The sequence below is a fragment of the Amycolatopsis dongchuanensis genome (genome assembly GCF_039542405.1).
GTDB lineage: Bacteria > Actinomycetota > Actinomycetes > Mycobacteriales > Pseudonocardiaceae > Amycolatopsis_E > Amycolatopsis_E sacchari.
In genome coordinates this window covers 54,535-111,175 of record NZ_BAABIB010000116.1, presented here as the reverse complement: position 1 = coordinate 111,175, position 56,641 = coordinate 54,535, and the positions used below count along the sequence as shown (strand labels likewise).

Annotated in this window: 53 protein-coding genes, 1 tRNA gene and 1 pseudogene (2 of these 55 running past the window's edge); 24 read left to right on the top strand and 31 right to left on the bottom strand. The window is 70.2% G+C overall.

Features of this window, described 5'->3' with window-relative positions; all coding sequences use genetic code 11:
• A protein-coding gene (locus ABFX51_RS29720) for an MFS transporter (protein WP_346055640.1) crosses the window boundary here: on the bottom strand, positions 1-1,221 show its 5' portion. 168 nt of this gene lie to the left of the window's left edge; 1,221 of the gene's 1,389 nt are visible here — the first part of the coding sequence; the start codon lies at positions 1,219-1,221; its stop codon lies off the left edge, out of view.
• Between the two features lie 93 nt (positions 1,222-1,314).
• Here ABFX51_RS29720 and ABFX51_RS29715 point away from each other — a divergent pair, with 93 nt between their 5' ends.
• The 5 genes from ABFX51_RS29715 (at position 1,315) to ABFX51_RS29695 (ending at position 6,033) form a co-directional block, all read left to right on the top strand.
• Entirely contained in the window at positions 1,315-2,262 is a 948-nt protein-coding gene (locus ABFX51_RS29715; RefSeq protein ID WP_346055639.1) for an Lrp/AsnC family transcriptional regulator, read from the top strand.
• A 31-nt stretch (positions 2,263-2,293) separates the two neighbouring features.
• The gene (locus ABFX51_RS29710) at positions 2,294-2,893 is read left to right on the top strand and encodes a hypothetical protein (RefSeq protein ID WP_346055637.1); all 600 of its coding nucleotides are present in this window, start codon (positions 2,294-2,296) and stop codon (positions 2,891-2,893) included.
• 298 nt (positions 2,894-3,191) lie between these two features.
• Positions 3,192-4,070, top strand: a complete 879-nt coding sequence (locus ABFX51_RS29705; protein ID WP_346055636.1) for an SAM-dependent methyltransferase — start codon at positions 3,192-3,194, stop codon at positions 4,068-4,070.
• A 125-nt stretch (positions 4,071-4,195) separates the two neighbouring features.
• The gene (locus ABFX51_RS29700; RefSeq protein WP_091504105.1) at positions 4,196-4,906 is read left to right on the top strand and encodes a TetR/AcrR family transcriptional regulator; all 711 of its coding nucleotides are present in this window, start codon (positions 4,196-4,198) and stop codon (positions 4,904-4,906) included.
• Positions 4,903-6,033 carry an FAD-dependent oxidoreductase gene (locus ABFX51_RS29695; protein ID WP_346055635.1) on the top strand — a complete coding sequence of 377 codons (1,131 nt, stop codon included), beginning with the start codon at positions 4,903-4,905 and terminating at the stop codon, positions 6,031-6,033. Before ABFX51_RS29700 ends, ABFX51_RS29695 begins: the two co-directional genes overlap by 4 nt.
• 20 nt (positions 6,034-6,053) lie before the next feature.
• Here the strand turns inward: ABFX51_RS29695 and ABFX51_RS29690 are convergent, their stop codons facing one another.
• The 6 genes from ABFX51_RS29690 to ABFX51_RS29665 form a co-directional block, all read right to left on the bottom strand.
• Positions 6,054-6,644 (bottom strand): TetR/AcrR family transcriptional regulator, encoded by a 591-nt coding sequence (locus tag ABFX51_RS29690; RefSeq protein WP_091504107.1) that lies wholly within the window; start codon positions 6,642-6,644, stop codon positions 6,054-6,056.
• Positions 6,645-6,743: 99 nt separating this feature from the next.
• Positions 6,744-8,048: an ABC transporter substrate-binding protein gene (locus ABFX51_RS29685; protein ID WP_091504108.1), complete on the bottom strand. Its 1,305-nt coding sequence runs from the start codon at positions 8,046-8,048 to the stop codon at positions 6,744-6,746.
• 23 nt (positions 8,049-8,071) lie between these two features.
• Positions 8,072-9,088 (bottom strand): branched-chain amino acid ABC transporter permease, encoded by a 1,017-nt coding sequence (locus tag ABFX51_RS29680; protein ID WP_346055634.1) that lies wholly within the window; start codon positions 9,086-9,088, stop codon positions 8,072-8,074.
• Positions 9,085-9,963 (bottom strand): branched-chain amino acid ABC transporter permease, encoded by an 879-nt coding sequence (locus ABFX51_RS29675; protein ID WP_091504110.1) that lies wholly within the window; start codon positions 9,961-9,963, stop codon positions 9,085-9,087. Before ABFX51_RS29675 ends, ABFX51_RS29680 begins: the two co-directional genes overlap by 4 nt.
• Positions 9,964-10,671, bottom strand: a complete 708-nt coding sequence (locus ABFX51_RS29670; RefSeq protein WP_091504111.1) for an ABC transporter ATP-binding protein — start codon at positions 10,669-10,671, stop codon at positions 9,964-9,966. It lies immediately after the preceding gene.
• A complete protein-coding gene (locus ABFX51_RS29665) occupies positions 10,664-11,452 on the bottom strand; it encodes an ABC transporter ATP-binding protein (protein WP_091504112.1) in 789 nt (262 codons plus the stop codon). Before ABFX51_RS29665 ends, ABFX51_RS29670 begins: the two co-directional genes overlap by 8 nt.
• Before the next feature lie 204 nt (positions 11,453-11,656).
• Here ABFX51_RS29665 and ABFX51_RS29660 point away from each other — a divergent pair, with 204 nt between their 5' ends.
• On the top strand, positions 11,657-13,159 hold the full coding sequence (locus ABFX51_RS29660) for a long-chain-fatty-acid--CoA ligase (protein WP_346055633.1): 1,503 nt from the start codon (positions 11,657-11,659) through the stop codon (positions 13,157-13,159).
• 63 nt (positions 13,160-13,222) lie between these two features.
• Positions 13,223-14,653 carry an amidase gene (locus ABFX51_RS29655; RefSeq protein ID WP_346055632.1) on the top strand — a complete coding sequence of 477 codons (1,431 nt, stop codon included), beginning with the start codon at positions 13,223-13,225 and terminating at the stop codon, positions 14,651-14,653.
• Between the two features lie 7 nt (positions 14,654-14,660).
• Here the strand turns inward: ABFX51_RS29655 and ABFX51_RS29650 are convergent, their stop codons facing one another.
• The 3 genes from ABFX51_RS29650 to ABFX51_RS29640 all read right to left on the bottom strand — a co-directional run bounded on the left by ABFX51_RS29650 (position 14,661) and on the right by ABFX51_RS29640 (position 16,613).
• Positions 14,661-15,695 (bottom strand): zinc-binding dehydrogenase, encoded by a 1,035-nt coding sequence (locus ABFX51_RS29650; RefSeq protein WP_346055656.1) that lies wholly within the window; start codon positions 15,693-15,695, stop codon positions 14,661-14,663.
• Between the two features lie 12 nt (positions 15,696-15,707).
• The gene (gene trxA / locus ABFX51_RS29645; protein WP_091504116.1) at positions 15,708-16,082 is read right to left on the bottom strand and encodes a thioredoxin; all 375 of its coding nucleotides are present in this window, start codon (positions 16,080-16,082) and stop codon (positions 15,708-15,710) included.
• 69 nt (positions 16,083-16,151) lie between these two features.
• The gene (locus ABFX51_RS29640) at positions 16,152-16,613 is read right to left on the bottom strand and encodes a hypothetical protein (protein WP_346055631.1); all 462 of its coding nucleotides are present in this window, start codon (positions 16,611-16,613) and stop codon (positions 16,152-16,154) included.
• 60 nt (positions 16,614-16,673) lie between these two features.
• Here ABFX51_RS29640 and ABFX51_RS29635 point away from each other — a divergent pair, with 60 nt between their 5' ends.
• The 5 genes from ABFX51_RS29635 (at position 16,674) to ABFX51_RS29615 (ending at position 21,052) form a co-directional block, all read left to right on the top strand.
• A complete protein-coding gene (locus ABFX51_RS29635; protein ID WP_346055630.1) occupies positions 16,674-17,111 on the top strand; it encodes an SRPBCC family protein in 438 nt (145 codons plus the stop codon).
• A 108-nt stretch (positions 17,112-17,219) separates the two neighbouring features.
• A complete protein-coding gene (locus tag ABFX51_RS29630) occupies positions 17,220-18,134 on the top strand; it encodes an ABC transporter ATP-binding protein (protein WP_346055628.1) in 915 nt (304 codons plus the stop codon).
• Positions 18,131-18,910 (top strand): ABC transporter permease, encoded by a 780-nt coding sequence (locus tag ABFX51_RS29625; RefSeq protein ID WP_346055627.1) that lies wholly within the window; start codon positions 18,131-18,133, stop codon positions 18,908-18,910. The genes ABFX51_RS29630 and ABFX51_RS29625 overlap by 4 nt, the downstream gene beginning before the upstream one ends.
• Positions 18,911-18,947: 37 nt before the next feature.
• Entirely contained in the window at positions 18,948-19,631 is a 684-nt protein-coding gene (locus ABFX51_RS29620) for a response regulator transcription factor (RefSeq protein WP_346055625.1), read from the top strand.
• On the top strand, positions 19,628-21,052 hold the full coding sequence (locus ABFX51_RS29615) for a sensor histidine kinase (RefSeq protein WP_346055623.1): 1,425 nt from the start codon (positions 19,628-19,630) through the stop codon (positions 21,050-21,052). The genes ABFX51_RS29620 and ABFX51_RS29615 overlap by 4 nt, the downstream gene beginning before the upstream one ends.
• Here ABFX51_RS29615 and ABFX51_RS29610 read toward each other — a convergent pair.
• Positions 21,041-22,102, bottom strand: coding sequence for an NAD-dependent epimerase/dehydratase family protein (locus tag ABFX51_RS29610; protein WP_091504120.1), 1,062 nt, complete (start codon positions 22,100-22,102; stop codon positions 21,041-21,043). The genes ABFX51_RS29615 and ABFX51_RS29610 overlap by 12 nt on opposite strands.
• Before the next feature lie 52 nt (positions 22,103-22,154).
• Between ABFX51_RS29610 and ABFX51_RS29605 the strand changes: the two genes are divergently transcribed.
• On the top strand, positions 22,155-23,753 hold the full coding sequence (locus ABFX51_RS29605) for a phytoene desaturase family protein (protein ID WP_346055622.1): 1,599 nt from the start codon (positions 22,155-22,157) through the stop codon (positions 23,751-23,753).
• On the opposite strand, the gene ABFX51_RS29600 is transcribed toward ABFX51_RS29605, so the two are convergent.
• On the bottom strand, positions 23,744-24,604 hold the full coding sequence (locus tag ABFX51_RS29600; RefSeq protein WP_091504121.1) for a MerR family transcriptional regulator: 861 nt from the start codon (positions 24,602-24,604) through the stop codon (positions 23,744-23,746). The two genes, ABFX51_RS29605 and ABFX51_RS29600, sit on opposite strands and share 10 nt — an antisense overlap.
• A 57-nt stretch (positions 24,605-24,661) precedes the next feature.
• On the opposite strand from ABFX51_RS29600, the gene ABFX51_RS29595 reads away from it, so the two are divergent.
• Positions 24,662-25,675, top strand: a complete 1,014-nt coding sequence (locus tag ABFX51_RS29595) for an alcohol dehydrogenase catalytic domain-containing protein (protein WP_346055621.1) — start codon at positions 24,662-24,664, stop codon at positions 25,673-25,675.
• A 39-nt stretch (positions 25,676-25,714) separates the two neighbouring features.
• Here the strand turns inward: ABFX51_RS29595 and ABFX51_RS29590 are convergent, their stop codons facing one another.
• The 6 genes from ABFX51_RS29590 to ABFX51_RS29565 form a co-directional block, all read right to left on the bottom strand.
• Entirely contained in the window at positions 25,715-26,251 is a 537-nt protein-coding gene (locus ABFX51_RS29590; RefSeq protein WP_091504123.1) for a hypothetical protein, read from the bottom strand.
• A 73-nt stretch (positions 26,252-26,324) separates the two neighbouring features.
• Entirely contained in the window at positions 26,325-30,749 is a 4,425-nt protein-coding gene (locus ABFX51_RS29585) for a HAMP domain-containing protein (protein WP_346055620.1), read from the bottom strand.
• A complete protein-coding gene (locus tag ABFX51_RS29580) occupies positions 30,746-31,168 on the bottom strand; it encodes a response regulator (protein WP_177228511.1) in 423 nt (140 codons plus the stop codon). Before ABFX51_RS29580 ends, ABFX51_RS29585 begins: the two co-directional genes overlap by 4 nt.
• Before the next feature lie 129 nt (positions 31,169-31,297).
• Positions 31,298-31,756, bottom strand: coding sequence for a MaoC family dehydratase (locus ABFX51_RS29575; protein ID WP_091504126.1), 459 nt, complete (start codon positions 31,754-31,756; stop codon positions 31,298-31,300).
• Positions 31,753-33,051, bottom strand: a complete 1,299-nt coding sequence (locus ABFX51_RS29570; RefSeq protein WP_091504127.1) for an MFS transporter — start codon at positions 33,049-33,051, stop codon at positions 31,753-31,755. Before ABFX51_RS29570 ends, ABFX51_RS29575 begins: the two co-directional genes overlap by 4 nt.
• A 96-nt stretch (positions 33,052-33,147) precedes the next feature.
• Positions 33,148-34,047 (bottom strand): LysR substrate-binding domain-containing protein, encoded by a 900-nt coding sequence (locus ABFX51_RS29565; protein ID WP_346055619.1) that lies wholly within the window; start codon positions 34,045-34,047, stop codon positions 33,148-33,150.
• 115 nt (positions 34,048-34,162) lie between these two features.
• On the opposite strand from ABFX51_RS29565, the gene ABFX51_RS29560 reads away from it, so the two are divergent.
• Genes ABFX51_RS29560 through ABFX51_RS29545 form a run of 4 tightly spaced genes read left to right on the top strand, consistent with a single transcriptional unit; the run spans position 34,163 to position 38,496 of the window.
• On the top strand, positions 34,163-35,083 hold the full coding sequence (locus ABFX51_RS29560; protein WP_346055618.1) for a CoA transferase subunit A: 921 nt from the start codon (positions 34,163-34,165) through the stop codon (positions 35,081-35,083).
• Complete coding sequence (locus ABFX51_RS29555; RefSeq protein ID WP_091504130.1) at positions 35,080-35,835, top strand: CoA-transferase subunit beta; 756 nt, start codon at positions 35,080-35,082, stop codon at positions 35,833-35,835. The genes ABFX51_RS29560 and ABFX51_RS29555 overlap by 4 nt, the downstream gene beginning before the upstream one ends.
• Positions 35,836-35,848: 13 nt before the next feature.
• Positions 35,849-37,324, top strand: coding sequence for a 3-hydroxyacyl-CoA dehydrogenase (locus ABFX51_RS29550; protein WP_346055617.1), 1,476 nt, complete (start codon positions 35,849-35,851; stop codon positions 37,322-37,324).
• Between the two features lie 11 nt (positions 37,325-37,335).
• The gene (locus tag ABFX51_RS29545; protein ID WP_346055616.1) at positions 37,336-38,496 is read left to right on the top strand and encodes an acyl-CoA dehydrogenase family protein; all 1,161 of its coding nucleotides are present in this window, start codon (positions 37,336-37,338) and stop codon (positions 38,494-38,496) included.
• Between the two features lies 1 nt (position 38,497).
• On the opposite strand, the gene ABFX51_RS29540 is transcribed toward ABFX51_RS29545, so the two are convergent.
• Positions 38,498-39,691, bottom strand: a complete 1,194-nt coding sequence (locus ABFX51_RS29540) for a thiolase family protein (protein ID WP_346055615.1) — start codon at positions 39,689-39,691, stop codon at positions 38,498-38,500.
• Between the two features lie 196 nt (positions 39,692-39,887).
• Between ABFX51_RS29540 and ABFX51_RS29535 the strand changes: the two genes are divergently transcribed.
• Positions 39,888-39,971, top strand: a tRNA-Leu gene (locus ABFX51_RS29535).
• Between the two features lie 102 nt (positions 39,972-40,073).
• On the opposite strand, the gene ABFX51_RS29530 is transcribed toward ABFX51_RS29535, so the two are convergent.
• From ABFX51_RS29530 to ABFX51_RS29515, 4 genes are read right to left on the bottom strand one after another with little or no spacing between them, the layout of a single operon-like run.
• On the bottom strand, positions 40,074-42,065 hold the full coding sequence (locus ABFX51_RS29530; RefSeq protein WP_346055614.1) for an FtsK/SpoIIIE domain-containing protein: 1,992 nt from the start codon (positions 42,063-42,065) through the stop codon (positions 40,074-40,076).
• Complete coding sequence (locus ABFX51_RS29525) at positions 42,062-42,670, bottom strand: hypothetical protein (RefSeq protein ID WP_245782859.1); 609 nt, start codon at positions 42,668-42,670, stop codon at positions 42,062-42,064. The genes ABFX51_RS29530 and ABFX51_RS29525 overlap by 4 nt, the downstream gene beginning before the upstream one ends.
• On the bottom strand, positions 42,667-42,903 hold the full coding sequence (locus tag ABFX51_RS29520) for a hypothetical protein (protein WP_245782886.1): 237 nt from the start codon (positions 42,901-42,903) through the stop codon (positions 42,667-42,669). Before ABFX51_RS29520 ends, ABFX51_RS29525 begins: the two co-directional genes overlap by 4 nt.
• 50 nt (positions 42,904-42,953) lie before the next feature.
• A complete protein-coding gene (locus tag ABFX51_RS29515) occupies positions 42,954-43,283 on the bottom strand; it encodes a WhiB family transcriptional regulator (RefSeq protein WP_091504136.1) in 330 nt (109 codons plus the stop codon).
• 317 nt (positions 43,284-43,600) lie between these two features.
• Here ABFX51_RS29515 and ABFX51_RS29510 point away from each other — a divergent pair, with 317 nt between their 5' ends.
• The 3 genes from ABFX51_RS29510 to ABFX51_RS29500 all read left to right on the top strand — a co-directional run bounded on the left by ABFX51_RS29510 (position 43,601) and on the right by ABFX51_RS29500 (position 45,960).
• On the top strand, positions 43,601-43,984 hold the full coding sequence (locus ABFX51_RS29510) for a transcriptional regulator (RefSeq protein ID WP_091504137.1): 384 nt from the start codon (positions 43,601-43,603) through the stop codon (positions 43,982-43,984).
• Between the two features lie 257 nt (positions 43,985-44,241).
• Positions 44,242-45,609, top strand: a complete 1,368-nt coding sequence (locus ABFX51_RS29505; RefSeq protein WP_428832511.1) for a transcriptional regulator — start codon at positions 44,242-44,244, stop codon at positions 45,607-45,609.
• Positions 45,610-45,960, top strand: a complete 351-nt coding sequence (locus tag ABFX51_RS29500) for a signal peptidase I (protein WP_091504139.1) — start codon at positions 45,610-45,612, stop codon at positions 45,958-45,960. It abuts the gene before it with no gap.
• Here the strand turns inward: ABFX51_RS29500 and ABFX51_RS29495 are convergent.
• Positions 45,932-47,353, bottom strand: coding sequence for a hypothetical protein (locus ABFX51_RS29495; RefSeq protein ID WP_091504140.1), 1,422 nt, complete (start codon positions 47,351-47,353; stop codon positions 45,932-45,934). The two genes, ABFX51_RS29500 and ABFX51_RS29495, sit on opposite strands and share 29 nt — an antisense overlap.
• Positions 47,354-48,232: 879 nt before the next feature.
• On the opposite strand from ABFX51_RS29495, the gene ABFX51_RS29490 reads away from it, so the two are divergent.
• Positions 48,233-48,496, top strand: coding sequence for a winged helix-turn-helix domain-containing protein (locus ABFX51_RS29490; RefSeq protein ID WP_177228512.1), 264 nt, complete (start codon positions 48,233-48,235; stop codon positions 48,494-48,496).
• 281 nt (positions 48,497-48,777) lie between these two features.
• On the opposite strand, the gene ABFX51_RS39705 is transcribed toward ABFX51_RS29490, so the two are convergent.
• The 4 genes from ABFX51_RS39705 to ABFX51_RS29475 form a co-directional block, all read right to left on the bottom strand.
• Positions 48,778-48,852 carry a hypothetical protein gene (locus ABFX51_RS39705; protein ID WP_428832510.1) on the bottom strand — a complete coding sequence of 25 codons (75 nt, stop codon included), beginning with the start codon at positions 48,850-48,852 and terminating at the stop codon, positions 48,778-48,780.
• A gap of 19 nt (positions 48,853-48,871) precedes the next feature.
• Entirely contained in the window at positions 48,872-49,042 is a 171-nt protein-coding gene (locus ABFX51_RS29485; protein WP_218153396.1) for a hypothetical protein, read from the bottom strand.
• 632 nt (positions 49,043-49,674) lie between these two features.
• The gene (locus ABFX51_RS29480; RefSeq protein ID WP_346055612.1) at positions 49,675-51,117 is read right to left on the bottom strand and encodes an ATP-dependent nuclease; all 1,443 of its coding nucleotides are present in this window, start codon (positions 51,115-51,117) and stop codon (positions 49,675-49,677) included.
• A gap of 190 nt (positions 51,118-51,307) precedes the next feature.
• Entirely contained in the window at positions 51,308-52,357 is a 1,050-nt protein-coding gene (locus ABFX51_RS29475) for a hypothetical protein (RefSeq protein WP_143249781.1), read from the bottom strand.
• 417 nt (positions 52,358-52,774) lie between these two features.
• Here ABFX51_RS29475 and ABFX51_RS29470 point away from each other — a divergent pair.
• Positions 52,775-52,993 (top strand): annotated as a pseudogene (locus ABFX51_RS29470) (integrase core domain-containing protein); the annotation flags it as partial.
• A 62-nt stretch (positions 52,994-53,055) separates the two neighbouring features.
• Here ABFX51_RS29470 and ABFX51_RS29465 read toward each other — a convergent pair.
• The 3 genes from ABFX51_RS29465 to ABFX51_RS29455 all read right to left on the bottom strand — a co-directional run.
• The gene (locus ABFX51_RS29465; protein WP_245782860.1) at positions 53,056-53,625 is read right to left on the bottom strand and encodes a hypothetical protein; all 570 of its coding nucleotides are present in this window, start codon (positions 53,623-53,625) and stop codon (positions 53,056-53,058) included.
• A gap of 115 nt (positions 53,626-53,740) precedes the next feature.
• On the bottom strand, positions 53,741-54,562 hold the full coding sequence (locus ABFX51_RS29460; RefSeq protein ID WP_346055611.1) for a hypothetical protein: 822 nt from the start codon (positions 54,560-54,562) through the stop codon (positions 53,741-53,743).
• Positions 54,537-56,641, bottom strand: the 3' portion of a protein-coding gene (locus ABFX51_RS29455; RefSeq protein WP_346055610.1) for a trypsin-like peptidase domain-containing protein. 760 nt of this gene lie beyond the right edge of the window; only the last 2,105 of its 2,865 coding nucleotides appear in the window; its start codon lies off the right edge, out of view — the gene reads right to left on this strand; the stop codon is at positions 54,537-54,539. The genes ABFX51_RS29460 and ABFX51_RS29455 overlap by 26 nt, the downstream gene beginning before the upstream one ends.

Sequence of the window (56,641 nt, the reverse complement as noted above, 5' to 3'; positions counted from 1 at the left end):
GCCGACCGTCGCGCCCAGCTGCTGCACGGCGTTGAGCAGCCCGGACGCCGAGCCGGTCTCGTGGGGTTCGACCCTCGACAAGGCGTTGCCGAAGAACGGCACCGTGAACACGCCCAGCCCGGTCCCCGCGACCAGCAGCGGCACGGCGAGGTACCAGGCGACCTGCGGGCCGGGCACCCGCAGCAGCACCGCCGTCGCCGTGGCGCCGAGCAGGACGAGCACGACCCCGGCGCGCATCACGCGCGCCCCGAAGCGGGGCACCAGCAGCAGCCCGGTGGCCAGGGAGCCGAGCCCGAGCCCGGCCGACCACGGCAGCATCGACAGCCCGGCCTGGAAGGCGCTCGCCCCGCCGGATTGCAGGAACACCACGAGCACGAACATCAGCCCGTTCATCACGGCGAAGAACAGCAGCGACCCGGCCAGCGACGCGGGGAACACGCGGCCGCGGAACAGCCCGGGTTCCACCAGGGGGTGTGGACGACGGCGCTGGTGCGCGGCGAACGCGGCCAGCAGCAGGACCCCGCCGGCCAGGCACGCCCAGGTCCACCACGGCCAGCCCGCGTCGTTGCCCTGCACCAGCGGGTAGACCAGGAGCCCGGTCGCCACCGCCGCCAGCGCCGTGCCGGTGCCGTCCAGGCGCGGCGGGCGCGGGGAGCGGTCCTCCCGCAGCAGCGGCGCCGCGAGCAGCACCCCCGCGCCGAGCGGCACGTTGATCAGGAAGACCGCGCGCCAGCTCGCCGCGTCGGTCAGCGCGCCGCCGGTGAGGGGTCCGCACACGGCGGCCAGCGCCATCACCGGGCCGATCGCGCCCAGCGCCTTGGCCAGTTCCCCGCCGGTGAACATCGCCCGGATCAGCCCGAACGTCTGCGGCACCAGCAGTGCCGCCCCCGCCCCCTGCAGGACCCGCGCGGCGAGCAGCACGCCGATGCCGGGCGCGAGGGCGCACGCGATCGAGCACAGGACGAACACCGCGAGCCCGGTGACGAACACGCGGCGGCGCCCGAACCGGTCGCCGAGACGGCCGCCGGTGATCAGGAGGACGGCGAAGGGCAGCGTGTACCCGGCGGTGAGCCACTGCAGCTCGCCCGGACCCGCGCCGAGATCGTCGCGGATCACCGGGGCGGCGACCTGGACGACGGTCGTGTCCAGCAGGTTCATGGCTTCGGCGACGAGAAGCGCGGTCAGCGCGCCCCAGCGTCGCGGGTGGAGGACGTCGGTCATGACCGCGACGCTAGGCAGCGGCCCGTCTCGCCCTCCAGCGATCGCGGCACTTCTGACGGTTTCCTCCACACAAGCACGGATAGGATGCGGAACATGCCACTCGACGAGCTCGACCGGGCCCTCGTGCACGCGCTGCACCTCGACGGGCGGGCGCCGTTCGCGCTCATCGCCGACGTGCTGGGCACCTCGCAGCAGACCGTCGCCCGCCGCTACCGGCGGCTGCGCGAGGAGCACGGGCTGCGGGTCATCGCCCGCCCGGCCCCACGGCGGATCGGCCAGGTCGAGTGGTTCGTGCGGCTGCGCGCCACGCCCGACGCGGCGCTCGAGGTCGCGCACGCCCTCGCCGCCCGTGACGACACCTCGTGGGTGCAGCTGACCTCGGGCGGCACCGAGATCGTGTGCGTGACGCGGGCCGCCGGGGCACAGGCGCCGGACGCGTTGCTGCTGCGGCAGCTGCCCCGCACGCCCCGCGTGGTCGCGGTGTCGGCGCACTGCCTGCTGCGCACCTTCGTCGGCGGGCCCGTGGGGTGGCCCGGCCGCGCGACGACGCTCACCGAGGAGCAGGTCCGCCGTCTGACCCCGGAACCGGCCGCCACGGACGGCGTGCTCGTGGACGTCAGCGGGGACGCTGCGCTGCTCGCGGCACTGGCCCGCGACGGCCGCGCCACCTACGCCGAGCTCGCCGCCGGCACCGGGCAGCCGGAACCGGCCGTGCGGCGGCGGGTCCAGCAGCTGCGGCGGGACGGCGTGCTCTACCTCGACGTGGACCTCGACGCCGCCGCGCTCGGGTTCGCCGCCCAGGCGCTGCTGTGGTTGTCGGTGCGCCAGCCCCGGCTGGCCGCCGTGGCGGAGGCGCTCGCCGGGCAGCGGGAGGTCGCGCTCGTCGCCGCGACCACCGGGCCGACCAACCTGCTCGCGAGCGTGCTGTGTCCCGACGTCGACGCGCTCTACACCTACTTGGCGGAGACGATCGCCGCGATCGACGGCGTGGGCCACGTCGAAACGGCGCCCGTCATCCGGACCCTGAAACGCGCCGCGTGACTACCGTGGAGCGCAACAGGAGGGGGACGCGATGACGGACGGGACACGCCGGTCGCTGCACGGGGTGGCGGAGTTGCTGCTCGCGGGGCCGCAGTACCGGGCCACGGGGAAGATCCGGCTGCGCATCACCCCGGGCGGGTTCGGCACGGTGCTGGAGCCCGACCTGCGGGTGGCGGGCACCGAGCTGGTGGTGGGTGAGCGCCGGATCTCCTTGCCAGGGCGGACTTTCGCGGAGGTGGCCGCGGAGGCGGGGATCGAGGCCGGTGCGCCCGCGGGCGTGTACGCCGACGGCTCCGGGGTGGCGCCGGGGGAAACCATCGCTCTGGACCCCGCCGCCACCGGGGAAATCCTCGCGGCCTACGCCGCCGGTGATGCCGCGTTGCGCGCGTTCGCGCCGGGCGTGGAGCCGGTGTTGTGGCCGGAGCACTTCGACGTCGCCGTCACCGTCGACGAGATCAACTACGGCGTCTCCCCCGGTGACGGCTACCTCGGCGAGCCCTACGCCTACGTCGGCCCGCACCGGCCGCGGCGGGGTCCGTTCTGGACCGCCCCGTTCGGCGCCGCCCGGCCGCTGCGCGAGCTGCCCGACATCGCGGGCTTCTTCGCCGCGGGCCGGGCGGCCGCGGCATGAGCTGTGCGGCTGGGGCGGTCCGGCGGTACCGGGCCGCCCCAGCCTGGAGCAATCGAGCGAACGCTGGCCCCGACCGGACGTCGCGACTGCTCCCCTGCGAGCGGCTCGGTCCCCGGACGACCGCCACCCGCCCCCGTCGTGCCGGGGCCCCGAGCACCGGCACGCCATCCAGTGTGCGGCGAACGGTCCAGTGTGGATACGGCCGTAAGTCCCAACGTGGTGGGGACCGGGGTCCATCCCCTTCGCTATCGTCTTCCGGCACCAGCAGGCCAGTGCGAGACCGAGGAGCGTGGCAGGAGTGACCGCACCGGAGGGGGTGCGCGCCACCGCGTTGCTCACCACCTACGCGCGGGCGCAGGAGTCCGCGCGCCAGGACCGGCTGTTCGACGACCCGTGGGCGCGCTTGTTCGTGGCCGAGGCGACCGCTTTCACCGGGGCCGGGCTGCCCCGGATCGCGATGGCCCGTGACGACGGGATTTCGCCGCTGTGGCGGGCCTTCAGCTCCTACTTCGCCGTGCGGACCCCGTTCTACGACGAGCGGGTCCGGCGGGCGGTGGCGGCCGGGGTGCGGCAGGTGGTCCTGCTCGGCGCGAGCATGGACACGCGCGCCTACCGGCTCGGGCTGCCGGGCGACACGACGGTGTTCGAGCTGGACGGCGCGTCGGTGCTGGACTTCAAGAACGGCGTGCTCATCCGGCACGGCGCCGAGCCGACGTGCCGGCGTGTCCCGGTGCCGGTGGAGCTGCGGGAGGACTGGGCGACGCCGTTGCGGGAGGCTGGGTTCCGGCCTGGTGAGCCGGTGCTGTGGCTGGCCGAGGGGGTGCTGATGTACTTCACGGCGGAGGAGAGCGACCGGCTGGCCGCCACGGTCACCGACCTGTCGGGCACCGGGGCGCGGCTGCTGACCGAGTACCCCGCGCGGCAGGTGGACGAGGAGACGATGACCCGGAGGGCCACCGACGAGGCCGAGCGCATCTCCGCGATGATGATAGCCGCGCTCGTGCGCTCCGGGCCGGACACCGGGCCTGAAGAGTGGTTGCGCCGCTTCGGGTGGGCGGCCGAGGTGACCGACATCGCCGCGGAACTGCGGCGGCACGGCCGCGAGGTGCCGGACGTGTTCGCCGACTCCGCCGACCGCGTGCCCGTGTGGCTGATCGAGGCCGTACTCAGGGGATGACGCCGGATCGTGCTCCCGGCGAGCACGATCATGTTCGTCCTCTTCCATTACCCTGACCAGGCCCAACCATATCGGTGAGACGCAGCGAACATGTTCGTCACGAACATGTTCGCTATAGTGGGGGCATGGCCGTCGACCAGAACCCGATCCGCAGCCGCCGGGAACGCCCGGCGAAACCCGCCCTCACCCGCGAAGGCATCGTCACCACGGCGGTGCGGCTCATGCGGGCCGAAGGCCTGCAGAAGGTCACGATGCGCCGCCTGGCGCAGGAGCTCGACACGGGCCCCGCGTCGCTCTACGTGTACGTGGCCAGCACGGCCGAGCTGCACGCCGCCGTGCTGGACGAACTGCTCGGCACCGTCGATCTCGAGCCCGTGCGGGCGCGGGGCGACTGGCGGGACCGGCTGATCGGGGTGCTGACCTCCTACACCACCGTGCTGTTCGCGCATCCCGAGCTGGCCAGGGCGGCGCTCGTCGCGCGGCCCAGCGGCCGGCACTACCTGCGGCTCGTCGAAGGGCTGCTGGCCCTGCTGGACGAGGGCGGCGTCCCGCCGGCCCAGGCGGCTTGGGGAGTGGACCTGCTGCTGCTGCAGGCCACCGCCACCGCCACCGAACACACCGGCCGGACGGACGGTGAGGAAGCCGCCGGGTGGGACGCGCTCGTCCGCGCGCTGCGCGCCGCGTCGCCGTCCCACCCGCACCTCGCCGCGGTCGCGGGCGAGCTGCTGTCCGGCGAACCCCGCGAGCGCCTCACCTGGGGCTTCCTCGCACTGATCAACGGCATCGCCTACACGCCGCGGCACGCGGCCAGGAACTCCGAGGAGCACAAGTCATGACCCACTACCCCATCGCGATCATCGGCGCCGGGCTCGGCGGCCTCACGCTGGCACGCGTCCTGCACGTCCACGGTCTCGAGGCCGCGGTGTTCGACCTGGCGCCGGGTCCGCACGACCGCCCGCAGGGCGGCATGCTCGACATCCACGACGACTCCGGCCAGGAGGCACTGCGGGCCGCGCGCCTGCACGAGGCGTTCCGCGAGCTCGTGCACCCCGGCGGGCAGGCGATGCACGTCTTCGACCGGCACGGCGTGCTGCGCTTGGCCGAGGAGGACGACGACCGCGGCAGGCCGGAGGTCGACCGCGGGCAGCTGCGGGACCTGCTGCTCGGCTCGCTGCCCGAGGGAACCATCCGCTGGCACGCGAAGGTGACCGCCGCCCGCCCGCTCGGCGACGGCCGCCACGAGGTCACCCTCGCCGACGGCACGGTGTTCACCACCGATCTGCTCGTCGGCGCGGACGGCGCCTGGTCCCGGATCCGGCCGCTGGTGTCGGACGCTGAGCCGGTCTACACGGGAATGTCCTTCGTGGAGGCCGACCTGCTCGACGCCGACCGCCGCCACCCGGCGTGTGCCGAGGTCGTCGGCGGCGGCATGCTGTTCGCGCTCGGCGACGGCCGGGGCCTGCTGGGGCACCGGGAGCCCGACGGGAGCCTGCACATCTACGCCGGGGTCCGCGCCGGGCAGGACTGGCTGTCCGGTCTGGACTTCACCGACACCGCCCGCGCCAAGGCCGCGGTGCTCGCCGAGTTCGCGGACTGGGACGAGAGCCTGCGTGCCCTGATCGCCGAAGCGGACGGGCAGCTCGTGCGCCGCGAGATCCACGCGCTGCCGGTCGGGCACCGGTGGGAGCGGGTGCCGGGCGTGACACTGCTCGGCGACGCCGCGCACCTGATGTCCCCGTTCGCCGGGGAGGGCGCGAACCTCGCCATGCAGGACGGCGCGGAACTCGGGCTCGCGCTCGCCGCGCACCTCGGCGACACCGAAGCCGCGCTCGCCGCCTACGAGCGGGCGCTGTTCCCGCGTGCCGAGCACGCGGCGGGCGAGTCCGCGCGGAGCATGGAGATCATGTTCCGCGCCGACGCCCCGCAGGGTGTGCTCGACATGTTCGCCGCCATCTCGGACTGACCAGTCGCGTGTGGACGGCCTCAGTCCGCGGGGTAGAGCCGTCCCATCAGTTCGAGGACCTCGTCGATCAGCCTGCGGGCCTTGGCGCGGCTGGGAGCGGTGGCCACCTCCCGGCCGGCCTCGGTCGCCATCGCCGTCAGGCACAGCACGAGCATGTCGCTCAACGGCCGGGTGTGGCCGTTCACCAGCGTGGAGTTGGCGTGCAGCCACTCGCGGAACCGTTCCCGCGTGAGCATGCCGAACCCCGCGGGCCCGCCGCCGGAGAGGAACACCGTCGCCAGCTCCCGTTCCTCCCAGCAGCCTTCCAGGTAGGCGCGGGTGCCGACGATGAACAGGCGCAGCGCGTCGTCCTCCCCGCGGGCGAGCGCGGACCGGAACGCCTGTGCCGAGCGGTGCTGCTGCCGCCGCTGGTAGTCGTTGTAGAGCGTGATGTACAGATCGGACTTCGCGGCGAAGTGGTGGTAGAGGCTGCCGATGCTCGCGCCCGCCCGGTCGGCGATCTCGACCATGTTCGCGGCGTCGTACCCGGACGCGGTGAACACCTCGCGCGCCGCCTCGAGCAGCGCGGCGCGCGTGGTCTGCGCTCTCCTGCTGCCTGCCACCTCGGTCATGCCCCGATTCTGCCGGATGCCGGGCGGCCGGGACCGCGGGCACGCGCGTCCGGCCCGCGGTTTCGCACGATGGGGCGGGTACACCGCCCCATCGTGCGGTCAGGCCGGCGGGATGCCGTTGGGCGGGGCGCTGGGCTGGCCTCCCAGGTACGGCACGATGGGGCCGGCGCCGTCGTCGGTGGTGGCGGGGGTGCCTTCCCCGGTCTGCCGCCCGCCGCGCACCGTCGCGATCTGCCCGCCGGTGAACCCGGCGTGGCTGTCGGCGCTGTAGCGGAACGGCACGAGCCCCGGCCCGCGGAAGCCGCCCTTGTTCAGGGTGTCGATGAGCTTCTGCCGGGTCAGGTCGCGGCCGGTGGCCTGCAGCGCCTGCACGAAGGTGTAGGCGTAGGACATCGCGTAGTACACGTTGCCGTCGAAGGGGATGGTGGGGATGTACTGGTCGTGGATCTTGCGGAACAACGCCGTCCAGGAGTTCGCCGTGTCGTCCAGCGGCGGGAGGTAGGCGCTGGTGACGAGCCCTTCGATGAGGTCCGCGCCCCGCACCGGCGAACCCGCGCGCTGCGCGAAGTTCTCCAGGAGCCCGGACACGGTGATCGGGTCGGAGCCCACACTGGACGCGACGAGCGCGGGCCGGTAGCCGAGCTTGAGCGCGGCCAGCTTGAACAACGCGGTGTAGGCGGGGATGGTCTCCAGCACGACGACGTCGGCCTGGGCGCGGGCGATCGCCGAGACCTGCGCGGCGACGTCGGTGTTGCCGGGCTGGTAGGGCTCGCGGGCCACGACCCGCGCGGGGTCGATGAACTTGTCCAGGCCCTTCATGCCGTCGTGGCCGAAGTCGTCGTCCTGGTAGAAGTAGGCGATCTTCTTGCCGGCGAAGGTTTTCTTCACGTAGTCGCCGAGGATCTTGCCCTCGACGGTGTAGTCGGGCTGCCAGCCGTAGGTGTAGGGGTGGTCCTTCGGGTTGTCCCAGCAGGTGCAGCCGGAGGCGACGAACAGGTCGGGCACGCGGGAGCTGTTGAGGAAGTCCACGACCTTGGTGTGCGTGGGGGTGCCCAGCGCGCCGACGATGGCGAACACGTTGTCCTGCAACACCAGCTGCTTGGTCAGGGTGACCGTCTGCGCGGGGTTGTAGCCGTCGTCGAGGTACTTGTAGACGATCTGCCTGCCGTGCACGCCGCCCTGCGCGTTGACGTAGTCGAAGAACGCCTTCGCCGCCGGGCCCTGTTCGCTGTAGCCGGGGGCCGCGGTGCCGGTGAGCGGCAGCGTGCTGCCGATCGTCACGGTGGTGTCGGTGACGCCGGGGCTGCCGCCGGAACCGCTGCCCCCGCCGGCGCACCCGGACAGTGCCAGTGCCAGTGCGGCGGTGAGCGCGATCCCTGCCCGCACCTGTCTCGAAGGAGCCATCTGTTCTCCCTTTCCTCGGACCGTCATCGGGGGTGGAGCCTGGCGCGCACCGTGCGGCCGGCCCAGCGGACGCCGGACTGCAGCCCGCCGGGGAACAGCAGGATCACCACGATCAGCACGACCCCGTAGAGCACCAGCGGCACGTTGGCGTAGATCTCTTCGGGCAGGTCGGCGGCCTGCGCCAGGTCGTTGGACCAGGTGGGCAGCAAGGTCACCAGCACCGCGCCGTAGACCGCCCCGGCGAGGCTGCCCAGCCCGCCGAGCACGGCGGCGGTGAGCAGCGACAGCGACAGGGTGAGCCCGAACGCGCCGGGCGAGGCGAGGTTGTTGACCGTCGCGAACAGCGCCCCGGCGAGTCCCGCGCAGCCGGCGCTGACCCAGAACGCGAGGATCTGCGTGCGGGCGACGGGCACCCCGGACAGCGCGGCGGCGTCCTCGTCCTCCCGCACCAGCCGCATGTTGCGGCCCAGCGGGCTGCGCACCAGGTTCGCGAGCAGGAACAACACGAGCACCAGGCACAGCGCGCCGATCCAGGCGTGCCAGCGCTCCACCGGGAACGCCTCGCCGAGCGACAACGGGGGCGGCGGCGGGGTGACGACGAGGCCGTTGGCGCCGCCCAGGGCGTCCCGCAGGCCGTGGTAGTCCGCCAGCGACGGCAGCCCGACGGCGAGTGCGAGCGTGGCCCCGGCGAGGTAGGGGCCCCGCAGCCGGGCGGCGGCGACCCCGACGAGCGCGCCCAGCAGTGCGGTGAGCACGGTCGCGGCGACGAGCACGAGCGCCAGCGGCCACTGCTGGTGTGCCAGCAGCAGCGCGGTGGTGTAGGCGCCGACGGCGACGAACGCGCCGTGCCCGAGCGAGATCTGTCCACTGAGGCCGGACAGCACGGTGAGGCCCGCGGTGGCGATCGTGGTGTAGCAGATCTGGGCGAGCTGCAGGTCGCCGAACGGGTCGAGCAAGATCGACAGCAGGTACAGCGCGAGCAGGCCGAGCGCGGCGCAGCTCAGGTGCCTGACCACAGTGGACCGCCACACCCGCGTCATACCCGCCGCTCCGCTCCCCTGCCGAACAACCCGTTCGGCCGCACCATCAACACGAAGATCAGCACCACGAGCGCCGCGAACGTGACGACGTCGGGCCCCAGGTAGCCGGAGACGTAGCTCAGCACCGCGCCCAGCAGCACCCCGCCGACGACGGCACCGGGTGGGCTGTCCAGCCCGCCGATGACGGCGGCGGTGAAGCCGAACACGAGTGTCGCGTCGAACGCGGTGGGGCTGACGAACGTGGCCGGCGCGATGAGCACCCCGGCGACGGCTCCGACCACGGCGGCCAGCGCCCAGCCGACGGTCAGCATGCGCCCGACGCGCACGCCCAGCAGCCGCGCGACCTCGGGCGCGAACGCCGCCGAGCGCATCCGCAGCCCGAGTGAGGTGCGCCGGAACACGAAGGCGAGCACCGCCATCACCCCGAGCACGACGAGCACGACCCACAGGTCGTTGGGCGAGAACAGCAGCTGGTGGCCCGCGACGCGGAACCCGGTGATGTCGAACCCCGGCGGGTACGAGCGCGGGGTGCCGCCGAAGACCATGCCCGCCACGCCCTGCAGCAGGACGAGCAGCCCGAAGGTGACCACGACGGCGTCCAGCGGCGGGCGCCGCTCGACCGGGCGCATCAGCACCCGCTCCACGACCGCGCCCAGCACCAGTCCACTGAGGACGGCCACGAGCAGCGCGAGCCAGTAGGAGCCACCGGAACCGGCCACGGTGTGGGCGAGGAACGTGGTGACCATGAGCATGCCGCCCTGGGCGAAGTTGACGATCCGGGTGGAGCGCCAGATCAGCACCAGCGCCAGCGCGACGGCGGCGTAGACCGCGCCGGTGGTCAGGCCCGCGAGTGTCAGGTCGAGGAAACGGCCCATTCAGCCCTCCAGGTAAGCGCGCCGGACGCGGTCGTCGGCGGCCAGCCGGGTGGCGTCGTCGTCGGCGACCTTGCGGCCGAGGTTGAGCACGACGGCGCGGTCGGCGACCGACAGGGCGGTGGCCGCGTTCTGCTCGACCAGCAGCAACGTCAGCCCGGTCTGCTCGCGCAGGGCACGCAGGGTGGCGATGATCCGGGCGGTGGTGCGCGGGGCGAGGCCGAGGGAGGGTTCGTCGAGCAGCAGCAGCTCCGGTCGGCTCATCAGGGCGCGCCCGATCGCGAGCATCTGCCGTTCGCCGCCGGAAAGCGCTTCCGCGCGCTGGTGCCTGCGCTCGGCGAGCGGCGGGAACAGCTCGAACATCCGCGCCGTCCCCGTTTTCAGCCAGCCGCGGTCCCGCCGCCACAGCCCGCCGAGCCGCAGGTTCTCCTCGACGGTGAGCTCGACGATCACGCCGCGGCCTTCCGGCACGTGGGCCATGCCCAGCCGCACGAGGTCCTCCGGCGCGCGCCGGGTGACGTCCCGCCCGCCGAGCACCACGCTGCCCGCCTTCGGGGGCAGGAGACCGCTGATCACCCGCAGGAGCGTGGTCTTGCCCGCGCCGTTGACGCCGAGCACGGCGGTGATCGACCCCCGCTCGACGTGCAGGTCGACGCCGTGCAGCGCCCGCACCGGGCCGTAGGCCGCCGCCAGCCCGCGCACCTCAAGCATCGGCACCTCCCGGCACCGCTTCGCCGAGGTAGGCGCGCTGCACGGCGGGGTCGGCCCGCACCTGCTCCGGGGTGCCGCGCGCGATCACCTCGCCGAAGTCGAGCACCACCAGCTCGTCGCACAGGTTCATCACGAAGTCCATGTGGTGCTCGACGAGCATGACCGTGGTGTGCTGCCGCAGGCCCCGCACGATCCCGGCGAGGTCCGCGGTTTCCTGTTCGGACAGTCCCGCCGCCGGTTCGTCGAGCAGCAGCAGCCGGGGTTCGCTGATCAGCGCCCGCGCGAGGGCGACGCGTTTCCTTGTGCCGTAAGGAAGACTGGCGCACACGCGATGCGCTTCGGCGGCTATGTCCACTGTGGTCAGTACTCGCATGGCCTGCTCGGTCAGCCGCTGTTCGTGCCGTTGCGCCCACGGTGAGGCGAGCAGCGAGGACAGCACGCCGGTGCGGGCGCGGTGGGTGGCTCCGGCGAGCACGTTCTCCAGCACGGTCAGCCGCGGGAACAGGCCCAGCCCCTGCAGCGTGCGGGCGATGCCGTGCCGGGTCAGCTGGTGCGGCCGCGGGTGCCGGAGCGGCCTTCCGTCGAAGAACAGCGTGCCCGAGGTGGGGCGGACGAAGCCGCAGATCGTGTTGAACAGCGTGGTCTTGCCCGCCCCGTTCGGCCCGATCACCCCGAGCACGCGCCCACGGGGCACGGCCAGCGACACCCGGTCGAGCACCCGCAGGCCCCCGAAGGACACGCTCAGCCCCTCGGCCCGCAGCAACGGATCATCGTCGTGCATGGGTCGCGACCACCGCCTCATCGCAGCGTCCGGTATCCAGCAAACCGAATCCGATTCGGTTCGCGGCGAACGGTACAGCGTTATGTCCGCCTTGCCCAGACCTGTCGGCAACGGACTCCGCGACACGCCGCGCTGTTACGGCACCGTGATCGTGACCTTGCTACCGTCGGAGTAAACCGAACGGCGTTCTGGAATGGGGAGCCGATGCTGAACCTCTCGGTCCTGCTGTCCTCGACCGCGCGCACGCGCCCCGCCCGCACCGCGCTGCGCTGCGGGGACCAGGCGCTGACCTACGCCGAGCTCGACCGGCAGGCCCGGCAGGTGGCCGAAGCCGTGCGCGCCCGCGGGATCCGCCCCGGCGACCGGGTCGCACTCGTCAGCCCGAACCTGCTCGCCTTCCCCGTCGTCTACTACGGGCTGCTCATGGCGGGGGCCGTGGTGATCCCGCTCAACCCGCTGCTCAAGGAGCGCGAGCTCGCGTTCATCTTCGGCGACAGCGGGACCACCGCCGTGTTCACCTGGGAGGGCAGTGAGCAGCTGCCCGTGCTCGGCAACGTCCGCCGCGCCGCGGCCGCGACCCCGTCCGTCCGCGAGGTCTTCGCCCTCGGCGAGCTGCCCGACCTGCTCGCGCCGTTCCCCGGCACGGCCGAGGCCGAGCCGACCGCCGCCGAGGACCCGGCGGTGATCATCTACACCAGCGGCACGACCGGCACGCCCAAGGGCGCGGTGCTGTCCCACCTGAGCCTGCTGCTCAACGCCCGCATGAAGGAACTGCTCATCCCGAAGCACGAGCACGACGTCGTGCTCGTCGCGCTGCCGCTGTACCACATCTTCGGGCAGACCTCGGTCCTGAACGGCAACGTGCACAGCGGCGCCACGCTCGTCCTGCTCCCCCGCTTCGACCCGGACACCGCGCTCGACCTCCTCGTCGGCCACCGGGTCACGCTGTTCTCCGGCGTGCCGTCGATGTTCCAGGCGTTCCTGCAGACCGATCCCGAAGGCACCCGGCTGTGCAAGGCCGCCGAGACCATCCGGCTCATCACCTCCGGCGGCGCATCGCTGCCCGTCGCGGTGTTCGAACGCTTCGAGCGGGTGTGCGGGCTGCGGATCCGGCAGGGCTACGGGCTGTCCGAAACCAGCCCCACCGTCACGTTCTGCCCGTGGGACGAACCCATCCGGCCCGCCTCGGTCGGGAAACCCGTGTGGGGCGTGGACATCCGCGTCGTCGACCGCGACGACCGGCCGGTGCCCGCGGGCACCGTGGGGGAGATCGTCATCCGCGGGCACTGCCTGATGCTCGGGTACCACAACCGGCCCGAGGCGACCGCCGAGGCGATCCGCGACGGCTGGTTCCACACCGGCGACCTGGGCCGCTTCGACGAGGACGGCTGGCTCTACGTGGTCGACCGCGCCAAGGACCTCATCCTGCGCGGCGGCTACAACGTCTACCCCGCCGAGGTCGAGCAGGTGCTGCTGTCCCATCCGGCGGTGGCGATGACGGCGGTGGTGGGCGAACCCCACGAACGGCTCGGCCAGGAGGTCGTGGCCCACGTCGTCCCCCGCGCCGGTGCCCGGATCGACCCGGACGAGCTGAGCGCGTACGCCCGGGAACGGCTCGCCGAGTACAAGTACCCGCGCCGCATCGTCGTGCGGGACGAGCTGCCGATGACCTCCACCGGCAAGATCCTGAAACGCGCGCTAGGTTGACGCGTTTCCCTTGCAGGAATCGGGATTTTATGGCCTTTCCGGCAGGCGGTTACGGTCGCTTCCATGCCATCGAACCTTCCGGCCGCCGCAGAACTCCTGACCGCCTTGCGTGCCGGTGACGTGACCTCGCTCGAGCTGACCGACGAGGCCATCGCGCGTATCGAGCGGGACGACGAGGTGCTCAACGCGATCTGCGTGACGGACTTCGACCGGGCGCGGACCGCCGCGCGAGAGGCCGACCAGGCGCGCGCCCGCGGCGAGGACCGGCCGCTGCTCGGAATTCCGGTGACGGTCAAGGAGTCCTACAACATCGCCGGACTGCCCACGACCTGGGGCGTCCCGCGGTACCGGGACTTCGTGCCCACCGAGGACGCCGTACCCGTGTCACGGCTCAAGGCCGCGGGTGCGGTGGTGCTCGGCAAGACCAACGTGCCCTTGGGCCTGCAGGACATCCAGACCTTCAACGAGCTCTACGGCACCACCACCAACCCGTGGGACCACACTCGTACGTCAGGTGGTTCCTCCGGCGGATCGGCGGCGGCGCTGGCGGCCGGGTTCGGTGCGTTGTCGATCGGTTCGGATCTCGCCGGTTCGCTGCGCACCCCCGCGCATTTCTGCGGGATCTACGCGCACAAGCCGACACTCGGGCTCGTGGCGCACCGCGGCATGGCCTTCCCGGCCTCGCCCGCGTTGCCGGCCGACCTCGACCTCGCCGTCGTCGGCCCGATGGCGCGCACCGCCCGCGACCTCACGCTCCTGCTCGACGTCATGGCCGGACCGGACCCGCTGACGTTCGGCAAGGCGTACCACCTGGCCCTGCCGCCCGCGCGCCACGAGCGGCTGAGCGAGTTCCGGGTCCTCGTGCTGGACGAGCACCCGCTCATCCCGACCGGGGCGGCTGTGCGGGCGGGCGTGCACCGGGTGGCGGCCGCGCTCACCGACGGCGGCGCCCGCGTGGAACGGCACAGCGCGCTGCTGCCCGACCTGGCCGAATCCGCGACGCTCTACATGCAGTTGCTGATTTCCGGTGCCGTCGCGCGTTTTCCCGTCGAATCGCTCAAGCGGCCGGACGAGGACGACCAGAGCCTGGACGCCGTGCGGCTGCGGGCGATGGCGTTGAGCCACCGCGACTGGCTCGAGGCGGACCACCGCCGCGAACGCCACCGCCACGGCTGGCGGCAGCTGTTCGCCGAGTTCGACGCCGTGGTCTGCCCCATCACGCCGACACCCGCGTTCCCGCACGACCACCACCCGAACCCGATGGAACGGCGCATCGACATCGACGGCGTCGACTACCCCTACTTCGACCAGCTCGTGTGGGCAGGCCTGGCCACCATGCCCGGCCTGCCCGCCACGGCGATACCCGCGGGCCGGTCGCCCGAGGGCCTGCCGGTGGGGGTGCAGCTCATCGGCCCGATGTTCGAGGACCGCACCCCGCTGCGGCTGGCCGAACTGCTCGAACAGCGGATCGGCGGCTTCGAGGCGCCGCGGTAGGCCGCCGTCAGGGGCGCAGGATCAGCCGGATCGGGTTGCCTTCCTTGCGCACGAGACGCTCGACGGCGTCCGCCGCGTCGGCCAGCGGGACGTGGCCGCTGATCGAGCGGCTCCAGTCCAGCCGGTGGTGGCGGGCCAGCCCGATGAGCGTCTCCACGTCACCCGCGCCGGACCCGTAGTGGCCCAGCACCTGCTTGCGCAGGTAGCTCAGCGGGATGCTGTCGCGGATCGTCAGCGGCTGCGGGGTCAGGCCGACGAGCACCAGCTTGCCGCCGAAGCCCAGGCACTTCACCGCCTGCTCCCGCACCGCGGGCACCCCCGCCATGTCGAACGCGACGTCCAGCGCCCCGGTCTCGGCGAAGAGCTTGCGCACCAGGTCCGGATCGGCGGAGTCGAACGCGACGTCCGCCCCGAACTCCAGCGCCCGCTCGCGCGCCGGCTCCAGCGGGTCGACGGCCACGATCGGCGCCGCCCCCACGAGGCGCAGCAGCTGCACGGCGTGCGCGCCCAGCCCGCCCACGCCCCACACCCCGGCGGGGCGGCCGGGCCGCACGCTGGCGGTGCCGGTGATCGCACCCCACGGTGTGGACACCGCGTCGGGCACGATCGCCGCCTGGTCGAACGGCAGGTCGTCGGGCAGCGCGACCAGCGTGTGCGCGCTCGCCAGCGCGTACTCCGCCCAGCCGCCGTCGTAGTCGACGCCCCGCGTGCGCACCTGCAGGCAGGGCTCGCGGAACCGGACGCAGTTCGCGCACCGGCCGCACCGCTCGCCCGCCTGCAGCGTGACCCGCTGCCCCTCCTGCCAGCCGCCGGGCACGTCCGGGCCCAGCGCGTCGATCACGCCGGCCACCTCGTGGCCCAGCGTGACCTCGGGCCCGTCGAGGAACATCGGGGTCAGGCTGCCGTCGATCAGGTGCACGTCGGACAGGCACACCCCCGCGGCCTCGACCTTGACGCGGACCTGCCCCGGGCCCGGTCCGGGCACGGGTACCTCCCGCACCTCGAACCGGCGGGGGTCCAGGCGCAGCCGCCCGGCGAGCATCGTGCCCACGGCTTACTGCTGCTGTTCCTGCTGCTGCTTGGCGACCTCGGCGCGGACCTCGTCCATGTCGACCTCACGCGCCTTGCCGATCAGCTCCTCCAGCGCCGGCTCGGGCAGCGCACCGGGCTGGGCGTAGAGCACCACGCCGTCCCGCACGATCATCAGCGTCGGGATGGACGAGATGCCGAACGCGGCGGCCAGTTCCTGCTGGTCCTCGGTGTCGACCTTGCCGAACACCACGTCCCCGTGCTTCTCCGACGCCTTCTCGTACACCGGGGCGAACATGCGGCACGGCCCGCACCAGGACGCCCAGAAGTCGACCAGCACCATGCCCTGCTGTCCGACCGTCTCGTCGAAGTTCTCCTTGGTCAGTTCGACCGTAGCCACGCGATACTCCTCAACCGGGGGATGGACACCAGGCACAACACAGCCCACGGTACCGGCATTCCGCGGGTCCTAATCGGACGACGACGGCGTGGCCTCGTGCCCGGGCAGGCCCGGCGTGCGGCGGTCCCGCTTGAGCTGCGCCTCGTACACGTGCCGCAGCCCGCCCGTCAGCTCCCGCGCCTTCGCCTCGAACTCCCGGAACGGCTGGTAGTAGGTCTCGTCGTAGCCCTCCACCACCTGGAACGTCCAGCGGCCCGGCAGCACGTTGCGGCCCAGCAGCTCGGCCTCCAGCTCGTCGGCGAGCTTGCCGTGCCCGGCCTCGCGCAGCAGCCCGATCGCCTTGCCGACCGCGAAGTCCGCCGTGCCGCTGAGCCGGTGGAACTGGTACAGGTGCCCGCGCGCGACCTCCACCGTCTCCAGCGCCGCGCTCAGCGCCCCCACCGCCTCGACCGTCGTGGGATCGAACCGCGTGCCGACGAGTGACTCGCCCTGCAGGCGGGTATCAGACGTTTCGTCCGGAGTGTGTGCCATGGAAGGCCGGGTACCCGCCGCGGGCACCACGATGCACGAACGTTGCACAGGAGGCCGCTGGTGGAGATCAGCCGGGAAGTGGACGCGCCGCCGGCGGCCGTCTACCGCGTGCTCGCGGACGGGTGGAGCTACGGCAGCTGGGTGGTGGGCAACTCCCGCGTGCGCCAGGTGGACGAGACCTGGCCCGCGCCGGGCAGCCGCATCCACCACAGCGCCGGCGTCTGGCCGCTGCGGATCAACGACGTCACCGTCGTGCGGACGGCGGAGCCGGAGCGGCGGCTGGAACTGCACGCCCGGCTGTGGCTGTTCGGCGCCGCCGACATCCGCCTCACCCTCGAACCGCTCGGCGCCCACCGCACCCGCGTGACCATGGCCGAAAAGCTCACCGCGGGCCCCGCCCGGTTCGTGCCGAACGTGCTGCAGGACCTCGCGCTCTGGCCGCGCAACGCCGAGTCCCTGCGCCGCCTCGCCGACATCGCCGTGGGGCGCGAGCGCTGAGCGTTTCCTGTACGTGAGCCGCACCCCGGCGCCCTGACCGGCCGGACTCCCAGAGTTCTCCCAGGAACACCGGGAAACCACCCAGGACCGCACGCCAGGCTCGCGGCCATGACAGCCATCGAGATCCAGGGCCTCACCAAGCGGTACGGCCCCGACACCGTGGTGGACGACCTGTCGTTCACCGTCGCCCCAGGGCAGGTCACCGGCTTCCTCGGCCCCAACGGCGCGGGCAAGTCCACGACCATGCGCATGATCACCGGACTGGCCGAACCCACCCGCGGCTCGGTCACCATCGGCGGCCGCCGCTACCGCGACCTGCCCGTCCCCCTCACCGAAGTCGGCGCACTGCTCGACGCCGGCGCCGTGCACGGCGCCCGCACCGCCCGCGACCACCTCCGCGCCCTCGCCGCGAGCAACGCCCTCCCCCGCCGGCGCGTCGACGAAGTCCTCGAACGCACCGGGCTCACCGCGGTCGCGGGCAAACGCGCCGGCGGCTTCTCACTCGGCATGCGGCAGCGGCTCGGCATCGCCGCCGCGCTGCTCGGCGACCCCAGCGTCCTGATCTTCGACGAACCCGTCAACGGCCTCGACCCCGAAGGCATCCGCTGGATCCGCGACCTCCTGCGCTCCCTGTCCCGCGAAGGCCGCGCCGTCCTCGTCTCCAGCCACCTCATGAGCGAGATGGCGCAGACCGCCGACCACCTCGTCGTGATCGGCCGCGGCAGGCTCATCGCCGACACCGGCATGAGCGAGTTCCTCGACTCCAGCGGCGAAGGCATCGTCCTCGTCCGCACCCCCGAGCACGACACCCTCGCCCGCCACCTCACCGCCGCGGGCGCCACCGTCCGGGAGGCACCGCAGCCCGGGCTCCTCGTCACCGGCCTCACCAGCGAGGAGATCGGCAAACTCGCCGCCTACCACGGCGTCGCGCTCAGCGAGCTCACCCCGCAACGGGCGTCGCTGGAGGACGCCTTCATGGCACTGACCGAGGACAGCGTCGACTACCAGGGAGCCCCGGCATGACCGTCACCTTCGCGTCCACCCTGCGCGCCGAGTGGATCAAGCTCCGCAGCCTGCGCTCCAGCTGGTACACCCTGGCCTGCCTGTTCGCCGTCGGCCTCGGCATCGCCGTGCTCAGCACCAGCTCCGCCGGAGGCCAGTACGCGACCGCGACACTCGAGGAACGCCAGAGCTGGGACCCGACGAAGCTGAGCCTGATGTCCTACATCGTCGCCCAGCTGGTCATCGGGGTCCTCGGCATCCTCATCGTCACCTCCGAGTACGCGACCGGCCTCATACGCACCTCGCTGGCCGCCACCCCGCGCAGGCACCGGCTGCTCGCCGCCAAGCTCGTCCTCGCCGCCGCCATCGCCGTCGTCGCGGGCCAGGTCCTCATGTTCGCGGCGTTCTTCACCGGGCAGGCGCTGATGGCCGCCCAGCACCTGCCGCACACCGCGCTCGGCGACCCCGGTGTACTGCCTGCCGTCGCGGGCGGCGGGCTCTACCTGACCGCCATCGCGGTGTTCGCGGTCGGCCTCGGCACGATCATGCGGGCGACGGCCGGCGCACTCGCGACACTGGTGGGCGTCGTCTTCCTCGTCCCGGCCCTGTCCGGCCTGTTCCCGTCCTGGCTGGCCGGCGTGCTCGACTTCTGGCCCAGCGCGGGCGGCGCGGCGATCTTCTCCGTCGTCCCGGATCCGGACTACCCGCACCCGTGGCTCAACCTCGGCGGCATGTGCCTCGGGGCCGTCGCCGTGCTGGCCGCCGCGTTCGTGCTGTTCCGGCGCCGGGACGTGTGAAGCGTTCTCTCAGGAAGGCGTTCGTATCGTGACCGTCGTGAGTGGCGCGGAACGGTTGCTGGTCGTCGACGACGAACCCACCGTCCGGGAACTGCTCGCCGCGACACTGCGTTTCGCCGGGTTCCGGGTGAGCACCGCGGCCACCGGCGCCGAAGCCGTCGCCTCGGCCGCGGGCTCCCCGCCCGACCTGGTGCTGCTCGACGTCATGCTGCCCGACCTCGACGGTTTCGAGGTCGTCCGGCGGCTGCGCGAGCACCACCCGGTGCCGGTCCTGTTCCTCACCGCGCGCGACCGGCAGGCCGACAAGATCACCGGCCTGTCCCTCGGCGCCGACGACTACGTGACCAAGCCCTTCGACCTCGAAGAACTCATCGCCCGCATCCGCGCGATCCTGCGCCGCACCACCGGCCGCCGCACCGGCCTGCTCACCAGCGGACCCCTCGTCCTCGACCCCGACGGCCACCAGGTCACCCGCGACGGCGAACCCGTCCGCCTGTCCCCCACCGAGTTCCGGCTGCTGCGCTACCTCATGGAGAACGCCGGGCAGGTGGTCTCCCGCGCCCAGATCCTCGACCGCGTCTGGCAGTACGACTTCGGCGGCGACACCAGCATCGTGGACACCTACGTCTCCTACCTCCGGCGCAAACTCGACGCCGGCCACCCCAAGCTCATCCACACCGTGCACGGCACCGGCTACGTCCTGCGGGAGCCACGGCGATGACCCGGCTTTCGCTGCGCACCCGGCTCCTCCTGCTCACCTCCGCCCTGCTGCTGGCCGGGCTCGGCCTCACCGGCGCGCTCGTGTCCGAAAACCTCCGCCACTACCAGCTCACCCGCCTCGACAACCAGCTCCGCGGCTTCACCGCGCTCGTCGCCCGCGCCGGCCCGCCGGTACGCGGCGACGCGTCCGCCCGCACCGACCTGATCGACCCCGCGCTCGACATGATCGGCACCCCCTACGTCGCCTACCTCGACCCCGCGGGCACGATCACCCACGTCATCCGGCTCTCCCGCCTCGACGACACGGCCCTGCCCCCGCCCGACGCGCTGCGGGCGGTCCCTCCCGACGGCACCGGCACCGACCTCGACTCCGCTGACGGCGCCACCCCCTGGCGCGCCACCGCCGAACGCACCTCCTGGGGCGGCACCCTGCTCGCCGCCGCCCCGCTCACCGAAGCCGACGCCACCCTCACCCAGCTGCGCACGAGCAGCCTCGTCAGCGGAGCAGCCCTGCTCGTCCTGCTCACGGCCGCCGGCTGGTTCGCACTCGGCCACGGCCTCCGCCCCCTGCGCCGCGTCGAGCACACCGCCGCCGCCATCGCCGGCGGTGACCTCACCCGCCGCGTACCCGGGCTCGCCCCGGCCGGCACCGAGATCGGGCACCTCGCGCAGTCCCTCAACGCCATGCTCGGGCAGCTCGAAAAGGCCTTCGCCGACCGCGCGGCCTCCGAAGCCCGCATGCGCGCCTTCGTCTCCGACGTCAGCCACGAACTCCGCACCCCGCTGTTCGGGATCAAGGGCTCGGCCGAGCTGTACCGGATGGGCGAACGCACCGACGTCGACGCCGCGATGCGCCGCATCGAACGCGAAGCCACCCGGCTGACCGGCCTCACGGAGGACCTGCTGCTGCTCGCCCAGCTCGACGAAGCCCCCGAAGCACAACTCGACCCGGCGCCGATGGACCTGCGCACCCTCGCCGGGGACGCCCGGCACGACCTGCACGCCCTCGACCCGGCCCGCTCTGTCGAACTCACCGGCCCCGGGGGCGACGGTCCACCCGGTCCCGCCCCGGTCCACGGCGACGAAGCCCGGCTGCGGCAGGTCGTCACCAACCTCGTCGGCAACGCCGTCGTCCACACCCCTCCCGGCACCCCCGTGCGCATCGGCGTCGGTACCGTCGACGGGCACGCCGTGCTGGAGATCGCCGACCACGGCCCCGGCATGACCGCCGAGCAGGCGCCCCACGTGTTCGACCGCTTCTACCGCACCGACCGCTCCCGCACCCGCTCACCCGGCGCGGGCGCCGGGCTCGGCCTCCCCATCGCGCGCTCACTGGCCCGCGCCCACGGCGGCGACGTCGAACTGACCACCGCGCTCGGACAGGGCGCCTGCTTCCGGCTCGTCCTGCCCTCAGGCCTGTGACTGGTGGCTCGGCCGCCCCCACGGCACCGTGCCCAGCCGCTCCCACCACCGCGACGGGCGCGGCGCCAGCGCCTCCGCCGACGTCGCCGCCTGGGTGCGCAGGCCGTCGGCGAACTCGGTGAACACCGAAGCCGCGTCCCGCGTCGGGCGCCAGCCCAGCTCCCGCCGCGCCCGGCCGGTGTCGCCGAGCGCCGCCTGGTCCGCCAGCTCCAGCCAGCCGGGGTGCGTCGGCTGCACCCCCGCCCGCCACAACGCCCACGCCGCCCGCGTCAGCACCGGCCGCGGCACCGGCACCCGCACCGCACCCAGCAGCTCCGCGACGTCCTCCGCCGTGAGCACCGGATCCGTCGCCAGGTTCAGCCCGCCGGGCAACCCCGCCGCGAGCGCACGCCGGATCCCGTCCGCCACGTCGTCGGAGTGCACCACCTGCAACCGCAGCTCCGACCACAGCGGCATCGGGAACCCCCGCACCGACAGGACCCCGGCGGGCAGCAACGGGCTCAGCAACCAGCGCCCGAACTGCCCGCCCGCCGCCCGCTGCAGGATCGCGCACGGCCGCACCCGCGTCACCACCACGCCGGGCCGCTCGCGCTCGAAGACGTCCAGCATCCGCTCCAGCTCCGCCTTCCCGCGGCTGTAAGCGCTTACCGAAATCCCGTCACACGGCCAGTCCTCGGCCACGCGCGTCCACCGAGGCGCCGGCGAGTACGCCGCCACCGACGACGCGCACACCACGTGCCGCACCCCGGCCCGCGCGGCCGCGTCCAGCACCCGCCGCGTCCCGGTCAGGTTCGTCGCCGTCATCGGCGGATCCCCCGTGCTCGGGTTGACCGCCCACGCCAGGTGCACCACCGCGTCCGCCCCCGCGAACACCGGCTCCAGCGGCACCTCGCCCGTCAGGTCGTGCGCCACCCAGCGCACCCCCGCGTACGGCCCCTCCGGCGGCGGCACCCGCCGCGCCAGCCCGGTCACTTCCGCGTGTTCCTGCCGCAGGAGCCGGACCAGTGCCGTTCCCACGTTGCCGGTCGCCCCGGTCACCACGATGCGCACGCCGAACCTGGTGCCCGTTCGCGGCGCCGTCAAAACGGGTACAGGTGTCACCATGGAGCAGACAGCCGAAACGGTGGACGCAGTCGTCGTCGGCGCCGGGCCCAACGGGCTCGTCGCGGCCAACATCCTCGCCGACGCGGGATGGGACGTCCTGGTGCTCGAAGCGGCCGAGACCCCCGGCGGCGCCGTCCGCACCGCCGAACTCACCGCCCCCGGCTTCCGCAACGACGTGTGCAGCGCCTTCTACCCGCTGGCCGCCGCGTCCCCGATCATCTCGGCGCTCCACCTCCAGGACTACGGCCTGCGCTGGCGGCACGCCCCCGCCGCGCTCGCGCACGTCCTGCCCGACGACCGCGTCGCGCTCGTCTCCCGCGACCTCGACCGCACCGCCGCCTCCGTCGCGCAGTTCGCCCCCGGCGACGGCGACGCCTGGCGCGCCGAGTTCCACTCCTGGACGGCCATCCGGGACCAGCTGCTCGACGCCCTGTTCCAGCCCTTCCCGCCGGTCCGCGCCGCCGCCCGGCTCGGCAAGCGACTCGGCCTCGCCGACGGCCTGCGCTTCGCCCGCATGGTCACGATGCCGGTCCGGGTCATGGCCGCGGAACGCTTCGCCGGCGCCGGCGCGCAACTGCTGTTGGCGGGCAACGCCCAGCACACCGACCTCGGCCCCGGCCACGCGGGCAGCGCCGTGTTCGGCTGGCTGCTGGCGATGCTCGCCCAGGACGTCGGGTTCCCCGTGCCCGAGGGCGGGGCGGGGCGGCTGGCGATCGCGCTCACCAACCGGCTCACCGCCGCGGGCGGCCGCGTCGCCTGCCAGCGGCCCGTCACCCGCATCCACACCGCGGGCGGTGAGGCGGTCGCGGTCTCCGACGCCTCCGGCCGGCTCGTGCGGGCCCGCCGCGCGGTGCTCGCGACCGTGCCCGCCCCCGTGCTGTACCAGGAGCTGCTCGACCCCGACGTGCTGCCGCCGCGCTTCCGCGAGGACCTGCGGCGGTTCCACTGGGACGACCCGACCGTCAAGGTCGACTGGGCGCTGTCCCAGCCGATCCCGTGGCGCAACCCCGAGGCGGGCCAGGCGGGCACCGTGCACCTCGACGCGGACATGGCCGGCCTCGCCGACTACCACCACGCCCTGGCCAACGGCCGCCTGCCCGAGGACCCGTTCCTGCTGCTGGGCCAGATGACCACGGCCGACGCGACCCGCTCGCCGTCGGGCACCGAGTCGGCCTGGGTGTACACGCACGTGCCCCGCGACCACAAGTGGGACACCGACTCGCTGCGGCACTTCGCAGACCGCCTCGAAGCGGTCGTGGAACGGCACGCGCCCGGCTTCACCGGCCGCATCCAGGCCCGCCGCATCCACGGCCCCGACGACCTCTTCCACATCGACGGCAACCTCGTCGGCGGTGCGATCAACGCCGGCACCGCCGCGATCCACCAGCAGCTGTTCTTCCGGCCCGTGCCCGGCCTCGCCCGGCCCGACACCCCCGTGGACCGGCTGTTCCTCGCCGGTGCGTCGGCACATCCCGGTGGTGCGGTGCACGGCGGCCCCGGCGCGAACGCCGCGAAGGCCGCGCTGCGCCGCGCGGGCCGTGGGGGTGCCGCCTACCGGAAGGTGGTCCAGCGGCTCAACGCCGCGCTCTACACGTGACCGGTGAGCATCAGCAGCGCTTCCTTGAGGCTGCCCAGGAACTCGGTGCCCGCGGGACGCCGGGCGGGCCAGCCGGGCCCGGCGATCAGCCGCCGCACCCGGTGCCGCCGCAACGCCGCGACCGCCGCACTGCTGGCCGTCTCCTGCTGGTGCGACCACAGCACCACCGCCAGCGGCCGGGCGGCGGCCACGGCGTGGTCGAGGCTGCGGGGCGGGGTCGCGGCGCCGAGCATCCGCACCGGCAGCTCCCGCTCCGCCAGCGCGGCGGAAAGCGCTTCCAGCGCGAGCGAGTGGTACTCGCCCTCGGTGCAGGCGAGCAGGACCGGCCGCCGGTCCGCGCGCTCGGCCGGACGCGGAACCCGGTGCAGCGCCGCGGAAACCGCCCACGACAGCACGTGCTCGGTGTCGACGACGTCCGGGTCGTGGCGCTGGTCGCCGTCCAGCGTGACGAGCGCGGGACGGCACAGCCGTTCCCACGTCTCCACGACGCCCTGCCTGGCGACCGCCTGCTCGATCACCCGCAGGCAGCGCCCCGAGTCGAGCGCGCGGGCCGAGGTGACCAGCCGCGCCAGGTCCTCACCGGGTGTGCCGCCTTCGCGGATCGCCGCTTCCACGGACTTCGCCGCGTCGGAGGGCAGCATGCCCGCGGTGATCAGGTCCCGCATGCGGCGCAGGCGGTTGACGTCCTCCGCGCTGTAGCGCCGGTAGCGACCGGGCTGGGGGTTGTGCGGGCCGACGCCGTACCGGCGGTGCCACGTGCGCAGCGTCGATTCGGCGATCCGCAGGTGGCGGGCCACCTGTCCCGCCGTCCACACACTGCCTGGCTCGGGTTCCCGGCTCCCCCGCGTCATCGTCCCATCGTCACACCTGCGGTTTTGTCGTGCTGATGAGCCAGTTTCGCGGCTGGGGTGATCACGCGCAAGCGGTGGCGGCGGAGGCTCGCTCCGCCCCGGCGCCTACATTGCGATCATGCGGACGGTGGTGATCACGCGCAGGGCGGCTTCCGGCTGGAGGAGCGCCCGGATCCGGTCGCGGGACCGGGAACGGTCGTCGTCAGGGTGCGGGCGGCGGGGCTCAACGCCGCCGATCTGCAGCAGGCCCGGGGTGACTACCCGGCGCCGCCGGGCTGGCCCGCCGACGTGCCCGGCCTGGAGGTCGCGGGCGAGGTCGAGCAGGTCGGGCCCGGCGTCACGGGAGTGGCGGCCGGGGACCGGGTGATGGCACTGGTCGGCGGCGGCGGGCACGCGGAGCGGATCACGGTTCCCGCGGACCTCCTCCTGCCGGTTCCCGATGGCCTGTCGTGGGAGGAGGCCGCGGGTTTCCCGGAGGCGTTCAGCACCGCCTGGGACGCACTGGTCACCCAGGCCGGGGTCCGGGCGGGCGACCGGGTGCTCGTCACCGGCGCGGCCGGCGGCGTGGGCACGGCCATGGTGCAGGTCGCCGCGGTCTCCGGGGCGCACGTCGTGGCCAGCGTGCGCCGGGCGGAACTCCACCCGCGCGTGCGGGGCCTCGCCGAGGACGGCCGGGTGGACGTCGTGACGCTCGATCAGGAAGCCGCGCACGCGCCCTACGACGTGGTCGTGGAACTGGTCGGTGGCGAGGACTGCCTGCAGCGGGTGGCTCTGCTCCGCAGCCGGGGCACGGTGCTCGTCGTCGGCGTCCAGGCCGGGACCACGGCGCCGCTGCGGATGTTCGACCTCATGCTCAAGCGTGCCCGCCTGATCGGCACCACCATCCGCGGTCGCTCACCCGCCGAGAAAGCGGTCCTCGCCGCCAGCGTGCGGACGTCCGTGGTGCCCCTGCTGGCGCAGGGCCGCCTGCGCGTCCCCGTCGACGCGATGTTCCCACTCGGACAGTTCGCCGAGGCCTATGCCCGTCTTGGCGGTTTGGGAAAGTTCGGCAAGGTCGTTCTTGTACCGTGAGAGCCGGGTAGGCGCTTGAATCCCGGGCCGTATTCGGCGTTATACACCTGAAGTGCCGGTGAGCGCGAGACGCTCGACGTTGCGCAGGAGGTCCCGCACCACCAGGCGCGCCGAGGGCTGGATCGACTGCCAGTACCAGTCGGCCCAGCGGAAGGCGATCACGTCCGTCGCGCGCACCCGGGACTCGAACGACAGCAGCGTCTGCTCCTCCCCGTACGGCAGCACCGAGAAGGCGACGGCGATGACCGCCCGCCGGGGCCGGGAGAACGTCGCGAACTCGGCCGCCGTGAGGTGCTGCCAGTCCATGAACGGGGTCCAGAACCGGCCCGCCGCGCCCAGCACGACCTCGGCGTCGCTGAGCCCGAGGCGCACCCACTTCGCCGTCGCCAGCAGCTCGTCGAACCCCGCGATCCCGGCGCGGGGGCGGAACCCCGGCCCGGCGCCGTCCAGCACGCGCGGCGGGGTCTCGGTCGCCGGGCGCAACGCCGGCCAGACCCGTTGCGGCGGCACGGAGAGCATCCGGTGCTCCCTGGTGACGAGGTCGGACCGGGGGACGCACTGGTCGATCAAGCTCATCGGCACTCCCTCACGGGCCGATGATCCCGCCGCCCGGTGCGGGGAGCTAGGGACCAAGGTCCCCGGACGCCGATCATGAGACGTTCTCCGGCAGCCAGCGCCCGATGCACGTGAGCAGCTCGTCCGGCTCCACCGGCTTCGTGACGTAGTCGCTCGCACCGGCGTCGAGGCTCTTCTCCCGGTCACCGGCCATCGCCTTCGCGGTGACCATGATGATCGGCAGCCGGTCGAACCGCGGCATCTGGCGGATCGCGGCCGTGGTCGCGTAGCCGTCCATCTCCGGCATCATCACGTCCATCAGGATCAGGTCCACCTCCGGATCGGCCAGCAGCTCCTCGATCCCCTTGCGGCCGTTGGGCGCGTGCCGCACCACCATCCCGTGCAGCTCCAGCATGCCCGCGATCGCGAGCACGTTGCGCGCGTCGTCGTCGACCAGCAGCACCCGCCGGCCGCGCACCCCGGGCCGCGCCTCGATCGCCGGCACGGGCGCGGGGTCGGCCACCAGCTCGGGTTCGATCACCGCGGAATCGAGGCCCGCCGGTTCCCCGAGCAGCAACAGGACCCGCTCCCGCAGCTCGTCCAGCGACGGCACCAGTTCGACGTGCGCGGCCCGCGCGTGCGCCTCGATCAGCCGCTCCTGCGCGGGGCTGAGCTTGCGCGTGGGGTGCACCAGCACCGGCACCGCGTCGTGCTCGTCATCGCCCTCGCCGAGCCGCTGCAGGAAGGTCAGCGCCGAGGCGCCCGGCAGGCTCGCGTCGAGCACGACGAGGCGGTGCCCCCGCGCGGCGAGCGCGGCCACCGCCTCGTCGGGGGTGCCAGCGGACTCGATCAGCACGGGCTCCCCCGCGTCCGCCAGGTCCGCGAGGAACTCCCGCACCAGCAACGTGAGCAGGGCGTTGTCCGCGCTTTCGACCACCAGCACGCGCCGCTGCGGTTCGCTGTCCGGCCGCGGTCTCGGCTGGCCGTTGCCCGCCGCGAACACCGGCGTCACCGGCAGGGTGAGGGTGAACGTGCTCCCCTCCCCCAGCCTGCTGCTCGCCCGGATCTCCCCGCCGAGCAGGTTGGCGACCTGCCTGCTGATGGACAGCCCGAGCCCGGTTCCGCCGTAGCGGCGGCTGGTCGTGCCGTCGGCCTGCTGGAAGGCGCCGAAGATCGTCTGCAGGTTCTCCTCGGCGATGCCGATGCCCGTGTCGCGCACGGCGAACTCGACCGCGGGCTCGTCCTCGTCGACCGCCCGCACCCGCAGCTCGACCCCGCCGCGCTCGGTGAACTTCACCGCGTTCGACAGCAGGTTGCGCAGCACCTGGCGCAGCCGCTGCTCGTCGGTGAGCAGCCGCGCCGGCACGTCCGGCTCGACCGTCACCTCGAACTCCAGCCCCTTCTCGGCCGTCAGCGGGCGGAACGTGGCCTGCACGTACTCCAGCAGCTGCCGCAGCTGCACCTGCTCGCAGTGGATGTCCATCTTGCCCGCCTCGACCTTGGACAGGTCGAGGATGTCGTTGATCAGCTGCAGCAGGTCGGTGCCCGCGGACTGGATGACCTTCGCGAACTCGACCTGTTTCGCCGTCAGGTTCTGCGTCGAGTTCTGCGCGAGCACCCCGGCGAGGATGAGCAGGCTCGTCAGCGGCGTGCGCAGCTCGTGCGACATGTTCGCCAGGAACTCCGACTTGTACTTCGACGCCAGCGCCAGCTGCTGCGCGCGTTCCTCGATCTCCTGCCGGGCCTGCTCGATCTCGAAGTTCTTGATCTCGATGTCGCGGTTCTGCCGCGCCAGCAGCTCGGCCTTCTCCTCCAGCTCGGCGTTGGACTGCTGGAGCTTCACCTGCTGGGCCTGCAGCTCACCGGAGCGGGTCTGCAGCTCCGACGCCAGCCGCTGCGACTCGTCGAGCAGCGCGTCGGTGCGCGCGTTGGCGATGATCGTGTTGACGTTGACGCCGATGGATTCCATGAGCTGTTCGAGGAAATCGCGGTGCACCGGTGTGAAGCGGGTGAACGAGGCCAGCTCGATCACGCCCAGCACCTGGTCCTCGAACACGATCGGCAGCACGATCAGGTTCGCCGGCGGCGCCGAGCCGAGGCTGGAGGAGATCTTCACGTAGTCCGGCGGAGTCTGGTCGACGACGATCGGCTTCTTCGTCTCCGCCACCTGCCCGATGAGCGACTGGCCGAGGTCGAACCGCACCTCGCCGGTGACGTCCCTGCCGTAGCCCGCGATGAGCTTGAGCACCGGCTCGCCCGCCTCCATGAGGAAGAACGTGCCGTGCTGGGCGCCCACGAGCGGCGTCAGCTCGTGCATGATCAGCTGCGCGACGGCTCGCAGGTCCCGGTGTCCTTGCAGCAGACCGGAAATCCGCGCGAGGTTCTTGTTGAGCCAGTCCTGGTCCTCGTTGGCGCGCGTGGTCTCCCGCAGCGAGTGCACCATCGCGTTGATGTTGTCGGACAGCTCCGCGACCTCGCCCTTGGCCTCCACCGAGATCGAGCGGGTGAGGTCCCCGGTGGCCACGGCGCTGGCGACCTCGGCGATCGCGCGCACCTGCCGGGTCAGGTTCCCGGCCAGCTCGTTGACGTTCTCGGTGAGCCGTTTCCAGGTGCCGGACACGCCTTCGACCTCGGCCTGCCCGCCGAGCCTGCCCTCCTTGCCGACCTCGCGGGCGACGCGCGTGACCTCCGCGGCGAACGCGGACAGCGTGTCGACCATCGTGTTGATCGTGGTCTTCAGCTCCAGGATCTCGCCGCGGGCGTCCACGTCGATCTTCTGGGACAGGTCGCCCCGCGCGACCGCCGTGGTGACCTGGGCGATGGAGCGCACCTGGTTGGTGAGGTTGTTGGCCATCGAGTTCACGTTGTCCGTCAGGCTCTTCCACGTGCCCGCCACGTTCGGCACCCGTGCCTGACCGCCCAGGATCCCTTCCGTGCCGACCTCTCTCGCGACACGGGTGACCTCGTCCGCGAACGCCGAGAGCGTGTCGACCATGGTGTTGATCGTCTGAGCGAGCGCCGCGACCTCGCCCTTCGCCTCCACCGTGATCTTCTGCGACAGGTCGCCACGCGCCACCGCGGTCGCCACCTGCGCGATGGAGCGCACCTGGTCGGTGAGGTTGTCCGCCATGACGTTGACGGACTCGGTGAGCCCCTTCCACGTCCCGGAGACGCCCTTCACGTCGGCCTGTCCCCCGAGGCGCCCTTCCGTGCCCACCTCGCGGGCCACTCTCGTGACCTCGTCGGCGAAGGCGGACAGCTGACCCACCATCGTGTTGATGGTGTCCTTGAGTTCGAGGATCTCGCCGCGCGCGTCGACGCGGATCTTCTGCGACAGGTCGCCTCGCGCGACGGCGGTGGTCACCTGGGCGATCGAGCGCACCTGGTCCGTCAGGTTGTCCGCCATGACGTTGACCGACTCGGTCAACCCCTTCCAGGTGCCCGACACGCCTTTCACGTCAGCCTGGCCACCGAGCCGCCCCTCGGTACCGACTTCCCGCGCCACGCGGGTCACTTCGTCGGCGAAGGACGACAGCTGGTCGACCATCGTGTTGATCGTGGACTTCAGCTCCAGGATCTCGCCCCGGGCGTCCACAGTGATCTTCTGGGACAGGTCGCCGCGCGCCACCGCCGTGGCGACCTGGGCGATGGAACGCACCTGCGCGGTGAGGTTGCCCGCCATGAAGTTCACCGACGTGGTCAGGTCCCGCCACGTCCCCGCCACCCCGGGCACCTGCGCCTGACCGCCCAGGATCCCTTCGGTACCAACCTCTTTCGCCACGCGGGTCACCTCGTCGGCGAACGAGGACAGGGTGTCGACCATCGTGTTGATCGTCGACTTCAGTTCCAGGATCTCGCCGCGGGCGTCCACGGTGATCTTCTGCGTGAGATCGCCCTTCGCGACCGCGGTCGTCACCTCCGCGATCGAACGCACCTGCGCCGTCAGGTTGCCCGCCATGAAGTTCACCGACGTCGTGAGGTCACGCCACGTCCCGGCGACGCCCGGCACCTCCGCCTGGCCGCCCAGCCGCCCCTCGCTGCCGACCTCCCGCGCCACACGCGTCACCTCGTCGGCGAACGAGGACAGCTGGTCCACCATCGTGTTGATGGTGTTCTTCAGCTCCAGCAGCTCGCCCTTGACGTGCACGGTGATCTTCTGCGTCAGGTCGCCCTTCGCCACGGCGGTCGCGACGCTCGCGATGTCCCGCACCTGCGCGGTGAGGTTGCCCGCCATCGCGTTGACCGACGCGGTGAGGTCCTTCCACGTGCCCGACACCGCCGGCACCGACGCCTGCCCGCCGAGCTTGCCGTCGGTCCCGACCTCGCGGGCCACGCGGGTGACCTCGGTGGTGAACAACGCCAGCTGGTCCACCATGCCGTTGAACACGACCGCGATCTCGTCCAGCAGCACGTCCCCGACCTGGGGCAGGCGCGTGCTGAAATCCCCGTCCCGCACCGACTTCAGCCCGTCGAGCAGCTGCTGCAGCCGCTCGTCCCCGACCAGCCCGTTCGCGCTCACCACGCACCGCCCGGCAGGTCGACGTCGAAGGAGTCCTCCCCCGCCGCGACCCGGCGGATCGTATCCAGCAGGTCTTCCAGCAGCCCCGCCTTCAACAGCAGCCCGGCGCCACCGGCGGCCGCCACCCGCTCGGCGATGGAGCGGTCCGCTCCCCCGGTGAACACGAGCACGCGGCTGTCCGGGCTCTGCTCGCGCAGCCTGCCGATCGCGTCGATGCCGTCCCCGTCGGGCAGGCGCCGGTCGAGCAGGACCACGTCGGGCCGGTGCTCGCCGGTGGCGGACACGGCTTCTTCGATGGCGCGCACGCTGCCGACGACCTCGATGTCGGTGACGGTTTCGAACGCGGCGTCGAGCGCCATCGCCACCTGGGCGTGGTCCTCGACCAGGAGCAGCCGGATCGTGTCGGAATGCGGTCTCACCAGCATCATCTCCCGGCTGGGCACCCCTGCGCACCGGAGTCTAGGTCGCCTTCTCCTCCGCGATCGACCCCCATTCGGGGGGCGGCGATTTTCGCTTTACGAGCCGCCGTATAGGGCGTTATACAGGTGTCAGGGGTAGTACCGCGTCAGCGATTCGGCGACGCACGCCGGCTTCTCCTGCCCCTCCACCTCGAACGTGAACTCCCGCGTCACCTGCACGCCGTCCCCCTTGACCGGGACGACGTCCACGACGCGGGCGTGCAGGCGGACCCTGCTGCCCACCGGCACGGGCGACGGGAACCGCACCTTGTTGACCCCGTAGTTGAGCGCCATCCCCACGCCCTCGACGCGCAGGAGTTCGGCGACGAGCGGGATCCCCCAGCTCAGGGTCAGGTACCCGTGGGCGATCGTCCGCCCGAACGGGCCTTCCGCCGCGCGCTCCGGATCGGTGTGGATCCACTGGTGGTCGCCGGACACGTCGGCGAAGGCGTCGATCAGCTCCTGCGTCACCTCGCGCCAGGACGAGTGCCCGAGATCGCGCCCCGCGAGCGCCCGGATCTCGTCCATGCCGCGCACCACGAGGGTCATGCCGCCACCACCTCGGCCGACGCAGGCACCGCGCGCTCGTCGTGGTTCGGGCGCCGCAGCAACAGCACCATGCAGCCGAGCGTCAGCAGGACCTGGAACACCGCGTACGCGATGACCGCGGTGATCGAGCCGGTCCAGGTCAGCAGGGACTGCCCGATGATCGGCGTCGTGCCGCCCAGGAGCGTGCCGCACAGCTGGTAGCACAGGGAAATGCCGGTGTAGCGCACGTTCGCCGGGAAACGGCTGGCGAGCATGCCCGCGAGCGCGGCGTAGTACAGGCAGTGCGGGATCGTCGCGATCGCGGTGCCCACCATCGCCACCGCGTAGTTCCCGGTGCCGATGAGCACGAACATCAGCGGCAGCAGCACCACCTCGGGCAGCAGCATCACGCACACCGCCTTCGTCCAGCTGCGCATCTTCGTCGCGATCACCGCGCCCCACGGCTGCACGAGGATCTGCAGGACGTTGGCCACCAGGATGATCGTCAGGAACGAGCTGCGGTCGAAGTCCAGTTCGGACGTCGCCCACGACAACGCGAACGTGGACTTGAAGTAGGTCGCCGACAGGCCGATGGTGCACGCCCCGATGCCGAGCACGATCAGCACCGGCTGGGTGCGCAGCACCTCCCCCAGCGGCATCTTCGCGACCTTCTTCGACTCGATCAGCTCCGCCATCGCCGGGGACTCCGCCACCCGCAGGCGGATGAACAGGCCGACGACCACCAGCAGCGCCGAGGCCAGGAACGGCACCCGCCAGCCCCACGACACGAAAGCGCTGTCCGGCAGCCGGCTGATCGCCAGGAAGCTCACCGTGCTGAGCGTGTTGCCCACCGGCGAGCCCTGCTGCGCGAACGCCCCGTACAGCACCGACTTGCCCTTCGGCGCGTGCTCGGAGGCGATCAGCACCGACCCGCCCCACTCGCCGCCGAGCCCGATGCCCTGCACCATCCGGATGCACACCAGCAGGATCGGCGCGGCCACGCCGATCGTCGCGTACCCGGGCAGCACGCCGATCAGCGTGGTGGAGACGCCCATCATGAGCAGCGTGATGACCAGCGTCTTCTTCCGCCCCAGCCGGTCGCCGTAGTGCCCGAAGACGATCCCGCCGAGCGGCCGGGCGAGGAACCCGACCCAGAAGGTGGCGAACGCGACGAGCGTGCCCACGGCGCCGTCCAGTTCGGGGAAGAACACCTTGTCGAAGACCAGCGCGGAGGCCGTCCCGTAGACGTAGAAGTCGAACCATTCGATGGTCGAGCCGATGAAGGACCCGATGCCGGCGCGTTTCGCCGCGCTCATGTGCTCTCCCTTGAGACCGAGGAACGCAAACTGAGCACACCGTGGCAAAAGACCACCGATAACGTCCAATACTGAATCCAGGGCGCAGTGAGACGATCAGCGTCTCACCGGCGTCGGCAGGGCCTCCTCCGCGATCGCGAGGACCGTCCGCAGCGCGGCCGACGGGTTGTCCCGGCGCCAGGCCAGCGCCGCCTGCATCCGCACGCCCGGGCCCGCGAGCGGCCGGTAGACCAGCCCGGTCTGCTGGATGTGCTGGCACGAGGTCAGGGTCAGCGTCACGCCCACCCCGGCGGCGACGAGCGCGAGGATCGTGTACGAGTCCGGCGCCTCCTGCACGACGTGGGGCGTGAACCCCGCCGCCTCGCATGCCTGCACGGTCGCCTCCCGGACGCTCGACCCGGCGTTGGCGGGGAAGCTGACGAAGGACTCCCCTGCGAGGTCCTCGAGTGCGATGCGGTCGGCCCGCGCGAGCGGGTTGTCCGAGGGCACCGCGACGACCATCTCCTCCTCGTCGATCACCCGCGCCTCGACCCCCGGCTTGGTGATCGGCAGCCGGACGAACCCGAGGTCGAGCGAGCCGTCGGCGACGTGGGCCAGCGCGACGTTCGCGTACGTCTGCCCTTTGAGCACCAGTTCCAGCGCGGGGTGCGCGGCACGCACCGCCCGCGTGAGCAGCGGGAGGCTCTGGTGGCTCGACGCCCCGGCGAACCCGATCGTCACCCGCCCGTACTCCCCTCGCCCGGCCGCCTTGACCGCGCGCGTGGCGACGTCGAGGTCTTCCAGCGTCCGCCGCACCGGGTCGACGAACGCCTGCCCCGCGCTCGTCAGCCGCACCGAGCGCGTGTTGCGCTCGAACAGCTGCACGCCCAGCTCCTTCTCCAGCTGCCGGATCTGCTGGCTCAGCGGCGGCTGCGCCATGTGCAGCCGCTTGGCGGCCCGCCCGAAGTGCAGCTCCTCCGCCACCGCGAGGAACGACACGAGATAGCGCAGCTCCATGATTGTTATCCCGTTCGTCTCGATCTGACCTTTATTCGGTATTGGACAGTAATCAATCCTCCTGCCACCGTGGTGCTGACCCACCCGATCGGCTCGGCGAGGAGGCCCAGCGGCGATGCGGCCGGACAAGACCACGAGCATGCGCGAGGCGATCGCCTCGTTCGTGCGGGACGGCGACACCGTCGCGCTGGAGGGCTTCACGCACCTCATCCCGACCGCGGCGGGGCACGAGATCATCCGCCAGGGGCGCCGGAACCTCACGATCGTGCGGATGACCGCCGACATCGTCGTGGACCAGCTGCTCGCGGGCGGCTGCGTGACGAAGCTGGTGTCCTCGTTCGTCGGCAACTCCTCCGCGGGCTCGCTGGGGGAACTGCGCCGCCGCATCGAACACGCCGACCCGGAGCCGCTCGAGTTCGAGGAGTACAGCCACCACGGCATGATCTGCCGGTACCTCGCGGGCGCCCAGCGCCTGCCGTTCTTCCCGCTGCGCTCCTACGCCGGCAGCGACCTGCCGTCGGTCAACCCGGCCATCCGCACCGTGTCCTCGCCGTACTCGGACGAGCGGATCCACGTGGTGCCGCCGGTCAACCCCGACGTGACGATCGTGCACGCCCAGCGCGCCGACCGCGCCGGGAACACCCAGATCTGGGGCCTGACGGGCGTGCAGGCCGAGGCCGTGTTCGCCGCGGCGAAGGCGGTCGTCGTGGTCGAGGAGATCGTCGACGACGACGTGGTGCGCTCGGACCCGAACCGCACCGTGATCCCCGCGCACGCCGTCGACGCCGTGGTCGAGTGCCCGCGCGGGGCGCACCCGTCCTTCGCGCAGGGCTACTACGACCGGGACAACGCTTTCTACCGCGCGTGGTCGGGGATCAGCAGGGACCGGGAGCGGTTGCGGGAGTGGATGGCCGAGTGGGTCCACGGCACGGCGGACCACGCGGCGTATGTCGCCAAGCTCGGCGAGGAGTTCTGGGCCGGGCTGGCCGTCGGCGAGGCGATGAGCCTGCCGGTCAACTACGGGAGGCGCCTGTGATCACCCCGTCGGAACGGCTGTCGGTCGTCGCGTCCCGCGAACTGGCCGGCCGCCGCACGGTGTTCGCCGGGATCGGCCTGCCGACGCTCGCCGCGTCGCTGGCGCACCTGACGGTCGCCCCGGAGCTGGAGATCGTCTACGAGTCCGGGGTGTGCGGCGCGCACCCCTCGCACCTGCCGGAGACCATCGCCGACGCCGTGCTCATCACCGGCGCCGAGGCGGTCCTGTCCATGCCCGCGCTGTTCGGGTACGTGCTGCAGGGCGGGCACATCGACGTCGGCTTCCTCGGTGCCGCCCAGATCGACCGCTGGGGCAACCTGAACTCGTCGGTGATCGGCGACTGGCACTCCCCCAAGGTCCGCCTGCCCGGCTCCGGCGGCGCGATGGAGGTCATGGCCAACGCGCGCGAGGTGTTCGTCGTGATGCGCCGCCACGACCGCCGGTCCTTTGTGGACGAACTGGACTTCTGCACCTCCCCCGGGCCCGACCGGGCGCTGGCGGAGGGCATCCGCCCGCTGGGCGCCGGGGTCACGAAGGTCGTCACCGAGCTGGGCATCCTCGCCCGCGGTGGCGTCGGCGAACCGCTGCGGCTGGTCGCCGTGCAGCCCGGCGTGACGGTGGCGCAGGTCCGCGAGGCGACGGGCTGGGCACTCGAAGTCGCCGACGACGTCACCGAGATCGAACCGCCCACCGGCGCCGAGCTGCGGCTGTTGCGTGAGGATGTCGATCCGGACCGGGTCTACCTGCGCTGAGGGAAGGGGTGTCATGCGAATTCGGATCGTCGGCACGGGAGTGATGGGGCGCGGGATCGCGCAGTGGGCGGCCACCGCGGGCCACACCGTCGAACTCGCCGACGCGCGGCCGGAGTCCGTCGGTGAGGCGATCGAGTTCGTCCGCTCGATGCTCGACCGCGCCGTGGCCAAGGGGCGCGCGAGCGCCGAGGAGGCGGAAGCGGTCGCCGCGCGGCTGGTGCCGCTGGACTCCCCCGGCAAACCCGGCGACGACGTGGAGCTGGTGGTCGAGGCGATCCGCGAGGACCTCGACACCAAGGCCGCCCTGTTCGCCGAGCTGGAGCGCGTGCTGCCCGCGGGCACGGTGTTCGCGAGCAACACGTCCTCACTGCCGATCACGCAGATCGCCGCGACGCTGTCCGACCCGACCCGCCTGGCCGGGCTGCACTTCTTCAACCCCGTGCCGCTGATGAAGATCGTCGAGGTGATCCCCGGCGCGAAGACGCGGCCGGAGATCGTCGAGACCCTCACGTCGTTGGTGCGCGAGACGGGACACCGCGCGGTCGTCGTCGCCGACACGCCGGGGTTCCTGATCAACCACGCCGGCCGCGGCCTGGTCACCGAGGCGCTGGCCCTGCTGGAGGAGAACGTCGCCGAGCCCGCGGTGCTCGACCGCGTCGCGCGCGACGTGCTGGGCCTGAGGATGGGCCCGTTCGAGCTGATGGACCTGACCGGCCTCGACGTGACCTCGGCGGTGATCGAGTCCGTGTGGCGGGGTTTCCGGTACTCCGACCGGCTGCGCGCGTCCTACCTCACCCCCAACCGCGTCGCCGCCGGCCTGCACGGCCGCAAGACCGGGCGCGGCTGGTACGACTACAGCGCCGAGCAGCCCGCGGAACCGCCGATCACGGGTGACGCGGCCAGGCCCGTGTACGCGGCCGAGCCCGCGGTCCAGAACGCGCTGGCCGAAGCCGGGGCGCGGGTCGAGACGACGCTGACGGACGACGCGGTGGTGCTCGTCCCCACGTGGGGCACGACGGTCGCGGCCGCGATCGCCGAGCACCGGCTGCCCGCCGCCCGCACCTTCGGCGTCGATCCCCTGTCCCTGCCCGCCGCGCGCCGCGTGCTCGCCGTGACGCCCGCCTCCGATCCGGTCGCCGCTCGGGACGCGGCGGCGGTGTTGTCGTTGGGGGACAAGAGGGTCTCCACCGTGCGTGACACACCCGGGTCGGTGGCGCAGCGGCTGCTCGCGTCGATCGTGTCGGTCGCGTGCTCGATCGCGGAGCGCGGGATCGCCGCCCCCGCGGACATCGACCTCGGCGTCACGACCGGCCTCGGCTACCCGGCGGGACCGCTGGCGTGGGGCGACCAGGTGGGCGCCGAGCGGATGCTCGCCCTGCAGCGCGCGCTGCAGGAGACCACCGGCGACCCCCGCTACCGGCCGACCCGCTGGCTCACCGAACGGGCCCAGCTCGGGCTCCCGCTGACTGCCCCCGCCGCGACGCTGTAAGGAGATCTCCCATGCTGGCAAGGGATTTCGGGCTCACCGAGACCCAGCGCGACTTCCGCACGATGGCCGCCGAGTTCGTCGACGCCGAGATCGTGCCGAACGCGCGCGACTGGGACCGCGCCGAGGCGGTCGACCCCGGCGTCGTACGGCGCCTGGGCGAGCTGGGTTTCCTCGGGCTGATGCTGCCCGAGGCCTACGGCGGGGTCGACGCGGACATGCTGTCCTACACGCTCGTCACGGAGGAACTCGGCCGCGGCGATTCGGCGGTGCGCGGCATCGTGTCGGTGTCGCTGGGACTGGTGAGCAAGACGATCGCCGCGTACGGCACCGAGGAGCAGAAGCAGGAGTGGCTGCCGCGGCTGATCAGCGGTGAGGCGCTCGGCTGCTTCGGGCTCACCGAGCCGGGCACGGGTTCGGACGCCGGTTCGCTGAGCACGTCGGCGAAGCGCGACGGCTCCGACTGGATCCTCAACGGCAGCAAGATGTTCATCACAAACGGCACGTGGGCGAAGGTGGCGCTGACGTTCGCCCGCACCAGCGAGAAGGGCATCACCGCGTTCCTCGTGCCCGCCGGCTCCCCCGGGTTCACCGCTCGGGAGATCAAGGGCAAGCTCGGCCTGCGCGGCCAGGCGACGGCGGAGCTGACGTTCGACAACGTGCGCGTGCCCGACTCCGCCCGCCTCGGCGAGGTCGACCGGGGCCTGGGCATCGCGCTCGGTGCCCTCTCGCGCGGCCGCATCTCGGTCGCCGCGGGCTCCGTGGGGGTGGCGCAGGCCGCGCTGGACGCCGCCACGCGGTACGCGCGCGAGCGGGAGCAGTTCGGCAAGCCGATCGCGTCGTTCCAGCTGGTGCAGGAGCTGCTCGCCGACGCCGCGGTCGACGTGCAGAGCTCGCGGCTGCTGACGCACCACGTGGCGCGGATGGCGGACGCGGGGATCGCGCCGAAGGACTACGCGGTCGACGCGTCCGCCGCCAAGTACTCCGCGAGCGAGACCGCCGTGCGCGTCACGAACAACTGCCTCCAGGTCTTCGGGGGCTACGGGTTCATCGACGAGTACCCGGTGGGCAAGTACGTCCGTGACGCGCGGGTGCTCACGCTGTACGAGGGCACGAGCCAGGTGCAGAAGCTGATCATCGGCCGTGACCTGACAGGCGTGAACGCCCTGGCGTGAGTCAGAGCCGCTCGACGATGGTGGCGTTCGCGAGCCCGCCGGCCTCGCACATGACCTGCAGGCCGTAGCGGCCCTCGTGCTGTTCGAGCACGGACAGCAGGGTGGTCATGAGGCGGCCGCCGCTGGCGCCGAGCGGGTGCCCGATGGCGGTGGCGCCGCCGTGGACGTTGACCTTGGCGGGGTCGGCGCCGGTCTCGGCGAACCACGCCAGCACGACGCTCGCGAACGCCTCGTTGACCTCGAACGCGTCGATGTCCGAAAGGGACAGTCCGGCGCGGTCGAGCACCTTGGCGGTGGCGGGGATGATGCCGGTGAGCATGAACAGCGGGTCGTCCCCGACGACGGCGAAGCTGTGCAGGCGGGCGCGCGGCTTGAGGCCCAGCCGGGCCGCGGTCTCGCTGCTGGTGATCAGCACGGCGGACGCCCCGTCGTTGATGGGGGACGAGTTCCCGGCCGTGACCTTGAAGTCCAGCTGCGGGAAGCGTTCCCGCCAGATGTCGGCCTCGAAGGCGGGCTTGAGACCGGCGAGGACCTCCGTCGTCGTGCCCGGCCGGACGGACTCGTCCTGGGTGACCTGCACCAGCTCGCCGTCCTTGCCGGGAGCCTTGAGCGGCACGACGTCCCGGGCGAACCGCCCTTCCTGCCAGGCCCGCGCGGCCCGGTGGTGGCTTTCCGCGGCGAACTCGTCCAGCTGCTCCCGGGACAGCTGCCACCGGTCGGCGATGAGTTCCGCGCTGATCCCCTGCGGCACGAGCCCGTCGGGGTAGCGCGCCGCGACCTGGGGCCCGAGGAAGTCGCGGCCGGCGGCCTGGCTGCCGATGGGCACGTGGCTCATGGACTCGATCCCCGAGGCGATCACGATGTCGTAGGCGCCCGCGAGCACCCCCTGGGCGGCGAAGTGGATCGCCTGCTGGGAGGACCCGCACTGGCGGTCGACGGTCACGGCGGGCACGGATTCGGGCAGCCCCGCGGCGAGCGCCGCCCAGCGGGCCGTGTTGCCACTCTGCTCGCCGATCTGCCCGACGGCGCCGCTGATCACGTCGTCGATGCGCGCCGGGTCGATCCCCGTGCGCTCGACCAGGGCGCGGATGGCGTGCGCGTGCAGGTCGACCGGGTGCACGCCGGAGAGCGCCCCACCGGGCTTCCCCTTGCCGACCGGCGTCCGCACGGCGTCCACGATGACAGCGTCCCGCATGGGAGTCCTCCTACCGCTCGATGAAGTTAATCCCCGGTATACGCTGCTGAGTTGGATTTCGCAACTGTCCTCGGCTTGCTCCCCTTCCGGTTGCTCACCGTGACCGAGGGGGCCCTATATCGCAACCGTTCGTCGCGGTTGAAGGCACCCCCCGATTCCGGCGGGTTGAGGGATGGGCTAATCTTCTCTGCAGCAAGTCCGAGTGGCGGAATGGCAGACGCGCTAGCTTGAGGTGCTAGTGCCCTTAACGGGCGTGGGGGTTCAAGTCCCCCCTCGGACACCGGTACCAACCCTACGGGCGGGAAGGATGGAGACATCCACCGCCCGTTCTTCATGTTGGTAGACCATCTCCAGGTCGAGCTTCTCGTACGGCTGCTGTAGTTCATCGTTCGCTGTTGATTTCAGCAACGGCAGTGCGGAGGTCCGCAGTGAGGTAACCGCGCACCCGGCGAACCTCCCCGTCGTCCCCGGGCACGTACTGCCGCACCGGCCGACAGCCCAGCTCCCCCATCTGCCGCCCGAATGTGGTCGGTTCGACGTCCAGGGCCTCGACGAGCTCCGCTGTGGGCACGAACTCGCGTTCGTCCAGCTCGCCGCCGAGATAATGCAGCACCGACGCCAACGGCTCCGGCAGCTCGACGTCCGGCACCGAACCCGCGCCGAGCACCCCAAAGACCGACACCGCGTCGACCCCAGGGCTGCTGTCGTCCCCGGCTGCGTGACCCGAGAGCGTCCCGACCTGCTCCCGCAGCACGCGCCCGCGAGCGCAGATCTCCTGCCACTCCGGATTGGCCATGTAGTACGTCCGCACCACCAGCGCCAGCGCGTCCGCCCCGGTTTCCCCGTCAGGCCGCAGGATGCCGACGCCCTTGTGCGTCGGCAGGAGCGTCGACGCGTCGTACCCGCGGGTGTTCATCTGCTCGCCGAGCACGATGTTCGAGTCCCGCCAGTCCATCACCCGCAACGCGAACCGCGACCCGAGCACCGACCGCAGCCGCGAGGGGATCGTCTGGGAGTCCGGCCGTTGCGTCGCGAGGATGACCACGATCCCGGCCGCCGGCCCCTTCCGCGCGAGGTAGGCGAGCAGGTCCACAATGTACTCGCCGAGCGTCGTCTTCTTCCCGCCCACCAACACCTTCGCCGGGTGCTCCAGGAACACCTGAACCTCATCGATCACCACCGCTGTGATGGGCATGTTCAGCGACCGGTCCCGCGAGATCCCGGGCGTGATCTTCGATTCCGGACACACCTCGTCGTCCAAGGCAGACATACGGGCGTACCGGTCCTGCACCTCCGCGACCAGCTCCACGAGGTGATCGCGCACGGCCTCCACCTCGGCGAGCCCGTCCCCACAGACGAACCGGTGCGCCACACCTTCCGCGGCCTTCCAGTCCTTACCGCCCTTACCATCGAAGATGTAGAGCCGCGTGTACGGATCAAGAATCAGACCAGCGGCCGCGAGTCGGGCCGCCATCGTCTTCCCCTGCCGCGGGATCGCGCCCACCAACAACGACGTCCACACCAGCGGCAACTCGACCCGCCGCTGACGCGCGTCCCGGCCGAACGGGACGGGCCGCCACGCGTCCCATCGCTCGACGTCCAGCAACGGCGTCCGCTGCGGCGAACCTCCGTACGGGTCCTCGTCCGCAACCCACAAGAACACCCGGCCCGCGTGCCCGCCGACACCCCGCACCCGCTCAACGACCAACTGCACCTCGTCAACGGCCAGCGCGGACGCGAGCGCGTCACGGTGCTTGATCACGTCCGCGGCCTTGCGCGTCGCGGGAAGATCCACCGTGATCGCCCATCCCGCGCCGGTCCGCGTGGCCCGCTCCACCAGTCGCAGCGATTCGTCCTTGCCGAGCAGTTTCGCGTCGCGGAAGGCGTCAACCAGCAGTTGCACGTCCATCGTCCACGCCAACGCGCGAGGCCCGGCCAGCACAGCCTTGCGGCCCGGCGATCCGTCTCGCCTCCGTCCGGCGATTGCGAGCGCCACCGCGGCGAGGAGGCCCGCGGCCCACAGCACCACTGCGCCCCAGACGAGATCCGCGACCAGCACGACCACCGAGACGGCACCGGTCACAGCGGCGGTCACCTTCCAGCGGAACAGCGTCAGCGCCCGGATCTCCACGAACTTGTCGGCGAGCTTCTCCGACTGCACGGCCGCCTCCCGGTAGTCGTGCACCTGGACCCACCGCCGCCACACCCGAGTCATCACCACGAGACCCCGGCCGACTGCGCCGGCGAACCGGAAGGGCGACCGCACCAGCCACCCGGCTACCTCCCGCCAATCCCACCGTCGCAGCCGCGGAGCGGCATCGTCCACCAGCTCCGCCTCATACACAGGCTCGGCGCGCTCGATCTCCTGGCTCATGACCGCTCCCCAGCCTCGGCCCGCAGCGTGGCGGCGAGCTTCGACGACAGACCGCGCGAGCACCCCGTCACCTCGCGGACCCACGCCGGAGTGATCACGACCTCCGCTGTCAGGGCCGCGCGCGCCGCGTCGAGGTACTCGCCGAACGTCGTCCGGGGCACGGCCCGTTCCGGTTGCCGCGCTGCCGCGACGGCCGCGACGGCCGCGCCGAGCTTGTCCCGCAGGTCGGTCACGGCCTCGGTCGCCACGAAGACCACCAGCGGCGGCACCGAGTGCAGCACGACGAGCGCCGGTGACCGTTCACTGAACGCCTGCCAGGTGTTCATGACGTAGGTGGCGGCGAGCGTGAACCACTTCGCCCCGCGTACCCAACCGCCGGTCCGGACACCGTGCCGTGCGGTCACCTGCTCGGCCCGGAGGATCGCCAGCAGCACGAGCGACACCATCGGGTCGAGCAGCCATGCCCCGAACCAGGGCAGCGACCACGTCCGGGCGCCCGCCGCGGCGAACTGCTGGACGTTGGTCATCGTGAAGGCCAACCCGAGCAGGATTCCCGTCCAGCACAGCCGGTCCACCTGCCGCGCCACGCGTTCGACGTCGTTCACCGGCGACCACCTCGGCGGCGAGCCGGCATGTCGTAGGTGGTCACGGTCAGGGCCCGCGTCAGCGTGTAGGCGGCGAACAGCGCCGGCACTGCCAGGACGGCCAACAGCAGCCACCCCGGACCGGCCCGCAGCACGACCACCCACTGCGCGCCGACGATGAACCCCGCGGTGACCAGCACCCGCCCCGCCAGCGACACGACCTCGCGCGCTCGGCGAGCACCGGAACGCCGCATCGACAGCAACACGATGAGGACCCCGACCCCGATGAGGACGTGCGTAGGCGTCACTGGCCTCGCCTCCCCGCACGCTCCCCGCGCCGCAGCCAATGCGGATAGAGCGCGCGCCGGTCCTGCTCGCACATCGCGCCCCACACACCCACGGTCTCCTCACCCGCGGTTCGGAGCTCCAGCTCCAGGCATTCGTCCAGCACAGGGCAGCCAGCGCAGAGACGGGCAGCCAGCTCGCGGTCGTTCCGGGCCTCGGGCGGCTCGTCCGACCAAGCCCAGAAGCACAAGCCATCCCTTCGAACGACATCGTCGAGCACGTCCGTGGGCACCCACCGCAGCCGGTCCAGGTCCCACGCGAGACCAATCAGGCGGAGATCGTTCGTCACGCGATCTCCCTGTCCGGCTGCCCGAGCAGCCTGGTCACCGCCGACGCAGGAACCAGCGGCCGACCATTGCGCCAGGTCGAGCGCAAGGTCCCGCGACGGATCGCCCGGGAGATGTGGGATGACGGGACACCGAGAATCCACGCCGCGGTACGAACTGAGTAATAGGTGTTGGCAGACATGAGTGAAGCCCTTCGATAGTTGATTTCGTTGCTGATTTCGACATTCGATGAGCGCGCTCCACCGCGTCAGGGCGCGTCAGATCGCGCTAGGGAGCGGAGCCGCTAACCTCGTCGCCGAGGCGGAGCGCGGAGGAACGGATGGCGGAGGATTGGGCGGCGGTCGCGAAGGCCATCAACGCCCGGGTGAACGAGCTGGGCTGGCTCCAGCGGGAGCTGGCGCAGCGCTCGCACGTCTCGCAGGCCGTGGTCCGGGAGATCCAGCACCACGTCGTGGAGCGCCGGCGCAGTCCGCGCACGCTGGAGTCCCTGTCCGTCGCGCTCGGCTGGCACCCGCAGCACCTCGACGCTGTGCTGCACGGCCGTCGCCCGCCGAAGCCCGCAGATCCCGTGGTGGACCGCGGCGACACGGTCTGGTCGAGAGTGGACGGGCTTGAGCGCCGGCTGGACGAGATCACCGATCGGCTCGACGACCTGCAAGCGACCCTGTCGCAGGTGCTCGATCACGTCCGGCGGGAGCGGTAGGGCTGATTTCCTTTGCATGCCAGTAATTCCACTGCCAAACGGGCACCGGCCCCAGGCACGTCCAGTGCAGGTCGAATGCAGGACCAGTGCAGGTTGGGGGAACGGTGAATCCGGCGACCGGCTGGACCGGGCAGACGGCGTGCGCACTACAGGCCGCGCTACGGCTGAGCAACGAAGGGTTCGCCGAGCACCTCGGCATCGGCGTGCGGACCGTCGCGGCCTGGCATCAGAAGCCGGACCTGCGCCCGAAGTCCGAGATGCAGCAGCTTTTGGACACCGCGCTGGACCAGGCCCCGGCCGCCGTCAAGGACCGGTTCGCCGCACTCACCGGCGACGCCAACCCGGTTGACGACAGGGTGGTCTCCGACCCGAACATCACGGCCGCGCTGGAATGGCTCGACGAGCACGCGGGGTGGGAGCCCGGCGCAGCTCGGCGCAAAGTCTCGCGACGCCTGTCCGGACTCGACCTCCGTCAGCTACAGGACCGCGGGACGCGCCGGAGCCGGGTCAATCAGCGCGAGGTGGCCGACGCCCTTCAGCGCTACTACCCCGACCGCCCCGACGACTACGGCTGCTACTCCGCGCGGGTCGACGACACCGAGATCACGACGAGCATCCTCACGCACCCAGCCTGGCTCGACCTCGACAGCCCTCTTGGCGCCGAACAGCTCCGCCTGACCTCCAGCCTTCCCGACAGTCCAGCCGTCCTCGACGCCGAGGCCGCCGGGCACGCCGCACAGCGCCTCGCCGAGGGCCTGGAGCTGGGCACCAAGCTCGTGAACATGCCCCTGTACCGCCTGCTCGGCATCGATACCGCAGGCGGCATCAGCGGCGCGCTCGGCGTGAGCCACTTCGTGCACTACGCGCTGACGATGGACCTGCTCGAAGCCGAACTCGTCGACGCGCTGACCTCCGGCGGGGGTTCACTGCCGCTGCGGGACAGGCATCTCCCCAACATCGCCACCGTCCTCGACCTGTCCGCCCGGCTCTGCGCGGGCGGCACGCTGGCGTTGTGCGCGTTCGCCCGGCCCGCGGACCCGTTTCGTGGACCGGCGGACTACGTGCTGCTCGTTCAGGAACGCTCGGGGCATGTCGTGAACGCTGCCCGGCGCCTCGCGGTCATCCCGAAGGGCTTTCACCAACCGGTCACGGACTACCGCGCGGACGCGAAGATCGCCGCCACCCTGCGTCGCGAGATGGAAGAGGAGTTGTTCGGGCGCGACGACATCGACAACACGGTGGGACACCAGCGCGCCGCGGACCCGATGCACCCCAGCAGGATGTCCGAGCCGATGCGCTGGCTAACCGCCGAGCCTGGCCGGCTGCGTATGGAGTGCACGGCGTTCGGCCTGAACCTCGTGTCCGGCAACTACGAGTTCCCGGCCTTGATCGTGGTCGACGATGAGGAGTTCTGGACGCGCTACGGCGGCGTGATCGAGGCGAACTGGGAGTCGTCCACGTTGCGGCAGTATTCGACCCTCGACCGGGACCTCCTGACGGACCTGGCCGGGGATGTAGCGTGGAGCAACGAAGGACTGTTCGCGTTGCTCGAAGGCCTGCGGCGGCTCAACCAGATCGGCGGCGATCGGGTGAACCTGCCGACGATCGAATGGGAGACACGGTAGGTGGGCGCCAAATGGTACAGCGGCAACGCCAACGACGACGCGCCCGCCAACCGCGGCTGGCTGCTGGGCCACTTCATCCAGCCTGCCGACGACGTCCGCGCCACGAAGGACGTCGAGGTGAAGTGGGGCATCCACCCCGCCGGCGACAAGCGCGCCGGATGGACCTCCGACGACCAGCGCACGACGCTTCTGCTCATGGTGGAGGGCACGTTCCGCCTCGACCTCACCGAAGGCAGCGTGACCCTCAACCGGCAGGGTGACTACGTGATGTGGGGCCCCGGCATCGACCACTCGTGGGAAGCGCTCGCCGACTCCGTCGTGATCACGGTTCGGTGGCCGTCAGCGGCGTGACGTCCGGGAGCCGTACGCGCGCTCCCCCGATCTCGCTCAGCCGCCGAAACCCTTGCAGCAGCGCAAAAAGCCCTTCGTTGCTCCAGCGCTCGTCCGTGACCAGCTCGGCGTTCAGCTCGTAGTCCAGGCTTGAGTACACGGTCAGGCCGGAGGCTTCCCAGTTCGCCTCGATGTGCCCGCCGTACCGGGACCAGAACTCCTCGTCGTCGATCACGATGAGCCCCGCGAACTCGTAGTTCCCGCTGACCAGGTTCAACCCGAAGCCCGTGCACTCGATCCGCAGCCTGTCCGGCTCGTCGAGCAACCAGCGCATCGGCTTGGACAGCCGGCTGGGATGCATTGGCGCGGCCACCCGCTGGGCGCCGGTGCTGTCCACCTCGACGCGCCCGAATAGCTCCTCCTCCATCTCGCGGAGCAGGGTCGCGCGGATCGAGACGTCTCCGCTCGGGTCTCGCAGCGGCTGGTGGAACGCCTTGGGGATCACCGACAGTCGTCGTGCCATGTTGAGCACCTGGTCGGACCGCTGCTGGACGAGCAGCGCGTAGTCGGGACCCTGTTCACCGCTCGCCGGCCGCGCGATGGCGCACAGCGCGAGCGCTCCCCCGGCACAGAGCCGATTGGGCAGGTCGAAGACCGCTTCGACGTCGGGTAAGAGGCTCTCCCGCAGTGGAAGGTTGCCGCGCTCCCCCGCCGCGAGAGCGTCGAGCAGTTCGCCTTCCAGCAGGTCCGCGGTCAGCGCGTAGTCGACGAACGACGCCAAAGCGAGCGTCCCCGTGATCGTGCTCGGCTGAGGATCGACGTCGAGCAGCCGGTACAGCGGGGCGTCCGTCATCCGAACGCCCGGCTCCCGCGCATCTTCGAACCGCTCGCTGTCACTCGCCGACCCGGAAGCCAGCCGCAATCCCTCACCGCCGGGAACTAACGAGCACCCAAGGTCCGACCACCCGGACTCCCCCACGATGCTGGTCACCGGCTCCGACCCGGCACACCGGAACCGGTAGGTATCCACCCCGTAGTAGCGCCGAAGCGCCTCCGCGATGACCGACCGCCCGACGCGAGCCCTCCTCACCCGCTGGTCTCTGACTTCATGAGCCGCGGGCCGATCAGGCGGTGGCGCCAGCAGCTCGTCGATACCGACGCCGAAGATCCGCTCCAGCAGCCGCGCCGTCGCCGGACGCGGCTGCCCCACCGGCGCTCCGTTCTCCCCGTGCCCGGCCACCAGCCGCCGGAGGTGTCGGTGGCTCAAGGTCCCCGGCTCGCCATGCTCGCGCGCGAACACCTCCGCGAACTCGACGAACTCCTCCAGCGTCAACCGGCGCTCCCGGATCTTCTGCTCCAGCAGCGTCCTGTACCGCGTGCCCGATCGGAGCTGACCCGAGGCTGATCTACGCATGATTTCATCATGCCATCCGCCGCGGCTCCCGCTGGGCACTGCGGCCAGGTGTCCCGTCCCGGTGCGTCATCGTCCCGCCAAAAACCGGGTTTCCGAAGGCCCATCGGGACAGGTTGCCGGAACCCGTCCCAGTGCATCTGAGCAGCATCTCCGCAGCTCAACGCGCTATTCAACCCGTCCCGAACGCCGTCCCGTCGTGATCGCCCAGGGGACGGGCTCGACCAACCGCGGACCAGCGCGTCCAACCACGACAGACCGCTATGGCCGCGCTATGGCACGGCTGTGTCCTGTCGCCCGCGGTCGGTCGCCGAGAGGCTGGCAGTGACGAGGAGGCCAAAACACCATGACCGTCCGACTGCGAAACCACTGTCCTTCGACCGATAGCGCACCCGCCTGCGGCAAGCGCATGTCTCTACCTGAGATGGTCCCCAGTCTCCTGGGCCGCCTCCATCGCTTCACCTCTGACATCAGGCGGCCCGGGAACCTGCGCCAATCCACCACGACCGGCCCGCTGCTACTCAGCAAGCAGCTTCGATGCTCCACCGATGCCGTCCGAGACGCGCCTGGCTTCACTGGACCTGCCATCCCGAACCGTCAGCAGGACGGGACGGAGTGATGAGCAGTCATGAACCGGGTAGAACTGGCCGCCTGCGCCTACTTCGGACCGTGGATTCTGGGATTCCTGGTCGTCCTGACTCGCCGGAAGCTGAGGCAACGCCGCGGACGCCGGAACCGCATACCCGTCGCGCATCTGATCGCCCGGATCGAGCACGAGCGAAAGGTTCAGGCGACCGATCGATGGCGCCAGAGCACGACGAACCTGCCACCCAACTGGTGCTGGCCGAGCCGCGATCAAGACGTCCACCCAGCGAGCACGGAATGACCGACTTCGAGCCCAATCCAGCCATCGGCTATCTGTATGAACAGATGGCTCAACACCTCGCAGCTCGCATCGAGTCCGGCGAACTGGCACCGAACACGCCCCTACCGGCGGAACGCCGACTGGCTCTGGAGTACGGCGTCGCGCTCGGCACAGCCCGCCACGCCACCCGACTCCTGCGCTACCGCGGGCTCGTTGTCACGGTGCGCAGCAAAGGCACCTATGTGGTCGATTGCCGCCGTCGTTCCGATGAGCGGCCCTGAACCTCCCGGCCGATTGCACTGGACTTCATCTACGGGTGGGTGAATTCTCCCCGTTACCTTTTGCGTGGCTCTTGAGCAGGGAGGTGCGGTCGCCAGGTTCAGCATGACTGATGCTCCAATTGGGGCCATGCCCCGGGGAGTGTCGCCGGGCCTGGTGGCATCGAGGGACCGATGAATAGGGACACGGCCGCCAATTGATAGGCCTCGTTGTAACGTGGGTGCCGGCCATCGAGCTCCCGGATACGGTATTCCAGTTCCTTCAGCAGGGCGCGGTTCGAGACCTACAACTCCTCCTCGCCGGATCGGTGAGTTTCACGGTACTTCTTCACCCAATTCCGGAGAGTCTGCTCCAGCACCGCCAGATCACGTGCCACCTCACTGATGCCGCCCCTCGTTGATCACCTCCGCACCTATCGCCGCCCGCACCCGCGGCTGAACATGCTGCCGCTCGGACTCGCTCATCTCGCCGAGCACGCTCATCAGCATCTTGTGCGACGGGTTCCGCGCCTCGAACTTCCCGCCCAGCTCCGGCACCCAAACCAGCACCGCGTCCCTTCGCCCACGAGCACCACCGACTGCCGCCGCCGCGGGATCCTTCAGTGCCTTCAACCACGGGCTCACCCCCTCCCGACTTCGTGCGGAGTCGGCGCGATGCGATCATGGTCGTGGCCGTAGTTACTGGACTGCCGGGCAGACTGGCGCAGAATAGTCAAGAGTACATTCAATACGTCGCGCTCAGGTGATTGGGTTGAGGCATCTTCCATTTCAGGTTTACCTTGCACTTGATCTAATAACTAGATCACGCGCACGAAGCTCACAATCGACTGCGGCGCCAGCGGCCGGGTGGTATCCCGCGGTCTTCGGTCGCACCGGCTTCGGTAGACACTGCTCAATCAACTCGCAACCCGGTGACTCAAGCTCGCATCACACCACCAGGCCAACCCCGGTAAGAATTCCAACTCGAGCACGGCGACGTCACCACGCAGCACCAAGTCCCTTGTACGAGCTGAGTCGAAGGTGAGGCAGCCGCGAACGCGCCGAAACTCACCGCACTTCCCGGCCCCGTACTGCCGCGCGGACCCGCATCCCGGCGCGCCCATCTGCAGGCGTCACCATCGCCCGTTGCCGCGGAGAAACACAGGATATCTGCAACGCCAAGAGGGTATATGGCGGAAAACTCAGTGCTTCGGCAAGGCCGCATCAATCGAATCTACAAAAGATGCACGCTCAGTTGGGTCCAGATTCAACGCCCAAACCGCCACGAAATCTTCCCACACGCGCGTCTGTCGCATTCGGGAGCCAAGCAGTTCCGCAATGCGCCGCGTCCATGCGTGATGGTTCTCAATCCTCAGGGCATCGTCGATAGCGTCGAGCAGATCCCCCGTTCGCACCCCGAGCCGCCCAGCCACAATTTCAACTTGATCTTCCGGCATGTTCGGGTAAACGACGCGTTCAGGCGCCGCGTCTCCCGGAAGACGGATGCAACCGTCACTTTCTCCTTGATCACCGTCAAGGACGCCCATTGAGGCACTTGTAAGCTTATCCTTTCCCGCGAGATCTCCGAGAGTCCGTATAACCGATGCAGGTCCAGCCTCGACAATTGCAACGCGACGCCGGAGTTCGGGGCACTCCTGGGCAATTAATGCATCAACCATCTGAACCGCACGATCGTCTTCACAATATAAGGTCAAGTCGGGATGATCTTCATCGTCCATAAGAGAAAGCGATAGGTTGGAAGTTACACCATAGAGAAGGTTCCGAGTACCATTTCGCTCTAGCTGGATATGAACCCTCGCCTCCGCAGGCAATTGTTCGAGGATGTATGGAGAATGAGTTGAGAGAATGAATTGCATCCTACTATCCCGGGCTATGGCAAATAACTCACGGAGCAGACGTTTCTGCGCTCGGGGATGCAAGGACGCCTCAACCTCATCGATAATCACAAGGGAGTGCTTTGGTGCTTCCCTTAGTAGAGCAACAAGATCTGCAGTAGCGTCTTCGCCTGCACCTTGATGAAAATTGGAATAGTCGCCATCGCCGGTTGACAGAATTCCAATCTGTTTTCCCTCCATGCTCGCCATCACACTACGCGTATATGCCTTGTTCATGATGCGGGAGAGAAGAGCTGTGTCTTTCTCCGAGAAAGGATTCAGATCGCCAGAGAAGTTCCTCTGATTAGCCAACTTGCCGTAGCCAACAGTCGTATTGATAGGCTGCGTACGACTAATGTCTAGAAAAAATACAGGCCTAGTAAATCTTTCTGGCATCCCTCGCCAACGACTCGTCGGCTTCCGTAAAGCAATAGTATCTGACGAATCTCCTCGGCGAATCTGGTATGTGAGAGTCACGCCTTTCACAACCTCCCACGGAGTATTGGGAAAAAAGTCGTCGGGATAGAACGCCTTACTTTCTGGCTTCTTTTTTCCGTCCCCATAGGCCGCGGCGGCAGCTTTTAGTACTGTACTCTTCCCTGCACCATTTTCACCAGCCAGCGCCACGACTGGAAACCGGAATTCGACCAGAGAATCCTTCCAGCCTCGCAGGCCGTCAATTCGCACCGATTCAAGAAATTGAGGCCATCCTCGGTTCGATGTCCTCTCCGTCTGCCAGTCGTTGCTCAAAGGGGAAAGGGTTACTGGCATGGATGACTGACGCAAAATTTGCCCTCTCAAGTCAAGATTTTACGGGAGATGGAGCCTTCAGTGCTGCCTTTACGATTTTCGTCAACCGAGGGAATTATTCCCCGGGTAGATACTGCATGTAATCATATACTGCTGATCATAGCCACCCAAGTCGACTCGGCAAAAGGAGCTAGTTGCAGTGTTTGGCGGGTTTCCAACCGCCTAAGTGATCGGCCACGCGACTGGTGACTGAAGCAACATCGCGTTCAAACCGTTGCCAACTGTTTCCGGGATACACGGCTTCGACGATCCCGAACATCGGAAGTGAAGGATCGATCCCGACTGTCGGGTCCCGCAGTTCGTAGTGCATGCAGCGATTCCGCACCTGTCGCCCCTCCCGCGAGAGCACGCGTCGGGTCGGCGCATCGGCCAAGACATCACGAAGTCCTCTTGCCCCGGCGGTGTCCAGACTTGGGTATCGCTCAAGAATGCGCTGAAGTGCGGTCAACGAGTGATACAAAGTGATAGTGCATATCCGGAAAACGGCCTGCTCGTAGCCCGCCGCCGTGTTCGGCAAGAGGGTAAGGGCCGTATTCAGGTCGCCCTCAATTAAGATTAGCATCGTCTTGAGGCTGTCCGGGAAGTCGAACTCGAACCGCTGTGGAAAGTATCGGGATGAAAGCCGGTTGCGGTAGGTAATTTCACATCTGCGCTCGAGATTAATGGTGGCCGACGGGGTGCTGCCATCCAGCGCGGCCGCCCCCAGTACCGCCAAAGTGCCTCCCCATTCTTCAGTGACGGCGCGCAAGTCTTCACCGGAGACAGTGTCCGTGTTTGCGATGTCGAGTCCGAGGCGGTAGGCGGATGGCAGGGTCGCTCCAGCGAGTCTACCTTGGCAAAGGTAGAGCCCGATATCGGTCTCAACCCAGCGTGCCCACCGAAACGTGTTTCCAGTAAGTCGATTGTGATGCGCTTCGAGGATCCGCTCAAGGTCGAGGAGAACGTCGTCGTAGCTTTTCTTGGTGTCGTCGAGCAGTTTGGTGGTGTGTCGTGCCCTAGCGGTAATCGCGGTGTACTGCTCGCTGAGCAAGGCAGCAAGTTCGGGTATTCCCACGTGCCGGTTCGAGGACCCGAGTGCGATCGCGCCCTCATGTGCGATGCGCACGAAATGGTGCCCCAGCAGTAGGGGAATGGCGCCCTCGATGTCACCGGCTTGCCGGGCCGAGAGGACGACATCCATAGCCCACCGTGCGTCCTCGGCAAGCATCTGACGAGCTGCCCAACCGCGGAGCTCGCTTGCATAGGGGTCGTGACCAGCCACGATCATGACAATACCGAAGCAGCACGGAGGTGCACGAACCCCAGGTCGGTCCAAGTTTCGACCGCGCGGGCGCGTCATGAGCCTGCCCCTGTCCGAGCCACCGCGTGTTGCTCCGGCTTGAGGACGAGGTGCTATTCGGCTCCGCACGACGCTAGCTGTTGCGGGTCATGACGTTGGTGTCGGCTGAGGGAGCCTGAGGTGAGGGGACGGGCCTTTCGGCGGCAGGATGAGAAGTACCACCAACTCGTCCACCACGGCTGAAAGACCCGTCCATGCTCCACCGTAACGCCCCGCTGTCGGTCGAAGGCCGTCGGCGGCTGGTCCAGCGCTGTCAGAACCCCACGCCACAACGGCAAGGTCGAGCGATACAACCGGATCCTGACCGAGGAATTCCTATATGCCCGAATCTGGACCAGCGAACAACACCGTTCCAACGCACTCGCCGTCTGGAACCTGCACTACAACTACCATCGACCACACACCGCCGCCGGAAACCAGCCACCAGCGTCCCGGCTCCACACCGGCGTCACCAACCTCATGGCCTCATACAGCTAGTACCTCATCGGGACAGCCCAAGCCGTGTGGATAGTGCACAACTCCCCCCTCGGACACACGCACTATCTACACCCGGGCTGGTCGTCGCATAGACGGCCAGCCCGTTTGGTTCGTAGCGTAGCTCCAGGTTTAGCGCTCGGTACAGGCGGCTCAGGCCTGCCGTGGTTGCGTGGGCCAGGGTGCCGCAGACGTCGCCGGGTGCATCGATCCTCGCGTATTTCGGCGCGGCTTACCGTCGAGTCGGCTGGCACGCTCTCGATCGGGGCCTTCGCGGCGGCTCGTTCGGCCTGTGCCTGGTTGATCGGGTCGACGAGTGCTTCGGGCTCGACGCCGGCCGCGATCGCGGCCTGGTACCGCCGAAGCCTCGCCTCTGCGTCGGCCGGCCGGTTTCGCGCAGCTTCCAGCGAACCACCGCCCGCCTGGCTCCCTTCCGAGCCGAGTAGCGCGGCCGCTGTTTGGTCGGGGTTGTCCGGATGGAACAGCTCGCGAAGCCGTCCGTTGAGCGCCTCGACGACCACGCCTTCGCGCAGGTTCACCGTCTTCGGGTGATCCGCTAGCTTCAACGCGCCGGGCGCCATGGTCCGCGAGGTGCAGCGGTAGTAGGCACGCTTCCTGATCGTCGCGCCTCGCATCTTCCGGCCGCATGCTCCACATCGGACGAGGCCCCGAAGCAGATTCGACCGTGCGGTCTTCCGGGCGCCGCGCTCAGCCTGGCCGCGACGTTGATGTGAGACTCGCCATGTGAACCTAGGCGAACAGGTCTTTGACGATTGAGTCGATTTCCACCGCCACACCTTGTTGAGTCAGGGCCTGCCGGATCACGTTGCGCTGTGTCTCGAATCGCTTCGCGGGGAGGAGGACATCAGCAGCGATCATCTCCGCCTGTTCGGCCAGGTCTGCAAGTCGACGGTGTACCTCGTCGGCGGGGTCATACAAAGGTATAGGTAGCTGAAATACGGACTTGTCGAAGTGTCGTGGATTGTGCTCTCCGCGTGGTTGCAGCGGTCGAACGGCCATCGTTAGGGTTTCCGAATTGAGAAATGCGGCCAGGAAGCGGGCTTCGTTTATATCTGTGGCCGAACCCCAGTACAACTGGTGCTCGATGATGACCTTCTCGTCGGTTACCACTGCGGCGGCGGAGTACATGCCACTGGCGGCATAGACCACCCGGTACTTTGTCGCCGGTAACTGGCGTGACAGTTTGTTGCGATAGTCGAGCTGTTCCGCGAGGCTGAGTCGGTCGCTTTTTCGATGCCGTTCCCAAACCTTCTCGGCCGCTCGCCACCACTGGGCAAGTCCTGGATAGGTGTCGAGCTGTTCATCGTGACCGTCGAGAAGTCGATTGCCACTCCAGGGGATCACTGCGCTGACGCTCGATGCGCCACGGAACGGCAGAATGCTGTCACCTCGGTATAGGGGCCGAACGAAATCCTTCTCAACGACGCCGGTCATTGAAGGAAGGTGTTTCCATGGCGGTTTCTCGTTCGCGCTGCGACGGCTTCGAACCGCTATGCGGCCAGCGCCGGAGCCGAGTGGTCCGCTATCAATCTCTTCGACGAGGAACAACATGTTGGGCACCACTGTGGCTCCCTGCGCGAACCGCGCCCATATATGGAGAGGCAGTTGTTGTGCGCACCGGCTCGCCGATGTAGCGCGAGATGCCGGCTAGGACCTCGGCGCGAGATGCCCCGTTGAGGTTCAGGCGTCCGGCCCACACTTGCGGTTTCTGAATGAGCGGGACATTGTTCGCCGCATTGCGGCGCGTGCCGAACGCAACACATGCAGGAACGGGGAAGAACGAGGGTTTAACGAGGTGCAAGTCCCATGGGCGTTCGAAGGCGACCGTCACACCTTCGGTCGGTGCGGAGTAGTTCCCTTTGCGGAACCCTTCGTAGGTGCTATGACTATGGATTTTTCGTGGCAGGACATCCCACGGCATAACGTACCCGAAGCGGCCTCCCGGCCGGAGGTATTGCTCGATACACCGCGCGACAAATAACGCGGAGAGATCTTGGTTGGTGGCATGGCTTCCTCCCACCCACAACGATCGGTCGACGCTCATGGCGCGGAACGCGGCTTTCTGAGGTCCGGTCATGTGCCGGTAGGACAGCCACGGCGGATTGCCGACGAGCACGTCCACCCTGTTGTCCGAGCGCTTCAGCCAATCAGGCCGGGCAACGTTGCGGATATAATAGCCCCAGATGTGATCCAGCTTCTCGTCGTGCAGTTCGCACATGACTCGAAAGGTCTGCTTCAGCATCGCGCGTTCGTCGATGTCGTCGATGTCGAGTCGCCGGAAAAGTCCAGTGAGCGACGGCACTGGTGCCCCGCGTACCCGGTCGGTGGCGCGATCGGCCAACTCTGCGACAAGACGGTCGAACAGGTCCGCACTCGCGACGATCCGATCAGGGAAACTGAACATCCGAACCGCAGGGTCAGCAAAAGTAGCGTCCGAGACAAATGTCGAATGGTCAAGTTCAGCGGGAATGGTGAGATTGTCGTCCGACCACAACGAGTTCTCCTGTCCCCACCGCAGTGAGTCCGCAAGGTACACCGGCACGGCGAACGCGGGTCGCCCACCGTGCTGCAGGCGGCGGGGTCCGATCGCGAGGAGGTAGGTGACGCGGGCGAGCGTCACCGCGACCGGATGCACATCGAAGCCCACGACGTGCTCGGTCACCGCACGGACAACAGCAGGTCCACCGGTCCCGGCAGCCTCCGCCGCTGAGATATAGTGGCGGACGGCATGGAATAGGAAGGTGCCGCTGCCGCAACTCGCGTCGAGCACGCGCTCCTCGAGCGGGTTCTGCACGCATTCGTCAACGATGCTTTCGGCGAGCCAGTCCGGGGTGTAGTACTCGCCGAGCAGGTGCCGAACGTCCGCGGGAATGATCGACTCGTACAGAACCTTCATCACGTCGTGCTCGACATGGTGCCATGAGAAGCGGGTCAGTCGACGCGCCAGGTCCTTGACGAACCGGCTGCCACCGGGCACCTCGACCACCCAGTCGAAGAAGTCAGCCTCGATCACACCCCCGATCTGTGCTTGGGTGAAGAGCTCACCGGAGGTGATCGCGGCGGCGGTGAGTGCGGGATCCATCGGGTCGAACCCCACCACGGCGTGACCGATGACCTCCGCCATCAGAACCAAAAGTGTGTGATCGATAAAGAGTGCGTCGTCGTCACTGAAATGCGTGCCGGAAGCTGTAGTGAGCAGTTTGGCCCACAACGCTCGCTTCACCCTGACTTCGGGCATGTTTCGATGTCGTGCGTAGATCGCGCGCAGTTCCGTGGAGTCGATGGCATATGAAGGGCTGCCGGCTCCCAGCCTGCGAACGATCTCCGTGGGCGTCGGTTCTACCTCGTTCCCGCTGGCGAGTACGGATTCGAGCCATGCCAGCACCTTGTCGACGTCCGTTTTGCCGGAACCGACCTCCATGGTGGCCTGGACGGTGTGGAGCTTGCCGCCGAGACGGCGGTAGACCCGCCATTCGAAACCATCGGTCATCACTCCAACCCATCGACGTTCGGGCTCATCGTCGTGCGCGGCGAGAGACTTGGCAAGCTGCCGCCTCGCAGCGTTTTCCGCGGCGTCATCCCGCAGGTCCCGCCGCACAACGAAGACGGCAGTGCCCGTCGCGGTCTCGA

Coding starts and splice junctions, on each gene's coding strand:
- ABFX51_RS29505 (WP_428832511.1), top strand. CDS start 44,242: ATGCAGCAGCTTTTGGACACCGCGCTGGACCAGGCCCCGGCCGCCGTC.
- ABFX51_RS29560 (WP_346055618.1), top strand. CDS start 34,163: ATGCGGCCGGACAAGACCACGAGCATGCGCGAGGCGATCGCCTCGTTC.
- ABFX51_RS29695 (WP_346055635.1), top strand. CDS start 4,903: ATGACCCACTACCCCATCGCGATCATCGGCGCCGGGCTCGGCGGCCTC.
- ABFX51_RS29545 (WP_346055616.1), top strand. CDS start 37,336: ATGCTGGCAAGGGATTTCGGGCTCACCGAGACCCAGCGCGACTTCCGC.
- ABFX51_RS29565 (WP_346055619.1), bottom strand. CDS start 34,047: ATGGAGCTGCGCTATCTCGTGTCGTTCCTCGCGGTGGCGGAGGAGCTG.
- ABFX51_RS29700 (WP_091504105.1), top strand. CDS start 4,196: ATGGCCGTCGACCAGAACCCGATCCGCAGCCGCCGGGAACGCCCGGCG.
- ABFX51_RS29670 (WP_091504111.1), bottom strand. CDS start 10,671: ATGCTTGAGGTGCGCGGGCTGGCGGCGGCCTACGGCCCGGTGCGGGCG.
- ABFX51_RS29520 (WP_245782886.1), bottom strand. CDS start 42,903: ATGCGGCGTTCCGGTGCTCGCCGAGCGCGCGAGGTCGTGTCGCTGGCG.
- ABFX51_RS29630 (WP_346055628.1), top strand. CDS start 17,220: ATGACAGCCATCGAGATCCAGGGCCTCACCAAGCGGTACGGCCCCGAC.
- ABFX51_RS29600 (WP_091504121.1), bottom strand. CDS start 24,604: ATGACGCGGGGGAGCCGGGAACCCGAGCCAGGCAGTGTGTGGACGGCG.
- ABFX51_RS29715 (WP_346055639.1), top strand. CDS start 1,315: ATGCCACTCGACGAGCTCGACCGGGCCCTCGTGCACGCGCTGCACCTC.
- ABFX51_RS29570 (WP_091504127.1), bottom strand. CDS start 33,051: ATGAGCGCGGCGAAACGCGCCGGCATCGGGTCCTTCATCGGCTCGACC.
- ABFX51_RS29495 (WP_091504140.1), bottom strand. CDS start 47,353: ATGCGTAGATCAGCCTCGGGTCAGCTCCGATCGGGCACGCGGTACAGG.
- ABFX51_RS29460 (WP_346055611.1), bottom strand. CDS start 54,562: ATGTTGTTCCTCGTCGAAGAGATTGATAGCGGACCACTCGGCTCCGGC.
- ABFX51_RS29650 (WP_346055656.1), bottom strand. CDS start 15,695: ATGCTCGCCGGGCGGCTGCGCCTGGACCCCCGCCGGTTCGAGGTGCGG.
- ABFX51_RS29625 (WP_346055627.1), top strand. CDS start 18,131: ATGACCGTCACCTTCGCGTCCACCCTGCGCGCCGAGTGGATCAAGCTC.
- ABFX51_RS29660 (WP_346055633.1), top strand. CDS start 11,657: ATGCTGAACCTCTCGGTCCTGCTGTCCTCGACCGCGCGCACGCGCCCC.
- ABFX51_RS29590 (WP_091504123.1), bottom strand. CDS start 26,251: ATGAGCTTGATCGACCAGTGCGTCCCCCGGTCCGACCTCGTCACCAGG.
- ABFX51_RS29675 (WP_091504110.1), bottom strand. CDS start 9,963: ATGGGCCGTTTCCTCGACCTGACACTCGCGGGCCTGACCACCGGCGCG.
- ABFX51_RS29465 (WP_245782860.1), bottom strand. CDS start 53,625: ATGCGAGGCGCGACGATCAGGAAGCGTGCCTACTACCGCTGCACCTCG.
- ABFX51_RS29550 (WP_346055617.1), top strand. CDS start 35,849: ATGCGAATTCGGATCGTCGGCACGGGAGTGATGGGGCGCGGGATCGCG.
- ABFX51_RS29665 (WP_091504112.1), bottom strand. CDS start 11,452: ATGCACGACGATGATCCGTTGCTGCGGGCCGAGGGGCTGAGCGTGTCC.
- ABFX51_RS29530 (WP_346055614.1), bottom strand. CDS start 42,065: ATGAGCCAGGAGATCGAGCGCGCCGAGCCTGTGTATGAGGCGGAGCTG.
- ABFX51_RS29605 (WP_346055622.1), top strand. CDS start 22,155: ATGGAGCAGACAGCCGAAACGGTGGACGCAGTCGTCGTCGGCGCCGGG.
- ABFX51_RS29575 (WP_091504126.1), bottom strand. CDS start 31,756: ATGACCCTCGTGGTGCGCGGCATGGACGAGATCCGGGCGCTCGCGGGG.
- ABFX51_RS29655 (WP_346055632.1), top strand. CDS start 13,223: ATGCCATCGAACCTTCCGGCCGCCGCAGAACTCCTGACCGCCTTGCGT.
- ABFX51_RS29475 (WP_143249781.1), bottom strand. CDS start 52,357: ATGGATGTCGTCCTCTCGGCCCGGCAAGCCGGTGACATCGAGGGCGCC.
- ABFX51_RS29690 (WP_091504107.1), bottom strand. CDS start 6,644: ATGACCGAGGTGGCAGGCAGCAGGAGAGCGCAGACCACGCGCGCCGCG.
- ABFX51_RS29680 (WP_346055634.1), bottom strand. CDS start 9,088: ATGACGCGGGTGTGGCGGTCCACTGTGGTCAGGCACCTGAGCTGCGCC.
- ABFX51_RS29510 (WP_091504137.1), top strand. CDS start 43,601: ATGGCGGAGGATTGGGCGGCGGTCGCGAAGGCCATCAACGCCCGGGTG.
- ABFX51_RS29615 (WP_346055623.1), top strand. CDS start 19,628: ATGACCCGGCTTTCGCTGCGCACCCGGCTCCTCCTGCTCACCTCCGCC.
- ABFX51_RS29685 (WP_091504108.1), bottom strand. CDS start 8,048: ATGGCTCCTTCGAGACAGGTGCGGGCAGGGATCGCGCTCACCGCCGCA.
- ABFX51_RS29540 (WP_346055615.1), bottom strand. CDS start 39,691: ATGCGGGACGCTGTCATCGTGGACGCCGTGCGGACGCCGGTCGGCAAG.
- ABFX51_RS29490 (WP_177228512.1), top strand. CDS start 48,233: ATGACCGACTTCGAGCCCAATCCAGCCATCGGCTATCTGTATGAACAG.
- ABFX51_RS29640 (WP_346055631.1), bottom strand. CDS start 16,613: ATGGCACACACTCCGGACGAAACGTCTGATACCCGCCTGCAGGGCGAG.
- ABFX51_RS29710 (WP_346055637.1), top strand. CDS start 2,294: ATGACGGACGGGACACGCCGGTCGCTGCACGGGGTGGCGGAGTTGCTG.